Below are 57,671 nucleotides of genomic sequence, written 5' to 3'. Positions count from 1 at the left end.
TGTTGTTGTTATTTTTAATCGTAACGCGGCCTTTAAAGGCCATAGCGACTACTGCCTGCGCATTTTCAAGTTTCTCGCTGAGGAAACGGTACTCATTGTAAGTGGGCACGGGGCGTTGGAAGTATTTCCACCATTGGTAGTCCTCCCCGAAAGACCAGGGCCATTTCTCCACGTACACCACTTTGTCGCCAATAAACGAAAGACTCTCTTTAATGTTTCTCTCCAGCGAATCGACTAGCGTAAACACGGCAATGATGGCGAAGATACCAATCGTTACGCCCAGTAAGGAGAGCATCGTGCGAAGAAGATTCGAGCGCAAAGCCTGCCACGCGAATCGAAAACTTTCAAAAGTCTGACGAATAAATCGCATCGATATAGCTAAAGAGTAACGTGCAAAATCGAACTAACGAAGTGCCTTACGTAACAGCTGGCTCTCCAATTTATGAAAGTACAACACTGGGTCATCTTTCCCAAAGCATTTAGGACAAGTGTAAACTTCAGCAGGATAAGTGGTTGATTTGGCTATCAGCAGGATACCGTTATTTTTGTAGTTTGCGGGATATTACAACCTAGCTTGAGCGTCACCTATGAATCAACGAACTACTTACTATTTACCAGTCCTGCTGTTTACGTTAGGCGTTACGGCCTGCAAGACGCAGTCGTCTACCACAACCTCCACTACGGCAAAGGTTTCCCAGGGGCAGGGTGTTTACCAATACCGTGATGAAGACCCAACAGTAAAACCGTTTTTCTCCGACCGGGTTGGTGTTATCGGACGGAATGGTATGGTGGCTTCCGCTCACCCTGACGCTTCGCAGGTTGGTCTGAATATTCTGAAAGCGGGTGGAAATGCTGTCGATGCGGCTGTTGCGGTGCAGTTTGCCCTGGCAGTAGTATACCCAGGAGCTGGTAACATCGGTGGGGGTGGCTTTATGGTTTATCGAGATAACGCTGGTAAAGCCTATACGCTCGATTATCGTGAGAAAGCGCCCGGTAGTGCCACCCAAAATATGTACCTCGATGCGCAGGGTAATGTTCGGGCTGGTTTGAGCATTAGTGGTCATTTGGCGAGTGGCGTACCGGGTTCAGTTGACGGAATGGTCGAAGCTCACAAACGATTTGGTAAACTAACCTGGGCGCAGGTTTTGCAACCGGCTGTTGACTTGGCTTCAAAAGGGTTTGCGCTTACCGAACGTGATGCGCTGGGTCTAAATCGCATCAAAACAGATTTGAACACGATTAATCCGGGCAAAACCTATTTTTTGAAAAGTACGATTCCGACGGATACGATTACCTGGCACAAGGGCGATCTGCTGATACAAGCCGATCTGGCCAAAACGCTACAACGAATTCAGGCACAAGGTCGGGCGGGGTTTTACGAAGGTGAGACGGCGCGACTTTTGGCTGAAGAAATGGTTCGGGGGAAGGGCTTAATTACCGAAGAAGACCTGAAAAACTACCACTCCGCCTGGCGCGAACCAATTCAGGCGAAGTATAAAGAATATAATGTTATCACGATGCCACCGACCTCGAGTGGGGGCGTTGCGTTACTGCAAATGATGCGGCTAACAGAGCCGTATCCACTTCGGAAATGGGGCTGGAATCGCGATAGTACTGTTCAGGTAATGATTGAAGCTGAACGACGGGTGTATGCCGACCGGGCTAAGTTTTTGGGTGATCCTGATTTTGTAAAAGTGCCCGTGAGCCAGCTTATCAGCCCCGATTATCTGCGTACCCGCTGGACCGATTTTTCCTGGGCCAAAGCGACCGACAGTAAGGCGGTTAAGGGCGGAACGATTCCCGGCTATGAAAGTCTTGAAACGACTCACTTTTCGGTTGTTGACAAAGATGGCAACGCGGTAAGTATTACAACCACCCTGAATGGTGGCTATGGCAGCCGGGTTGTGATTGGTGGAGCAGGCTTCTTCATGAACAACGAAATGGACGATTTCAGTGTAAAACCTGGCGTTCCCAATATGTTTGGTTTGATTGGCAATCAAGCTAATGCTATTGCCCCCAACAAGCGGATGTTGTCGTCTATGACACCAACGATTCTGGAAAAAGATGGCAAACTCTTTATGGTAGTTGGTACGCCCGGTGGCTCAACCATTATTACATCGGTTTATCAGACCATTCTGAATGTTATCGAGCATGGCATGACGATGCAGCAGGCTGTTAATGCGCTTAAGTTTCATCACCAGTGGCTACCCGACAAAACCATTTTTGAAAATGGCGCATTTTCTGATCCTACCATTCAGGCCTTACAAGGCCGGGGCTACATTCTGGAAAAACTTACAAACACATTAGGCCGGATGGACTGTGTTTTGATTCGCCCAGATGGATCGTACGAAGGCGCATCCGACCCCAGAGCTGATAACACAGCAAGGGGTTATTAAGTGACTCTTGTTGCCTCTAAATCTGGCTATTGTCTTCAGGAATTAGCGTTCAGCTAACTATATAACCATCGGTGTAAAATAGGGATATCCTTCTTACGCCGGTGGTTATATTTCATTGCTCGATACTCATTCTTAGATTCAATCCTGCCAGGTTATGCGCAATGCGAAAACAACGAGTGCTACGAAAGTGCTCAAACCCAAAAAATCCCCCATTTGGGAATGGTTCGATTCGGTATTATTTGCTGTCATAGCCGCTACACTTATTCGCTTTCTGACGTTTGAAGCGTATGCCATTCCGACTCCTTCTATGGAGAATAGCCTGATGGTAGGCGATTTTTTGTTTGTTAGTAAGCTCCATTACGGTATTCGGACTCCCAAAACTCCGCTGCAAGTACCGCTAACTCATCAGAAAATTTGGGGAACTGAGCTGCCTTCATACAGTACCGCCATTCAACTGCCGATTTACCGACTTCCTGGTTTCACACATGTGAAAAATGGCGATGTGGTTGTGTTCAACTACCCACCACCCAAAGCTAACGAACCAGCTTATCCAACTGATCTGAAGACCAATTTTATAAAGCGGTGTATCGGTATTCCGGGCGACGTCATCGAAATTCGTCAGGAGCAGGTGTACGTCAATGGAAAAGCCCAGGCCATACCCCGCCGATCTGCAACGACTTATTTTGTAAAAACAACTGAGGTATTGGATGAGAAGTTTTTCCGAAAGTATGATATCGTTAATGACTTCAAATCGGCGGAAGGTCCATTCATTAACTGGCAACCGCTTGAATCCTATAATGACTCGACAAAAGCATCGACATTGGTTGGTTATCGGGTAAATATGACACGGGAAGTTAAGGATAAGTTTGCCGGGTTTGACTGGGTAAAAGGTATTGAGCCCATGCGAGAGCAGGCTGGGCAGCTAGCGCAAGGCATTTATGGTGGTTCTGCCTATACTTGGAATCAGGATAACTTTGGTCCACTCACAGTACCGAAAAAGGGTGTTACGATCCCAATAAACGAGAAAACGATTGCCCTTTATGGTCCTGTTATTCAGCGTTATGAAGAAAATAATAAAGTAGAGCTAACCCCAAGTAGTATTCTGATTAATGGTCAGCCAATTACGACTTATACCTTCAACCAGGATTATTATTTCATGATGGGCGATAACCGCCATAATTCGGAAGACTCCCGGTATTGGGGCTTTGTCCCTGAAGATCACATTGTTGGTAAAGCCGTATTTGTCTGGATGTCGATAGACCCGGTTCCGGCAGACATCTGGCACAAAATCCGTTGGGATCGCTTATTCCGGGTGATTAACTAGAGCGAGGCTGTTCGGAATTTTTAGTTGCCCCTAAAGTCAATCAGAAATAAGCGAATTTTTGTCATCCCGACGCAGGAGGGATCTCTAATTTCCTTTGTAATTGAGATCCCTCCTGCGTCGGGATGACAAAAATTCGCTGTTGTACTAACTCCTAAACAGAGCTACTTAGGTATAGTGCTAAGTGAGCGGCAACTTATTTCTTACTCACAAACCGATTGTCTTTGATATAATATCGGTATGGCAAATCGGCCCCTCGTGTCAGGCCGATTCGGGTTGTTGTGACCATATCGAAGTCATGTAATACGGGTCCTCGAATATAAATCGATCCTGTTACCAATGAAGAGGCATTGTCATGCGTACGGCTGATGCCCATGGCAATGGTGAGTTTGCCAGGGCCATTCGCCAGATTACGCTGACCGTCTGCCGTTGTAGCATCAATCGTATTGTTTCGGTATCGTTCGAAGCCGGTTTTAAAGGCGTCGTTTCGGCGAAGTCCCATTAGCTCAATGCCTTCTGTTGGTTCAAGCGCACGAATCAGTATGGCCTCACCCACACCTTCCGGTCCTGTTACGACATTGATGCAGTTGTAATGGTTGTAAATCTGGTAAATGTACAAGGTTCCGGCAGGGCCAAACATAGCGGCATTGCGAGGAGTCTTGTTTCGGTAGGCGTGGCAGGCTGGATCGTCAGTCAAATAACCTTCCGTTTCAACAATAATGCCCGCTGTTATGCCTTCCTCGTTTTTATGTACAAGCTCACACCCAAGCAGGAGTTGCGCCAGCGTGAGCGTATCGTGTTGTTGATAAAAAGTATAGTCAAGAGTTGCCAAGAGTAGTCAGAAATTGTCAAGTATTGTCAGGAGTCTCTAAAATGGTTATCCTTGCGCCGACCGTCCAATTGATTTGATATAATTGTTAAGTTTTACACTTAATGTGGTCAGTTGCTGATACAAATTAGTGTACTCTTCTTCTGATAGCAAGTTTCGTTTGAATGCTTTTGTAATCCAGGTTTTGGTCTCTTGAAGAGAGCCTCGTGAATAATAACAGAAATTAATGTTTTCCTTATAATGGTAGCGTCCATGTCCTTCACTAATATTCGCAGAAATCGAATCGGCTGCCCGTACTAATTGTTTGCCAATGGTATCTCTGACAAAGTAATCCCATGTCGTTACTTTGTCCCAAATTTGGTCAGAAAGCGCCATGGATAATTGATAAACTTGTAATTCTTCGAGTAACATAAGTGGTGGGTTGATGTTTCATTCACAAATAAACTTCCGACTATCTCCTATCCACTCTTAGCAATTCCTGTCTGTTCTTGACCAATCCTAACTATCTTCTGACCTCTCTTGACAATTTCTGACTACTCTTGACTACTTTTTAAATCACATTCATCGTCTGTTCTTTAATCTTTTCCAGTTCGTCTTTCATTTGCACGACTAGCCGCTGAATGGCTGCGTCGTTCGCTTTTGAGCCAATTGTATTGATTTCCCGCCCAATTTCCTGCGAAATGAAATTTAGTTTTTTACCGTTGGCCTCTTCTGTTGCAAGTACCTCCAGAAAATAACTAAGGTGATTTTTGAGACGGACTTTCTCCTCCGAAATGTCAAACTTCTCGACATAATAGACCAACTCCTGTTCAAAGCGATTTTGGTCGAAGGTTTCGCTGTCTAGCAATTCTTTTACCGAGTTGCGCATTCGATCCCGAACCGCCGGAATCCGTCGAACATCCTGTTCTTCAACGGCAGCCAACCGATCTGAGATAATCTGGATATATTCCTGAAATTTACCTTCCAGAACGGAACCATCCTGTTTGCGAAAGGCATCGCACCGTCGTATGGCTTCGTGAACAGCGGCCTGTACGGTTGCCCAATCTGCCGCATCATCGGTTGGATCGGCCGATTCAGTTAAGTAAGCGTTTGGTTGTTGAAGGGCCAGTTGCAGCACATCGCTGTCAGGAATGCTCATAAGCATCGTATTGGCCGTTTCTTTCAAATCACTTACATACGCCTGAACGAGTGGCCGATTGATTGTAACCCCCGGACGTACCCCACTTGTTCGGCTGAGATTCAGCGAGAGTTCAACTTTACCGCGCTCCAGTTGCTGAGTTAGCAAAGCACGCAATTCAATTTCTTTATCTGAGAACTGCCGGGGCATCCGGCAATAGATATCTAAAAACTTTGAATTCAGCGTTTTAATTTCCGCTGTTACAGACAAGCCTCCAGCTTCCACTGTTGCATTGCCGAAGCCGGTCATTGATTTTAGCATGTACTGATTTACGTTTTACGATGTACGATTTATGATTTGTGACGGCTTTCTTATGATGTACAAGTCCATGTACCAGTTAATTCGTACATCGTAACTCGTACATCGTAATTCATTTTAGTGCGCCTGCTTCCAGTTCTAAGAACTCCTTTCGGTTGCGGGCAACATCGATGGCAGTGTAAATAGCCTGGAGCATCGAAGTTTCATCGGCAAGATCTTTACCGGCAATATCATAGGCTGTGCCGTGATCGGGCGAGGTTCGAACGGCAGGCATCCCTGCTGTAAAATTGACACCTTCCTCAAAAGCAATTGCCTTAAACGGAATCAGACCCTGATCGTGGTACATGGCCAGCACTGCGTCGAATTTCTTGTACGCTCTTGTGCCGAAGAAACCATCGGCAGGGTAGGGGCCAAATACCAGCTCACCTTTGTTAACGAATTCGGCCACTAGCGGCTTAACAATATCTTGTTCTTCGTTGCCTAAAAGCCCCTCTTCGCCTGCGTGCGGATTCAACCCAAGGACAGCAATTTTGGGCCTGTCGATCCCGAAATCCTGCTTAAGCGACTGCATCATCATGTGCAGTTTCTGGGCAATTCGCTCGCGGGTAACGTTCTGCCGGACACGGCCCAGCGGGATGTGTCCCGTTACAACGCCAATGCGCAAGGTCTCACTCACCATAAACATCAGGTTATCCTGAACGTCGAATTGCTGAGCCAGATATTCGGTGTGGCCTGGAAATTTGAACTCCTCCGACTGGATATTGTATTTGTTAATCGGGGCCGTAACAAGGGCGTCTAATTTGCCATTTTTCAGATCATCGACAGCTCTTTGCAAGCAGGCCAGAGCCGCCTGACCGGCTTCGGGCGTTACGTGACCAGGCTGAATCTCATGATTCTGGTCGGGCCAGCAGGTAATGACGTTGGTTAATTTATGACTAATCTGACCAATTGTCTGGGCGCCGTTGAGATTCCAGTCTTTTAGGTTCAATAGATTACGATAGCGGTTTAAAATCCGCATCGAGCCATAAATGACCGGTGTGCAAATTTTCTGCAACCGATTGTATTGAAGCGCTTTAAGAATTACTTCAGGGCCAATGCCATTGTAATCGCCCAGCGAAATACCGATCACCAGCCGATCTTCCCGGCCTACATGCTCGGTTGGATGAACAGCCGAATTGCCAAAATCGCGACCGATTGCTTCATTTTGCATCGTTTCGCGAGCTGAAGGGCGGTTATTATTCGAATTGCGATCGCGATCAGGACGAGGTTCCTCCCGTTGGCGTGCTTCGTTCGGACGTTGACCATTATTTTGCTGACGATTATCGCGTTGATTCTTTTGCCGTTGATCATCTTCGCGCTGACGCGCTTCATTAGGGCGCTGACCGTTATTTTGCTGACGATTGTCTCGCTGATTTTGGTTCGGCATCGCTTTGAATGATCGCTCAGGACGATTGGGCGAAGTATTTCCACCGGCATTCCCTCCGTTTCGATTGTTCTGATAAGGAACATCCTGACGATTCTGACGAGGCTGATTACTGGGCCGCTGTTCTGTCGCTGGCTGCGCTTGCGCATCGGCTGGTTTAGTATCAGGTTTAGGCCCACCTGCTGGGTTGGTGCGGGGTTGATTCGGTTCGTTAGGTTGGCGTTGTTCCATGTACTTTTCGTAGTTTCGCCAAGAATTTTAACTAGTGAAGAATGCAGAATGAACAGTGAAGAATAGATGGAGAAGACATCTGCGAAGCTTTTTATTTCTCACTCTTCACTCTTCATTCTTAACTAAGACTGTTGCAAGTTACGAAAACCCCTCGGATGTCCCAGAACCAACCTTCTATTCTCATTGCCGACGAAATGCACCCGTCGCTTTTTGCCATGCTTGATGAGGCTGGCTTTGCCTATGACTATCAGCCAAAAATTAGTCGGGCTGAATTGATACCAGCACTTGCGCCCTTTGAGGGGCTTATTATTCGGAGTAAAACCACCGTCGACGATGAATTGTTGAGCCAGGCGCCTAACCTTCGGTTTATCGGGCGGGCAGGTGCTGGTCTGGATTTGATTGATCTGACAACTGTTGAACAACGCGGAATTGCTGTTTTTCACGCTGGCGAAGGCAATCGAGATGCCGTTGCTGAGCACACCGTAGGTATGTTATTAGCCTTGTTGGCCAATATTCTGAAGGCAGATCGGGAGGTGCGCCAGGGAATTTGGGACCGGGAAGGTAACCGAGGCTATGAACTAGGCAGCATGACGGTCGGCCTGATCGGTTACGGCAACAATGGTCGAGCTACGGCCCAGCGACTCAGTGGATTTGGTTGTCGGGTGCTGGCCTACGATAAATTTCTGACAAACTACGGTGACAAGTTTGCACAAGAAGCTACGCAGGCTCAGATTATGGCCGAAGCGGATATTATTAGCCTACACATTCCGCTGACAGATGAAACGCGCAAGATGGTTAACGATGCATTTATCGATCAGGTGGCTAAGCCATTTTATCTGAATAACATTGCACGGGGTGAAATTGTATCACTGGCAGCCGTTGTACGCGGTTTGGAAAATGGCAAACTGCGTGGAGCAACGCTGGATGTTCTGGAGAATGAGAAATTAGCCAAACTCACTCCCGATCAGCAAATTGCGTTTGATTACCTGCGCCAGTCCGACCGGGTTGTATTGACGCCACACGTCGGTGGATGGACGCATGAGAGTTATGTCCGAATTAACGAGGTATTAGTAAGGCAGATTCGGGCGATGTAACGGTAAGAGGCTTAAAATAGATTCGTTGGATGCTATAGATTCTTTATATCCAATCAACTATCTATAGCATCCAAAGAATCTACTTTGTTATCGTGATCGTGCCAGTAGTACAGCTTGTTCCGGCTTCATTTGTAAGGCAAATCTGGCCCGTAACGGCATCCGCAGGAACGATCGCGATTAACGAACTGCCCGAAATCCGGAACGTTGCTGGCGTAGAGGTGCCTCCATTAAATCGTACGGATGTTACGCTGGCTAAGTTTTGTCCTGTAATAGTAACCTCGTAGGCGACTTTAGCCGTCTTTGGCACGAAGTCAGTGATCGTTGCCAGCCGGACAGGCGTAAAAAACATGGGTGTCAGGAGTTCGCCCACTACATTTACGACGCGTAAGGGACCCGCTTGTGCATCGGATGGCACCAGAATCCATCGTTCCGTGTCCTCATTTTTACCACCATCCGAAGCCGGAGTCGTGGAGCCGGTGAAGTAAATCTGGGCATTTAACAGAAAGTCACCCGTCACAACAATTCGCTCTCCGGTTCGAGCTTTGGCAGGCAGAATACTGGTGACTACGGGAGCTTGAATAACAACTAAAGGTGCTGACGCTGTACCGGCTCGGCTCGTAACGACAACCGATCCACTGACAGCATTATCAGGCACGCCGATCAGCAAATCCGTTCCTTCATTTCGGCTGGTAATCGGTACCGTAATACCGCTAACACTAACGGTTGTAATCCGATAAAGATTTTTACCCGAAACGGTAAGCGTTCGACCGCGAAGTTGACGTGCTGGCGTAACTGCGAGGTTTGTAGGAGGCAAATAGAAAAAGAAAAAATCGGTTCCTGTTGCGGTGCCGCCAATGCTGCTGGCCGAGACCTGTACGGCACCAGAGGTCGTCAGCGCCGGTATAGTTACTTCGACCTGCGTATCGCTGATGATGCGAAATGAGGCCGCAACGTTGCCAACCGTCATGCTGGTAACATCGCGGAGATTACGGCCATTTACCAACAGCTTATCACCGGCAATACCATCCTGGGCGAGCAAATTGGTAATGAAAGGGGGTTGGATGATCTTCAGCGTATCAGTACTGGTGGCCACTAGTGTTTCAAAAACTTTAACAGTTACCAAACCTGATGTCGCGGTGGCTGGAATCGAGGTTCGAATCTCTGTATCTTTAACGGTCGTTAATGTCTTCTCGGTAGTAAGCCCGTTAATACTGACAATACCATCGGTCAAATTCTGGCCCTGGATAACTAGTTCCGTACCTGGTTTGGCGCGTAGTGGACTAATACTGGTAATCTGAGGTGTGCCAGCTACAATAAATGAGTTTGACGTATTACCTCCCTTTGTTTCAATAGCAAGCGCAAATACTCCCCGAGGCATAGTAGGCGGTACAACAACAGTAAGTTTCTGTGCCGAACTGTCTTTAATAATTGCAGTTAACGTATCGAAACGAACTCGAGTAATTTGGTTTAGATAGCTACCCGTGATGACGACGGTTGTGCCAGGTAACCCATTACTGGGCGTAACTGCAGCCACAGTAGGGGCCGGTTGCTGAACCGTAAAAGGGAGCGGATCGGATATGCCCTGATCGTTGCGAACGCGAATCTGAGTGGAACCGGGAGCCACTAAGGGAACCATCAGTTGAATCGTATTGTCGTCGTGACTACTGATTGGAGCCGTAACCGCCGATGTGGCAACACCGAATGTAACAGCAGGATCGGAACCAAATTGGTAGCCACTTAGCGTAAGAGGATCGCCAATGTAAGCTTTCTGGGCTGATAACCGGAGTAGTTCTGGTGGGTTATTCTGAACACGGCAGCCCGCTAAACCGATTAATACAAGAAAGAAAAAAAAGAAAGGTATAGTATATTTCATAACTGGCAACGGGAAACTATACCCGACGCTTACGTGGTAAAATTAGTCAATTTGAGCGTCAAAAAACCATTTCTTCCGAAAGCCTGTTTCCCTAATGATGAATGATGAATTGTGAATGATAAACGATGAAGAGTACTTACATCAGTACACTCGTCTTTGTAATTCATTATTTATCATTCATAATTCATCATTACAAAGCAAATGAACTACCGCAGCCTGAAAGCATCAAAATTACTAATGATCTCTACACTTGGCGAACTTAAAGCCGCCGGGTATCAATCTCGCTCCATTAAACAGGAACTACGAGATAATTTGATTGAGCGAATCAAAAACAAAGAAGTTGTTTTTCCGGGTATATGGGGTTACGAAGATACCGTCATTCCCGATGTAGAACGGGCTATTTTATCTATGCACCACATTAACTTGTTGGGATTGCGTGGGCAAGCTAAAACCCGTATTGCACGCCTGATGGTTAATTTACTGGATGAGTACATTCCAGTAGTGGCCGGGTCAGAACTGAACGATGATCCGATGCTTCCGCTTTCTCGGTTTGCCACCGACTTGATTGCCGAAAAAGGCGATCAAACGCCTATCGCCTGGATGCATCGTAACGACCGTTATACCGAGAAACTCGCTACGCCCGATGTATCGGTGGCTGACCTGATTGGGGATGTAGACCCCATTAAAGCGGCTACCCTAAAGCTGCCTTATTCCGATGAGCGGACGATTCACTTCGGCCTGATTCCCCGATCGCATCGTTGCATTTTTGTGATCAATGAATTGCCTGATTTACAGGCTCGTATTCAGGTATCCCTGTTTAATATTTTGCAGGAGGGCGACATTCAGATTCGGGGTTTTAAGCTTCGACTACCGCTCGATATTCAGTTTGTCTTTACGGCTAACCCCGAAGATTACACCAACCGGGGCAGCATTGTAACGCCCTTGAAAGACCGGATTGATTCACAGATTGTGACTCACTATCCGAAATCCATCGAAATCGGTAAAAAAATTACCATGCAGGAAGCAATCGTTAAAACGGAGCAGGCCAGCATGGTGAAAGCCAACGATCTGATTGCTGATTTGATTGAGCAGATAGCCCTGGAAGCCCGTGAAAGCGAGTATGTCGATTCGAAGAGTGGGGTTTCTGCCCGGATGACGATTTCCGCCTACGAGAACTTGCTTTCTTCGGCTGAGCGTCGGGCGTTGCTTAATGGCGAGAAAGAAACGCATGTCCGCATTGCCGATCTGTATGGTGTTGTTCCGGCCATTTGTGGTAAGGTTGAGTTGGTTTACGAAGGGGAGGTAGAGGGCCCTGTTATTGTGGCGCAGAACCTGATTGGAAAAGCCATTCGGAATCAATTTTTAGAATACTTCCCGAATCCGGAAAAGGCTAAAAAAGATAAGCGCGGTAATCCATACAAGAAAATTACAGACTGGTTTGGCGATGGAAATACGATGGATATCCTCAACGACCTCACCAACCGCGACTATGAAGCCCGGCTTCGCACGATTGATGGATTAGATGATGTGGTCGATCAGTTTCATGCCCGTTTGAGCAAAGCCGAAAAACTGTTCATGATGGAATTTGCCCTGCACGGTCTGGCTGAGCATTCACTTGTCGGAAAAAAAGCTATGGATACGGGCCTATCGTTCAAAGACTTACTCGGCTCTATGTTCAACCCCGGCACTAACTTCGGGGAGGAGGATGAAGAAGAGGACGACGATCGGTATTGATAACTGATACTGTAAAATGGATAATGCCTAATTTGAGCTGTATGCCCGAATTAGGCATTATCCATTTTACAGTATCCAGGTAGAATTAACGACGCCTTAATGTTATCTCTACTTACAAATTCGTTCTTTGGTTTGCAGAAGTCACTACATAAGGTGATTGCCTTTATCCATGATTCACTTTAGTCGTCGATTATTTTTACAGGGAACATTAGGTACTATTTCAGCGGCCTTGCTGGCCAGTTGTAAACATACAGATACCGTTACTCCTGCTGCCGGCTTACGTTTTGCAGTTGCCTCTGATGGGCATTTGGGCGAACCTTCCACAACCTCGGATCAGTTTTACACCGACTTGTTAGCGGCTCTTCAGAAAGAGCACCAGACAAAGCCGCTCCAATTTATTGTCATCAATGGCGACTTGGTGCATGAGGGAAATAATGACTTGCTCCCTAAAGCGAAAGCATATCTGGATACCCTACCAGTTCCGTATTATGTAACGCGCGGCAATCACGATCGCGTTAGTTTGGATACCTGGCAACAACTTTGGGGATATGCGACCAACCACGTTGTTGAACTGGATAATGCTACGCTTATTCTTCTGGATACCTCGAATGAAGCGGGCGATACCCTTTGTGGCGATGACGTATGGCTTCGGCAGGCTGTAAAATCGGCTCGTTCTACAGTTCCCATATTTTTATTCATGCACATTCCCTTTATTCACAACATTCAGGCAACCGATGTGTGTACGGGTATTGTGTCGGTCCTGACCGATTTTTCAACGGTGCGGGCCGTTTTTCATGGGCATGACCACACAAAAGATCAGAGCATCTTCTATCTGAAGTCTGCGTTATTGTTCGATGCCCATTTTGGGAGTAGCTGGGGAACGCCCTACCGAGGGTATCGGATTGTAGAACAGGACGATCAGGCGTTTAATACATATCAGTACGATTTTGTTAATCAGAAACAGATTAACAGCCTGACTTTTTAGATCGACAATCGGCTGTCTTTAATCGACAATGACCGCTGTACCATTGGCACTGACCATGAGCATGGCGCCATTACTGCCGATCGTTTGGTAATCTAAATCGATGCCAATAATCGCATTCGCACCCAGGCGAGTGGCCTGATCGATCATTTCCTTGAGCGCAATACTTTTGGCTTCGCGAAGTGCCTGTACGTAAGCACCTGAATGACCTCCAACTACATCGCGAATCGAGGTAAAGAAATCTTTTACGAGATTGGCACCAATAATAGCCTCTCCATTCACCAGACCTACGTATTTTGTGATATGCTTGCCTTCAATATTGGGAGTAGTTGTTATGAGCATGAAGCGAACGTATAAGGTTGTAAAAGTAATAGTGACGTAAAGTTATAACGTTGGTTGGCTCCAAAAGCAGTTCGCTGCTTTACTTTATAATTTCCATTTCTATAATTGTGTCAACGGTATTGCCTGCAGAAGGGGATAAACGTCAGAATCAGAAAGAAAACACTCAAAAATAAAGGTGTGCGTGAAAAAATAGCGCTTTTCTGAAAAGTTGACCTGTTTTTCCTTTTACTTCGTTGTGTAATTCATTTGCTGGTAGTCAACAGGCTTGCATCGCAGTCGTACAATTTTATATTTAGTTACCTATGTTTGACATTAAACCCAATTAGTCACCTCTTATAGCCAAAAGTCAATGCAAAAACTCAACACATCTAAGTTATTAATCTGGGCATTACTGCTAACAATGTTCCTGGGATTCGACAGTTGCAAGAAAGACGATGATAACCCAACTGTTGCCACGACAACCATAGAAGGAAGTTATAAACTTAATTCACTGACTATAGATCCGAAGGCATTGGGTTTATATAGTGATCTGATTGCAGCCTCGAAACTGCTTTTCAATAATACGACCTGCCTGACTGATATTACACTAACCTTCAAAACCGGTGGAGATGCCACGACGGATAGTCCAGCGACCTGCGAAGCGATTGGAGTGCCTGTTAGTACCTTTACTGGCGTCGATGCGTCGAGCAAATGGACACTGGTCGATAAAAAGCTGACAGTTACGAAAGGAGACGGCACAAAAACAGACTATACAGTTGTGTCAAATACGGGAGGTATTCTCAAATTGCAATGGCAGGGAACCTTAAACTACCCTGCGCCAAGTACGACTGTGTACACCTATACAATGGAGTTGAAGAAGCAGTAAGCGCTTAATGATTAAGAAAAACGGGCTCTCATCAGGGTCCGTTTTTTTTTGCCTTTTTCGCAAGGTTACCGTTTGCTAAGCATTGTTTACCGTTTGCTCAACACTTTTTAAGGTGCGTTGAAGGAGATAATAGTTTCGAATCGGTAAATAAATCTTAACGTTTTTTTATGAGTATGAAAAAAGCCAATGCATGTCGTTTGATGGCCTGGGCACTTGTTGTCGCCATGCCACTGTGGTTCGGTAGTTGTAAAAAAGGCGGTGATGATACCGTAACACCGACAACATCGTCCATTGAAGGAAGCTGGAAAATATCAGGTTATAAAATCGATCCTGGCGTCGACTTTTTGGGAACGGGCCAAAAAAGTACAGACCTTCTGGCCTATTTCAAGTCGTTGCCTAATGGTGCTGGTAACGATTTAGTTGATTGTTTGACTGGCACAACCATTATATTTAACTCGGGCGGAAAGGTAACCGGAACACCGGGAGCTAAATGTTCAGCCTCAACGGATATTAACCCCGTTGAAGATAACTCGACCTGGAAACTGGATGGAACTAAGCTGACCTTAACTAGTGGCGCCGATGTAACGACCTACGATACTGCTATTAGCGGTAACGTCCTGAAGCTATCCGGGAAAGATCAAGAAGACTTTGATGGTGATGGCAAAGATGAGACCTACACAGTCACTTTGGAATTGACGAAAATATAACGCTCACTTTTCCAATCTAGAATCCACAGATTCTATTGAAGAAAAGCACTGGTAAAACCAACCCATTGTAGAATGAGCTAATCCCTTACAATTCGGGATGACTTACGTGTCTAACAAACAAAGTCCACTAGGCTACCTGGTGGACTTTGTTTGTTAGAACGAAGCAATTACCTAACGAGGATCGCCGATACGTTTGGGCCGTTTGGATTGCTTAACGACTAACGGTACGCATACGTTTGGCGGACAGCCGCAGATTGTTGGGGGTAGCAATACAGTCATTTCTGTATAGCAGCCTGCTGCATTGTAAACACGCACGCTGTAGGCTTGGGTTACCGTGGGATTCACCAGATTATTGACAATTACGCCATTGGCAGGAATTACTTTCGCCGGACCCGACAAAGGAGCTGTTTCGTTGAAGTCGGTACCTAATGAATATTGGTAGGTGTAGCCAGAAGCAAATCGACTTAGCGTGATTTTGCCATTGGTTTGAATTTGATTACTTACACAAGTGGAAGGCGTAGCCGTGACTCGGAAAGTCGGCAGGGTGTCTTCTTCAATTACAAAGGGACAACAGCTAAAGTCGGGACATTTGCCCGACACATTATCCGTTGCTAAGCTATAGGTTCCAGGAGCAGTTACAGTTAACGTATTCGTCGTCTGACCAGTAATAGCCACATTATTTTTGAACCACTGGTACGATGAACGACCAGGAGCGGCCGTCAGCTGGAACGCGTACCTATCACCTGTGCAGACGATGACAGGTATAGAAGTGCAGGCTGTAGCCGTATCGGTAGGTATAGTGGCCTTCGTATATAGTATGCCGGAACTGTCGACAATGGCTTGAAAAGTCATGCTTAAGCTCTGACCTGCCGATAGAACAGCCGCTGTCCAGGTGCTAATCGGGCTGCCTTGGGTAAAGGTAGTTCCTACTGGTGCGGTAGACGAACCTGTTACATAACGCAAACCCGTGCTACTTGAATCACGTACAATTACATTGGTGGCGTTGGCGGTACCTGTATTGCTCACCACAAGGGTATAAGTCAGCACATCACCAAGTTTGGCGGTAGATTTATTAACGAACTTATCCAGGGAAAGGCTGGCAGCTAATGAAACAACGTTTGCCTCTACAGTCAGATTTTGCTGATTTGCAGTGATTACCTTATTCATCGTAAATGCTGGTAAGCTATTGTCGCTTAATTGGGCGTAGCTGGCAGAGCTATAAAACAATAAAATCAGGGAGGGCAGTAATGTTGATAGTAATCTATAGCTAATTGTATATCGCCATGATTTCTCTCTAAAAGATAGCCTTGATTTAGTAAGGAAAAAGAGTGAGAATATAGGCTTCATGAATACTATAATGATAATTGTATCAGCTTAATATGTTCTAAAATCGTATCACGTATTAGAGAAAATATAGGAACGGATAGGTAAGGGTATGCTTGTTTATACGTATAATTATTTGTCTGTAATTCTTTGACGACTAAAGTGTTGTGATAGTCACACGATTTTTTGATTATAGTTTTAGAAGGCCGCTCTAGCGGGCAGTTGGTCGTAAATAAGCGCTTTAGCTGTTGCTGTATAGAAGTTGAGTGCTGACTATAAACTCCTTAAAATGACAAGAGCCCGGCATGTGCCGGGCTCTTGTCATTTTAAGGAGTTTATAGCCGTTTATCTAGGATCCCCAATTCGTTTGGCTCTCTTGGATTGAGTGATTACATACGGCACACACACATCGGCCGGGCAACCACAAACCGTCGGCACCAACATCACCGTTACATCAGTATAACAGCCCGATGCGTTGTAGACCCGAACCGTGTAGGCCTGGGCCACCACAGGGTTCACCAGACTGCTCACAATCACCCCACCCCCTGGAATCGCTTTGGCCACACCCGACAAGGAGGCTGCCTGATTGAAGCTGCTACCCAGCGAGTATTGATAGGTGTAAGTAGCCTTGAAACCCGATAGGATGATCTGGCCATTGGCCTGTGGGGTGTTGGCCACACAGGTGACGGGCGTGGCCAGTGCCTGGAAGGTAGGCAGGGAGTCCTCTTCGACAATGAAGGGACAACAGCTGAAGTCAGGACATTTTCCGCTTACATTGTCAACGGCCAGGCTATAGGTACCGGGGGCGGTTACTTCGAGCACATTGGTAGTTTGACCCACAATCTCCACATTATCCTTGTACCATTTGTAGGAGGAGCGTCCTGGTGGCGCCGTTAGGGCGAAGGTATAGGAGTCGCCAGCACACATCACAAAGGGGATAGAGCTACAAACGGTAGCGGTGTCTCCTGGGATATAGGCCTTGTTGTAGAGGATTCCGGCACTGTCGACTCTGGCCTGCAGGATTAACGACAGGCTCTGTCCTGGGCTGATGCTTGGAATGGTCCAGGTGCTGTTGGGTGTTCCCAGGGCGAAGGTGGTGCCGGTCGGTGCGGAGACCGAGGTTGGGCTGTAGGTCAATCCGGTGGATGCTGAATCGGTGACGACCACATTGGTTGCGGTTGTGCTGCCGGTGTTGGAGATGACGAGGGCATAGGTGAGGATATCACCGAGTTTGGCCTTGGACTTGTCGACGAATTTATCGAGTTCGAGGGTGGTTTGTGGGAGAATGAAACCCGCATCCAGCGTTGGATTGTACTCGTTTGGAGCCAGTGTTACTGACTGAGTTCTTCCCGTAATTGGGTCCGCATCCGAATCTTTGGTATCGTCAGTTCCCTGGTTGGCTAGCGTAGCGGTGTATCCTGCTGGAGCTGTGAAGCCTACCGAATAGGAGAAACTGTTACCTGGGGTTAGGCCCGTGAACGAATAGAGCCCGTCAACATTGGTCACGGTAGTGGCTGAAGCAACCCCGTTGGTGTATAGGATTACCGTCACCCCGGCAATTGGGGTATCGCCCGTGTTCTGAATACCGTCTTTATTGGCATCGAGGAACACATAGTCACCTAGGCCAGCCGAAGGGATATAGTAACCCGCATCCAACGTTGGGTTAAACTCACCCGGAGCTAACGTTACTGAAGCCGTTCTTCCCGTGATCGGATCCGCATCCGAATCTTTGGTGTCATCGGCCCCCTGATTAGCCAGCGTAGCCGTGTATCCTGCTGGTGTGGTAAATCCAACTGAGTAGGATAAGCTACTGCCTGGGGTTAATCCGGTGAAGGAGTAGAATCCGCTGGCGTTAGTAACGGTGGTTGCCGAGGCCACCCCGTTGGTGTAGAGTATTACCGTCACGCCCTGGATTGGTGTATCGCCTGTATTCTGAATACCATCTTTATTCGCATCAAGGAATACATAGTCACCTAATCCAGCCGAAGGAATGTAATAGCCTGCGTCCAGCGTTGGGTTAAACTCAGCTGGAGCTAGCGTTACCGACTGAGTTCTTCCAGTGATGGGGTCCGCATCCGAATCTTTGGTATCGTCAGTTCCCTGGTTGGCTAGCGTAGCGGTATAGCCTGTGGGGGTAGTGAAACCTACTGAGTAGGACAAACTGCTACCGGGAGTTAGCCCAGTAAAGGAATAGAACCCACTCGCATTGGTGACCGTGGTAGCCGAGGCAACACCGTTGATATAAAGGATAGCGGTCACCCCTTGAATGGGCGTATCGCCCGTATTCTGGATACCGTCTTTATTGGCATCGAGGAACACATAATCGCCCAGCCCTGCTGTTGGGATATAGTAACCCGCATCAATAGTTGGGTTAAACTCACCGGGAGCCAACGTTACCGAAGCCGTTCTTCCGGTGGTTGGGTCCGCATCCGAGTCAATGGCCTTGTTTGTCCCACTCAACGGTGTAGTGGCTGTGTATCCTGCTGGTGTCGTGAACCCAACTGAGTAGGACAAGCTGTTGCCTGGAGTCAGCCCCGTGAAGGAATAGAGTCCGCTGGCATTGGTCACCGTAGTAGCTGAGGCAACCCCATTGGTATAGAGAATTACCGTTACTCCAGCAATTGGGGTATCGCCCGTGTTCTGAATCCCATCTTTGTTTGCATCTAAGAAGACATAATCGCCTAATCCAGCCGAAGGAATGTAATAGCCTGCATCCAGGGTTGGGTTAAACTCACCGGGAGCCAGCGTTACTGAGGCTGTTCGACCCGTAATGAGATCGGCATCGGAATCTTTAGTCCTATCGGTACCACTCAGCGGTGTAGTAGCGGTATACCCTGTTGGGGTAGTGAAGCCCACTGAGTATGATAAGCTACTACCAGGTGTAAGACCCGTAAACGAATAGAGCCCAGATGCATTGGTCACTGTGGTTGCTGAAGCCACTCCGTTCGTGTACAAGATTACCGTCACGCCCTGGAGTGGGGTGTCACCTGTATTCTGAATGCCATCTTTGTTGGCGTCTAAGAATACGTAATCACCTAAACCGGCAGGTATTGGATAATAACCTGCATCGAGATTTGGGTTATACTCACCCGGAGCCAACGTTACTGAAGCCGTTCTACCCGTAATAAGATCGGCATCGGAATCTTTAGTTCTATCGGTGCCGCTAAGTGGTGTCGTTGCCGTGTAGCCTGCCGGAGCCGTGAAGCCTACTGAGTACGATAAGCTGCTACCAGGCGTGAGACCTGTGAAGGAATAAAGCCCGCTGGCGTCGGTCACCGTCGTAGCTGAAGCGACTCCATTCGTGTACAGAATTACAGTCACCCCGGCAATTGGCGTATCGCCTGTGTTCTGAATACCATCTTTATTCGCATCGAGGAACACGTAATCACCTAATCCGGCTGGTGGGATCACATAACCGGCATCATACGAATAATTGTTTTCGCCTGACTGACCAAGCGTGAAGACAATAACACCCGATGCATTAGGGTCTGTATCAATATTGTCGGCGTTAGCTCCCGTTGCCGAGTTTGGCTTGGTACTCAATACCACGGAACTGAAGGTAGTTGGAAAGCTAAGCGAATAAGAACTGCCACTGGTCAAACCTGTTAAGCTATATGCAAAACCAGTCGCAGCGGTCCCCGTTGTATTCGAGAAATAATATTCACCTGCCGAGTTGGTTGTTACACTAATACCAGCTGTAACACCCGGCCCTGTTAAGGTGACCTTTACACCAGCCAGAGGAGCTTCGCCCGGATCTTGTATCCCGTTGTTATTGCTATCGATCCATACTCGGTTACCAATTTGAATAGGAGCCGGGTTACAAAGTGCTTTGATAACCCCTAAGCCGTTAGCTTTACCAAACGTAATACCATCGTTAGTAGAGTTGAAGATTTGGGCACGTCTGTCATCACTACCCGTTGTGTTATTGAACCAGCTGAATCCGCCTGTAAAGACGTTAAGGGGGTCCATGACAGTAGTAACTGTCTGGTTTAACCCAGGAATAGATAGCGCACTGCCCGTTACGGTTTCCTGGTGAATTTCTTCGGGAGGCTGACCTGAGGTAAGAATTCCGATGAAGTTTTCTGTGTAGTAAAATTCGCCCGAGGTTGTAGTACTACTCGTGTAGCCCGTGGAAGTTGGTGTACTTGGTCCCTGACCGTTGCCAGCGCCTGCACTAGTTAATGAGCCGACAGTAGCGTTGTTTTCTAATACCCAGGCTGTACCGTTGTAATGGGCCCGTAACAGATCGCCACCGATGTACCCATTTAATAAAGTAGGGGAAGCGCTTACATCAGTAGTACTACGTTGTTTGTAACCCAATTGGTGGCCACCACGGTCCATAAAGGCGAGCAGCATATCCCCGTTATCGGTAAAGCTAATGTCTGATAACATAGGTTGAGCCCGGGCTGCCCGTACCCCTACTGTAGATGAACTACCCTGATGTATTTGGCTGAATGTAGATGCCCAGGGCTCCCAGGCTGATCCTAACGCTGCGTCACCCCTGTGGATTCGTCCTTTGTTGTAGTTTAGGCGGAAGGTGAATATTTCCGTCGTTGGTATCGACGTTGCGCCTTCTGGCATAGCATACACATAGGCCGACAAGTCGGTACCAGCAGTAACATTTGTTGCCGAGTTTTCCCCCGTACATACAACCCCTACATAGACTTTGCCGTTATTGATTGCCACAGCAAATGGTCGGCCAACACCATTGGCACAACCTGGATCGGGAATGGCAATTTTCGTCAGATCAGATGCCACAAAACTCGATTTGGCAGGATTGCCAATAGCCAGCGCTAGCAGTTGTCGATTTTTAAGATCAATGGCATATAAGGTTTTTCCATCAGAAGACATAGCCAGACCACCCAAACCAATTTTACCAACCGCATCAAAGGCTAATGGGTCAGTACTCGACGTAGTAGCGTTACCGGGTAGTACACGTCCTGCTATTGTCGATTGGCCCAGATCAAGACTAAAGGGGGCGTTTTCTAAATCGACATAGAGCGCATTTGTAGCTGTGCTCGATGTGATGTTGCTCGTAACATAGATACCGCCCAAACCACCAGATCCGAGCCCTACGTGTCGTTTCAGAAAAGCGGCTGTAAATAGTTTTTTAGTTTCTCGCTGGTAAGCGGCCCCAAACACGCTACCTAATTCAACAGCAGTGGCTAAGTGGGTAATAGCCGCTGATGTCCCTGACGAATTATAGGGTACATTGACTAAAACATCTGAGGTTTTGAGAGCATTATTTGCTGTAGTTGATTGAGGATCACCGCTCACATAACAAGGGACAGCTAACGGAGGTGCTGCCTGGCAATAGTCGGTAGGCGTGCTTACGCCAAAATTAATGCTCGTAGCACCACCATTGACAAACTGAACGGATGTGCCTGAACCACTGGCTGTATGAAAACCATAATTAAAATAGTTTAAGGCCGTGGGTGTGCTGAATTCCACACGATAGGCATTGGTGTTGCCCACCGTCAGCGTATATGTACCCAACGAGGTTGCCACTGTGCTACTTGTTGTGGTGGCAACTGCCGTTCCTGCAGCATTATACGCTGTAACGGTTATTCCTCCAACACCAGGTTCGCCATAAGAGTAGCTTCCGGAGGCAGGCATGCTCGTGTAAACACCATCACTATTGAAGTCCCGGAAAACAGTACCCGTAATTGTCTGTCCAAAGCTCGTTATTGTTCCTAAGACTGTTACGAAAGGTATAAGGAAGAGGACTTGTAAATACTTCTTTGTAGATGTTAACATAGTCAAACAATCTATCGGATATCATAAATAGAATTTCGCTATGTAAACAGTCAAAGGAAATGCCGAATTAATGTATCATTAATATAATAGTATCTATTATTGGATATGTACAGGTTTAGTCTGCTTGTAGTTTCTTATAAACTAATTATAGTTACTTGTGGGAGGAATATCAAAAGATATGCCAATAGATTGATTGGTTAGTGTACTATTTTGTATCTTTAAAGATGTAAATATGATATTTCGTATTTAATTGTTTCTTGATTTAGTACATTGGGCTTCTTCTTTATCCTTACATAATAAAGACTCCTCAGGTAGTACCTGAGGAGTCTTTATTATGTAAGGATTGAAATTTATCTAGGATCCCCAATTCGTTTGGCTCTCTTGGATTGAGTGATCACATACGGCACACACACATCAGCCGGACAACCACAAACCGTCGGCACCAACATCACCGTTACATCAGTATAACAGCCCGATGCGTTGTAGACCCGAACCGTGTAAGCCTGGGCCACCACAGGGTTCACCAGATTGCTCACAATCACCCCACCCCCTGGAATCGCTTTGGCCACACCCGACAAGGAGGCTGCCTGATTGAAGCTGCTACCCAGCGAGTATTGATAGGTGTAAGTAGCCTTGAAACCTGACAGGATGATCTGACCATTGGCCTGTGGGGTGTTGGCCACACAGGTGACGGGCGTGGCCAGTGCCTGGAAGGTAGGCAGGGAGTCCTCTTCGACAATGAAGGGACAACAACTGAAGTCAGGACATTTCCCGCTTACATTGTCAACGGCCAGACTATAGGTACCGGGGGCGGTTACTTCGAGCACATTGGTGGTTTGACCCACAATCTCCACATTATCCTTGTACCATTTGTAGGAGGAGCGTCCTGGTGGCGCCGTTAGGGCGAAGGTATAGGAATCGCCAGCACACATCACAAAGGGGATAGAGCTACAAACGGTAGCGGTGTCTCCTGGGATATAGGCTTTGTTGTAGAGGATGCCGGCACTGTCGACTCTGGCCTGCAGGATTAACGACAGGCTCTGTCCTGGGCTGATGCTTGGAATGGTCCAGGTGCTGTTGGGTGTTCCCAGGGCGAAGGTGGTGCCGGTCGGTGCGGAGACCGAGGTTGGGCTGTAGGTCAATCCGGTGGATGCTGAATCGGTGACGACCACATTGGTTGCGGTTGTGCTGCCGGTGTTGGAGATGACGAGGGCATAGGTGAGGATATCACCGAGTTTGGCCTTGGACTTGTCGACGAATTTATCGAGTTCGAGGGTGGTTTGTGGGAGAATGAAACCCGCGTCCAGGGTTGGGTTAAACTCGCCGGGAGCCAGTGTTACTGACTGAGTTCTTCCGGTGATGGGGTCTGCATCTGAATCCAGTTCATCATCGGTTCCAGCGTTAGCCAACGTAGCCGTGTAGCCAGCCGGAGTCGTGAAGCCTACCGAATAGGAGAAACTGTTACCTGGGGTTAGGCCCGTGAACGAATAGAGTCCGTCAACATTGGTCACGGTCGTTGCCGAGGCTACTCCGTTAATATAGAGTGTTACTGTTACGCCCTGAATTGGGGAGTCGTCTGCATCCTGGATGCCGTCCTTGTTGACATCTAAGAAGACATAATCGCCTAGCTCCGCCGATGGTATGGCGAAACCAGCATCGAGCGTTGGGTTAAACTCACTAGGCGCCAGGGTTACTGACTGGGTCAGACCTGTGATGGGGTCAGCGTCGGAGTCAAGGGTGTCATCGGTACCCGCATTGGCCAGGGTTGGTGTGTAACCACTTGGCGTCGTGAAACCGACCGAGTAGGATAAGCTGCTGCCTGGCGTTAATCCGGTGAAAGAGTAGAAACCACTCGCATTGGTCACGGTAGTAGCTGAAGCAACACCGTTAGTATAGAGTGTAACCGTCACGCCCTGGATTGGTGTATCGCCTGTATTCTGAATGCCATCGTTGTTGGCATCTAAGAATACATAATCGCCTAATCCTGCTGTTGGGATATAATAGCCTGCATCTAGCGTTGGGTTAAACTCACCGGGAGCTAGCGTTACCGACTGAGTTATTCCAGTGATGGGGTCCGCATCCGAATCTTTGGTATCGTCAGTTCCCTGATTAGCCAGTGTAGCGGAGTAGTTAGCTGGTGCAGTGAACCCGACTGAGTACGATAAGCTGCTACCGGGAGTCAGCCCCGTGAAGGAATAGAGTCCGCTGGCATTGGTCACCGTACCAGCCGAAGCTACCCCGTTGGTATAAAGGACTACCGTTACTCCTTGAATGGGCGTATCGCCCGTATTCTGGATACCGTCTTTATTCGCATCCAGGAACACATAATCGCCCAGTCCGGCAGGAATCAGGTAGAAGCCTGCATCCAATGTGGTGTTGTTTTCACCAGCGGTCAGGTTAACAGGAGCCGTAATACCGTTTATTGGGTCGGAATCTTTAGATTTATCTGTACCCGATAAAGGCGTTGTTGCGGTATAGCCAGTTGGTGTCTCGAAACCTACAGCATAACTTATGCTGGTAGAAGGCGTCAAACCCGTGAAGCTGTAGAGCCCACTCGCATTGGTAACAGTCGTGGCAGATGCTACCCCATTCGTGTACAATGTTACTTTCACGCCCGGAATTGGGGTGTCGCCTGTATCCTGAATCCCATTCTTATTGGCATCCACAAAAACGTAGTCGCCCAGGCTGGCAGGAAGAACGTAGCCCGCATCGTAAGAGAAGTTATTTTGACCGGCTTGTCCCAGCGTGAAACTGACTACGCCTGCCGTATTGGGGTCGGTGTCAATATTATCAGAATTAGTGCCTGTTGCAGAATCTGGTTTGCCGCTTAAGGTCAACGCGCCTGCACTAGCACTTGTTGGGAATGTCAGAGAGTACGAACTACCAGCCGTCAAACCCGTCAGATTATAGGCGAAACCCGTTGCTGTGGTGCTGCTAATAGCACTTGAGAAATAGTATTCACCAGCCGCGTTCGTTGTTACACTAACACTTCCCGTTATGCCTGGTCCGGTTAAGGTAACTTTTATACCCGCTAAAGGAGCTTCGCCCGGATCTTGTACCCCATTGTTATTGCTATCGATCCATACACGGTTCCCGATTTGAATTGGGGGTTCATCGCAGTTTAGTTCAACATCGCCCAGACCATTTGCTTTTCCGTACGTGGCTACATCACCACTATAATAGATTTGTACACTGGTAGAAGGGTTACCCGAACCATCCGAATTTTTGAACCGCCGGATGCCCCCTGAATCAACATTGTTGGTTGGGTCAAGAACAATAGACGCAACTTCATCGCGACCTGGAAGTAACGCCAAGCCACCTTCACTCATTTCAGCGTGATATGGGTTTGCAATAGATGGTATTGCAACACCATCACTGTAATAATATTCACCGCCACCAGGTCCTTGGTTTGTATTGGCACCGAGAGTTGCTGGCCCCGAACAAATCCGGGCATTATTCTCTAGTGTCCATTGATTCACGCCTGGCGTACATTGCCCGGCCCGTAAAATATCGCCTGGTGAAATAGCTCTGAATAACGAGCTATTATCTGAAACATCGGTACCTAGGTTGTTATTCCCATACTGATCACCAAAACGGTCACGGATGCTGAGAATCATTGAGCCATCTACATCAAACTCAATGCCGGTTAGCATAGGTTGCGGGTAACTAAAGCTGCCGGAATTTCGCGCGTAGCGATTAGGAATCACTCCGGTAGCCGCCTGAACATCCGTCCAGGGATACCAGCGATCTGCACGACTCACGCCCGTTTGGTCATTGTCTGAAGCTCCTTTGGTATAGCTAAGTGGAAATGAGAGTACGGTTGTAAAGCTGGAATTGACCGGATTAAACTCAAAAACATAGGCGACCATTGTCGATGGGTCTCGGGTAATCATTGGCGTTGAACCACCCGTTGATCCTGTTCCTGCGTTTACTGTAGTTGACACAGCTTCGTTGGTAGTAACAGCTCCTACGTAAACGCGCCCTCTATAGACTTTCAACGCGAATGGACGCAACACACTCCCGGTTGCCTGTGTAACAGCGGGTAAGGAAAAGCTCGTTGGTGTACCAGCCGATGGGTTAAGGCTGGTTGGATTAATAATCGGGATTTGGTATAAGCGCCGATCACCTAAATTAACGGCATATAGCTGCGTACCATCCTCCGAAATTTCAATATCGCCCAAACCTGCTTTCCCCACCTGGTCAAACACAGATGGATCATGGTTTGGTGTCGTTGTTGTAGCAGGTAATCCTCTAGCTACATTAGAGCCAACGGTGGTAGAAACAGTAACGGTGCTTCCTCCTGTTGTCGCGCTGAGGGCAACGGCCGTTGTGGCGGTTGGCAGGGTTGTAAATAGAGCACTGGTATAGGTTGTACCTGAGCCCGGCTTTGTGATATAAATAGCACCAGCACCGCCCGTTCCAAGACCAGAGTGTCGTTTAACAAAGGCTGACGTAAATAGTACTTTGGAGGTTCGCTGGTAGGCAACGCCAAATACGGTGCCTATCTGGGCATTAGTTGCAACGGCAAATTCCGCCGGAGAGTCGCCTGTGCTGCTATAGGGTAGGGTAACGAGTACCCCTTGCGTCCCTGAACTTCCGCCACCTGATGGATCTCCATTTACATAACAGGGTACAAAAAAGCTGGGAGCCGCCTGACAGTAATCGGTTGGGTAATTGATCCCTAAATTGACATTGCTAGCGGGTGAGCTTGCCACAAACTGAACTGAAGTCCCGCTTCCTGTGCCACGTGGACCATCGAAATAGCCCGTTGGGAGGTTGGCAAACTCAACCCGATACGGGCTTGTATTACCCACTGTAAGTGTATAAGTTCCCAACGATGCAGCAACCGTACTACTGGTGGTAGTAGCGACAGCTGCCCCGGCAGCATTATAGGCGGTAACGGTTACTCCACCTACACCGGGTTCGCCGTAGGAATAAGTACCCGAGGCTGGTATGCTAGCGTAAACGCCGTCACTATTAAAGTCTCTATAGACTGTTCCTGTAATTGTCTGTCCTAAGCCTGGTAACGAACTTGTTAGCAAGCCTATAAATAGCAATAACAGCCAATGAATACTTTTGGCAGTACAAGTAGGCATATACGTTTGATTTGTAGATACAACAACATGTATCAATAGTCAAAAAATATGCCGATAGTCAAGTGGAGATAATAATAGTGATATTAAATCGTGTTTTTGTAAATTAAGGGTAATTTTATTATAAACTTTATTGTAAAAATTAAATTTCGATTTTTGTCGCAATTTGTATACCAATAACGAACCTGTGGGTGTGTTTACTGTAATGATTTCTGAAAAATGGCTGTTTTTCCAGGCTGATTTATTTCATAAACTAGGGATAAACTGGTTTCATTTTTTTTCCACGCTCAATCCTTTACCTTGCACTTCCCGAGCTTATTTTCGGATTTACCTATGAGAAGCGAACAGAAATCGACTGGTTCAGAACAAGCACCAACGACCGCCGTTACCAATTCAGCTATACATTATATTAATGTTTCTTCTGAAATAGGTACACTTAAGCGCTTGTTGATTCATAGCCCAGATCGAGGCTTGGGTAAGGTTGTGCCTTCAAAAGCGCAGGATTGGCTGTTCGAAGACATTGTACATCTGGACATGATGCGTCGGGATGAGTATGATTATTATGTCAAGATTCTGCTTTATTTTCTGGACCCAGAGAAAGTGCGGGGTAAAATAGCTACCATTGGCCCTGATTCGGATCGCTCATTCTTTAAGCCTGACCACGCTGATTATTTTAAATCCGACAAGGTCATTGATATTCAGTTGCTACTGGCCGATATTCTGGCTGATGAAACCATTCGTATTCGCCTGATTGCAGCCATTTGTGGAATTGAACGAACTTCATTTTATACCCAGCAGCAATTGGCTCAGTATGAGCCTGCCGAACTGGCGAAAATTATGATTTCAGGCTCGTTGCCCGATCTGACAATGCTCTTTGCGCCCTTACCAAATTTTATTTTTACGCGCGACATTGGCATTGTCATTAACGATCATATCCTGCTCAACAAACCAGCTAAGCTAGCCCGCACCCGTGAGGCTCTCTTAGCACAATACATATTCTTTCATCACCCGCTTTTTGCTGGTTATCAAGATAAAATCATTGAGATTCCTGATAACGAACATGCCTTTCTGCTACCAGATATTGACGTAAATCGTGACGTAACCCGCTCTACTTTAGAAGGGGGCGATGTCATGATGATTGCCAAACGGCATTTGATAATTGGCGTCAGCGAGCGTACTACGCTGTATGCGGCTCAGCAGGTCATGCGCTTGGTTTTCAACAAGAATCTGGTTGATAAAGTAACGATCATTAAAATTCCCAAGAAGCGGGATTACATGCACATCGATACCGTATTCACTCAGGTAAAGCGTAATGTATGGGTGTTGCTTGGCGCGTTGGCGCGTACTGGCGATGAAGCCAGGAAACGGGATGTTATTCACTTTTTTGCCCCTAAAGACGTTTCAGAGGATTTAAAAATTCTCCAGTTTATTAAGGGCATAGAGCACAAACCGATCGAAATCGAAAACCTGGAAGATTTGCTGACTGATATTAGCAAAAACGATCTTGGTGCCACTGAACCTGTACAATTCATTTATTCGGGAAATAATGAGTTTCCGTTTGGCGCTCGCGAGCAATGGACCGATTCCTGTAATCTGCTGGCTCTCAAAGATGGCGTAGTGGTGGGGTATGATCGAAACGAGAAAACGGCCGATGCGTTCCGGGCGGCCGGATTTGAGGTGATTGGCGTGGCCAAGTTGCTGACCCGTTTTGAAAAAGGACAGTCATCGCCCGAAACCATTGAAAATACATTCATTATGCTTCCGTCGGCCGAGTTAAGCCGGGCGCGGGGAGGCTCGCATTGCATGAGTTTACCGCTGCTTAGAGCAGATATATAGGTTCGTCTAGTGTAAATGTTACGTGAACAATATAGGACTCTTTGCATGAATCGTTGAACAATTGATGTATCGGTGCTAATTTGCTGACGGATTCGGCATCATGCACTAACCGATTTTCCAGCTAACTGACTCACAGATTATTATGCAATCTCAGGCTACTTCCCATATCTTAATGATTCGCCCTGTTCGTTTTGGATTTAACGAACAGACGGCAGAGTCCAACGCCTTTCAGGATAGTCAACTGGCTGCGCAAACGAAGGGTACAGCGCAGGAAGACGCCCAGCAAGAATTTGATGAGATGACTCGGCAATTGCAGGCCCTGGGTGTCGATGTAATGGTCTATGAAGACACGGTTGAGCCTTATACCCCTGACTCTATTTTCCCAAACAACTGGGTTTCCTTCCATGCGAGCGGTCGGGTGGTGTTGTATCCAATGCAGGCTGAAAACCGTCGGCTTGAGCGTCGTCAGGATATTATTGATGATCTCAGCCAGCGGTTTCACGTTGATAATATCATTGACTTAACTCACTTCGAGCAGGAGGGTAAGTTTCTGGAAGGGACCGGAAGTCTGGTGCTTGATCGGATGAACCGGGTTGCCTTTGCCAGTCTTTCGCCCCGAACGCATCCAGATGTGGTGGCCGAATTTAGCCGCCAGACGGGCTATCGTACGGTTGTATTTCATTCGGCAGATGCCAATGGCCAGGCAGTTTACCACACAAACGTGCTGATGTGTATCGCCGAGTCGTGTGCTATTGTCTGCCTTGCAGCCATCAGCGACCCCGACGAACGCCTTATGGTTCGCCAGGAACTGGAAGGACTGAACAAACGTGTGATTGAGATTTCGTTAGAGCAAATGGCCGCTTTTGCGGGCAATATGCTTATGATTACGAACAGCAAAGGTCAGAAACTCCTGGTTATGTCGACTCGCGCGTTTGAGTCGCTGACGCCCAAGCAAATCGATCAGCTAGATGATTATGCCACGCTCGTTCATTTCAATCTGTCGGTAATTGAAGCAAATGGAGGAGGATCGGCCCGGTGTATGATGACTGAAGTGCATCTTCCTCGAAAATAGGAGTGAGGAGTTAGTAGCGAGAATGGCTGACGCAGTACTAATTTATTTGCGTCAGCCATTCTCGCTACTAACTCCTATTACTTTTTTTAAATATTGTTTGCACATACAAATATCACTGTTTACCTTTGTCTCAACAATTGGGGAATGAATTATGAACAACCAGGAAGTTACCGTAGCTGAAGAAAATAAACTGGCCTCCCGTTATAGTGCCTGTCTACTGTTTTCGGCGAATGCATTGGCTCGAGCCATTACAGCTATTGGTGATGAAGAATTTGGTCGCTTTGGGATGTGCTACTCGCATGCATACATGTTATGTGAAGTGGTAGCTCAACCGGGTATTACCCCATCAGAATTGAGCGAAACGCTCTGTCTGACTCCATCAACGATTACTCGATTGGTGGAAAAATTGGAGCAGAAACGGTTTGTTCGGCGGGAATCAGAAGGAAAACGAACATTAATCTACCCAACTCTGGAAGGAGAAGCCATTCAGCCTGAGATTTCTGAGGCATGGGATCGGGTAGGGGCTCGTTATTCGCAGGTAATTGGCGAAACCGATGTTTGCCAATTGACGAAACAGATCGTTAAAGCGACAAAAGCGCTGGAGGAACCCATTTAAAAAATTTATTTAAAAAGTTGTTTGCACATACAATAAACTAGAAGGCCATGAAAACCAACGAAACCACAGTAGGACTAGTAGCAGGTAACGTAACTGAAACCACTAAAAATATTTGCCGGTCGTTGGCTGAAAAAGGTATTTCGGCCATTGTTGTGCAAAAAGATGGGCGTAAGCTCGAGGTCGTCGAGGCTGCTACAGAAGAGCAGCATAATTGGTCTGGCCAGCCCGGAAAAGACCTTTTCTTTAACGGTTGGAAATTACTGTTTTGATGTATGATATAGGATATATGTTATATACATATACGAGGGCGAGAATGTGTGGGCTTAGTTGCCACTCGTTCTCGCCCATTTTTTATAAACCACCCCTGTTTGTGCCGATTTAGTTATAGAGAGGTATAATCAATTAGCACTCTTTAACGATGCCGTTAGGCATCAAATGTTTATAGCATACAGATCGAAACAAAAATGGCGACACCCAAGTGGTTGTCGCCATTCTAAAAACCCACTCTATGAGAAAGTTTTTTGCTATCGTCCAAGAGGGAATATATACCCTAGTGTTCCCTGCCCGAAGATTGTTTTAGAATCTGTATTGAACCCGTTGTCTGTATCCCCTAATGAGTAGAGGCCACGAACTTCAAGCGTAACGTGTCCAGGTCCAGCTTTTATCGCAGCGCCAACGCCTGCTCCTGCGCCAAAACCAAAGCGCCCCTTGGCGCCATCGAGCGATTGTTTCTTCCCATCCAGACTCGAACTTAGTGCATAGTTAGCATAGGGGCCTACGTTCAGGAAAAAGCGATTCCCGGCATACGTTCCTGTGGAGAATTTCAGAAATAAAGGCACCTCAAGGTAATCTATGGCATTCTTGTAGGTAGTAAAATTGGTTACTTTATTGGCGTAACGAGCGTAGTTGATTTCAGGTTGGAACGAGACGTTCCCTGCCCCGAAATTGAAGGTTAAACCACCAATAAAGCCAATTTCTGGATCGACACCGGCTACTGTTTCCGTAAAAACTGGATATGTAACTCCGCCCCGAATACCAATCCGAACGCCAGATGGCGTATTGGCGTCTGCTATTTTTTGTGATCGATTTAGGGATGCCGTCTCCGTTGGTTGAGTTGGTGTCGTTACAACGGCTGGCTTCGTCTTTGTCGGCGCCTGTTCTCGCTGCTTGGCGCGATCTGTTGTGGTAGGAGCTGTGTTGGTAGTAGTTGTTTTCTTATTAATGCCGTGGTATTGGTCATAGAGCTCCTGCTGGCGATTAGGAGATGCCGTTGTATTGCCCGAGCCTGTTTGCGCCATGGTCGAACTAGCAGCTAGAAACGTAAGGACCAGTATTGAATAAAATGATTTCATTGGTAAGCGGTTGCTAAAATCACTAAGTAAGTTTAGCTGCTAAACTACTAAATTTCGTGAGAGCACTTAGGAAACGGTCAATCACTTGAGCTTACGGTTGATTTCCGTAAACATTTTTGGATTGTAGAGATTTAGTTTAGTAGGTGGATTAGAAAATTACTGGTTAGGTATTGTCGCATTCACGTATTCACCTTATTCGGTATCCCACTACCCTTACTTCACAAATTACACAGATAATTGCTCATGAAAACTCACCCTCAACGCACGGCTCTGATTACGGGGGCCAATAAAGGAATTGGTAAAGAAATTGCCCGGCAACTCGCTCAGCGTGGGTTTACTGTATTTATAGGCGCCCGCGACATGGCTAAAGGGCGAGAAGCGTCGGAAGAGCTTTGTCAAGAAGGATATGATGCTACGTGCATACATCTCGATGTGACAGATCCCGTTAGTATTCGAACGGCTTGTGGGACATTTTCGCAACAGGCCGACCATTTAGATGTGCTCGTTAATAATGCTGGTGTCCTCGAAGATCATGGCGGAGATATTCTGACCCTGAATGCTGAAATGCTTGATCGAACGTTGAAAGCCAATGTAACCGGACCTATTTTAGTCATTCAGGATTTTCTGGAGCATCTGCAAAAAAGCATAGCTGGTGCACGTATCATCAACGTATCGAGCGGAGCAGGTGCCCTTAACGATATGACAACCTATGCCCCAGCGTATAGCATCTCGAAAACGGCGCTTAATGCCGTAACGAGGCAATTTGCAGGCGCACTCCGAGGGGAGAATATAGCGGTCAATTGCGTTGATCCAGGCTGGGTGCGTACCGACATGGGTGGTTCAAATGCAAGCCGACCCGTTGAGAAAGGAGCCGAGACCATCGTTTGGCTTGCTACCGAAGCCCCTCAATCCGAAACCGGTAAGTTCTGGCACGATAAGAAAGAGGTTGATTGGTGACCGGGATTTTCACAAGATTTAAAGGATTAAGCAAGATTATCGTTAGATAATTCGAAGCGTTATTGTGCCATAATCTTGTTTAATCCTTTAAATCTTGTGAAAATCCCGGTTCAGACAGAATCATTTTCACGGCTTCATAGGCATTTAGCAATCCACCCGAACGACTCAAGCTTTTGAAAGGGACTTGCTGGTTGGACCGGCCCGGTTTGCGCACCAGCACATCAGGTTGGTAGCTGCTTTTTAGCAAAATATCCTTAACCTGAACGGCTGTTAGCTTCGGAAAGTAGGAGCGGAGCAGGGCTGCCACACCGGCTGTCATGGGCGATGCCATACTGGTACCGGAGAAACTGGCGTATCGATTATGAGGTAAAGTCGATAGAATAGCGGTGCCGGGAGCAAAGATGTCTACCGTTTGCACGCCGTAATTTGATGACCGACTCGGCAGATTGTTGCCAACCCGCCAGGTACTATTGCCAACAACCAACACGTTTTTTGCGATTTGCCCATTCTCGTATCGTGCAGACGGGTAGGCGGGTAGCGAATCGTAGTTTTCGCCGTTGTTGCCAGCCGCATGGACGATCAGAACATCGTGCTCTTCCGCAAATCGAATGGCAGCATCGACCTGCTCTTTAAACGGAGATAGTCGTTTGCCAAAGCTCATGTTAATCACTTTGGCCCCATTTTCAACGGCGTAACGAATACCATTAGCCACGTCTTTATCGCGTTCATCGCCATTGGAAGGGACAACCGAGACTGGCATGATCCGAACATGATCGGCAACACCATCTATCCCTAATCCATTACCTCGTTCTGCGCCAATAATGCCCGCTACATGAGTTCCGTGCATAGCCAACTGTTGCGATTGGCCAATCAGCATTTTAGGACTTCCGTAATATCGTTCAGTTGGATCGGCAGGGTTATCACCCACAGATTTGCGGGGATTATAATCGGGGTTGTAAGCAATATCAGCCTCTCCGCCCATAGCCTGCCGGAACCGTGTCCAGTTTTTACGAACAAGTCCGAGGTATGACTTAAACGATCCGTACTGTGGTAAATAGGCGTCGGCTAAAATACTTTTGACGGCAATTGCCACCGAATCTGTTCCAAAATTGATTGTACTGATTGGGAGTGATGACGTAATTGTATCGGGTAATTGAGTTTGAATTTGTTGGGCAACCCGCCAGAATTGCGCTGTATCAGCGAAGGCTATGTATTTAGGGTAGCTGACTTTGTACCGTTGTAAAAACTGCTTTTTAGCGTTCAAAAAGGTATTGTATTGTCGCTTATCGGCAGGCTTAACAGTGGCCGGATCGACGTTGTCGTATTTATTTCTGAGTAGGAGATACGTTTGGGTAATCTCGGGCTGATCGTATTCGTAGGTAGTCCCATCTTTAGCCCCCATGAAATTCCAGCCATTAATATCGTCGATATACCCATTTTTATCATCGTCAACACTATTTCCTGGAGTCTCTTTGGGATTGACCCAGATAACATCTCGCAGGTCTTCATGCGAAATGTCGACTCCAGAATCAAGTACACCCACAATCACCGGAACCGACTTTCGATCTTTCAATAAATCATAAGCCTTATATAAACTGATGCCCGCTACTGAATCACGTTTAGGATCAAGATAAGGCCAGTTTTGAGGAGGTTGGTTTAGATCAGGGCGTATTCGGCTGAAGGGTGTTTTCGACGAAAACGCTTGTTGGCGCTCCGGGCATTTGTCATTGATGGGCGTTAACAGAAAGCTCTCGCCATTGTTGGTATAAGCCAGTTTATATAGCGCCAGCACATTGTTCTCGCAGGAGCTTTGGCCGGTAATTTTTTGAATAAAGAGGGTATCGCTATCCTGTTCATAGCGCATCGTTTCCAGAACCCGATTATCACTTTCGGCTTTGATCGATAACGTATCATTGCCAAAGCTTACCACTACCTGTATTGCATTGGGAGCCATGATGAGCCCTTTCCAGCGAGTCGTGTGAATAGGCAACTGGGCTTGAGAATGAATACAACACAATGAAAAAAGAAAGACGAAAAACAGGCTTTTTTTAGGGAAATGCATTCGGTTATTGACAAAGTTTCCTCTAAAATACACATTTGTCGTTGTCTCAATAATCTGGATGGCCTATATCATAAAAAAACACCGCCTGACTGGTCAGGCGGTGTTTTCGTAAATTAATCAACTTGGTAAACTAGTAACCCGGATTTTGCTGGGCTAACAATGTTGGGTTAACCGATACTTCAGACGTTGGAATTGGCCATAAGAACCGATAGTCATTGTAGGGTATAGCGGCAATGAGTCCGGTGAGCATAGGACGGGTTGTCAGATCATAGCTAGAGGCCTTAATCTGAGCAACGTCAATTTTAGCCGGGATACCATTCGTTGAATATTTTGTATCCAGCGATAACCGGTGGATATCCGGCCAACGACGACCTTCACCCGTAAATTCAATCCGGCGTTCGTTCAGGATTGCCAGCGTCAGATCGTCAGGAGCTGTTGTGAAGCGTTCGGAAGCAGGAACAGCCCGGTTACGAACGGCATTCAATAACAGAAGAGCTTGGGCTGAGTTGTTCTGACGAGAATATGCTTCGGCTACGTTCAACAACACTTCAGCGTACCGCAGGATTGGCGCCCAGTCGGCCCGGGTTGTATACTGACGGTATTTGTAGTTGAAGTAGAATGGGTAGCTTCCGGTGCTCTGCTTCACTTGCAGCAACGTACGACGAGTGTCGCCTGTTACCCAGAAACTAGCGTTATACAGATTTGGGCTGGTAGCAACCAGATCCCGACCACCCAGCGACGTTGGTCCGAGCATGCCTGGTAAAGCACCATTGACACCACCGTTTGAAGAGGCACTGTTGGCAATTGAGAACATAGATTCCGTGTTCGCTGCATAGCTGGTGAACGGTGTTTCTACGCTGGTCTCAAGCTTATAGCTACCAATTGGGCTGGTAAAGGTGCCCGTAGTAGCTGCCGTACCTAATTTTGCACCTTCTGTAATAACACCTGCCCAATCCTGCATGTGGAGTTTAATCCGGGTTTTCAGCGCAATGGCGGCACCCGATGTAGCTCGGGAAATAGCATTGGCCGAACGAGTAGCGGGCAAATTGGTTTCTGCAAAATCCAGATCAGCCAAAATTTTTGCATACGTCTGACTTACCGTTCCACGATCCTGGGCTAAGCCAGCCGCTACCGACGCCGTTGATGTAATTGGGTTCTCGCGATACGGAACGCCAGGTTTTGATCCATTACCATCGGCATACGGACGGCAGAAATGAATCAGCAACTCATGATGCGCTAATGCCCGCAGAAAACGTCCTTCAGCTTCATACTGAAGAGCGGCAGTTGATGTGATAACACCGCCACCTGACTTCTTAACACCATCGATCAGAATGTTTGCCTGGTTGACCAGTGCATACAACTGCTCCCAATGGTTAACGTTGTTGGCCGATGTGGTGTTGTAGGTCGCCCGATACGTAATATCATAAAACGCCTGTAAATTCACCATATCTTCGCCCCGCATTTCGCCCTGCTCGATCGAAGCGGCACCAAACGGATAACCACGGCCAGCACCCCCGTTGTAAAGACCAATCGCAGCCGACTGATATACACCGTTTGCCACTAACTCAATACTGTTCGCCGAGGTAAACGCCGTTGTTTCTGATAAAGAAGACAATGGGTTAAGCTCAGTGTATTTTTGGCAGGAAGAAACCAGCAACAAGGTACCCAGGAGGGTACTCGTTGCCACTTTCCCCAAGCTAAACGAATTTTTTATTGTTGTTTTCATTAATGTCTGTCAATTAGAAGTTCAGATTGAGTCCAACTGTGTAGGTACGTGGAACTGGGTTCGTACGGTTATCCAGACCAGGTTGCGCATTGGCCGCCTGGTTGGTCGTCGTAATACCGTTCAGCTCTGGATCAAGACCTTTGTATTTTGTGAATACATGGGCGTTCTGCACCTGAACATAAATCCGGAATGTATTGGCTCTGATTTTATTGCGGAGACTTGCTGGCAGCGTGTATCCAACGCTGATGTTTTGAACGCGGAGGAACTTGCCATCTTCAAGGAAACGGCTGTTTAGGCTACCCGTCTGCAATACGTTAGCATCGGAGTTGAAATATAATTTAGGCACGTCTGTTACCTGACCTTCGGCAGTCCAACGGTTCAACAGTTCTCTACCGGCATTGGCAAAAACCTGGTTGTTCAACTGCTCCTGACGGGTTACGTTATAGATTTTATTACCACCTGCAAAGGTCAGGAACAACGATGCATCGAAGTTGCCATAGTTGAACGTGTTATTAAAGCCACCATACCAGGTTGGGTTACCAACACCAAGAACTTTTTTGTCGCTTTGGGTTAGTGCATTAGCTGCTGTTGTTACGTTGCTTGGGTTCGCTGGATCGTAAGTAGACCACACAAAGCTGTTGGTTGCGGTAGTAACTTTACCAATCAGGTATTGCACTTGCGAACCATCTGCTTTCTCGAAAATTGGGTTACCATTCGATGCATTCACACCACGACTTACGTAGCCATAAAAGGCGCCAATTGACTCACCTTCGCGAAGAATATTGTAGGCAGATGGAATATCAGCCCCATTAACCAACTGAAGGATTTTGTTATTGACAAACGTCAGGTTGAAGTTTGTACGCCAAGTGAATTTGTTAGTCTGGAAGTTTACCGTGCTTAACGTAAATTCAAAACCTTGGTTGTACATTTTACCAATGTTTTGGGCAATGGTATTGGCAGGTACACCCAGTGATGGTGGCGTTGGCGCCTGAAGAATCAAGTTATCGATGTTGTTCCGGAAATAATCGGCCGAGAAACTGATGCGGTTAGATAGGAACGAAGCGTCCAGACCAACGTTCAGCTTGTTACTCGTTTCAAATTTCAGGTTGTTGTTACCTACCTGGTTGTAACGAATGCCGCTTAGGTCACCATACTGAGTGGCAGCAAAGATACCTGCGTATGGGTAGTTACCAATTTCAACGTTACCAACCTGCGCATAACCACCGCGGATTTTCAACTCATTAAGCACCGAAATCGACTTCAGGAAACTTTCTTCCGATAAACGCCAGCCGACCGAAACACCTGGTAACGTAGCACCCTGGTTACCGATTGGCAACGACGAGATTTTGTCCCGACGAACCGTAGCACTTAACAAGTAGCGATCACCATACGAATAGTTAGCTCGAGCAAAATAAGACTCGAATGCCCGCTGGCTAGCCGAACCATAAATGAACTGGTTCGTCAACGATCCGGAAATGATGTTGCCATTGGTACCAAAGTATTTATCCGACAGACCAGTACCGTACGATTCAAAATAACGATACGTAGATTTTTGCAACTCATAACCAACAACGGCACTGAGCTTATGTTGACCGATTGTGCGGTTATAGCTCAAGGTGTTCTGCCAGTTGTAACGGAACTGAGGCTGATAGCTCTGATCTACCGAACCTTTTACGCCAACCCCATCACCATGATCTGGGTTTTGGTAAACGAAATCTTCGTTATTCAGGTAGCTGATACCAATCTGTGATTTAGCGTTTAAGCCTTTCACGATTTCAACATCTACATAAGCGTTACCAGTTAAGTTAAGATTCTGGTTTTTGTAGATGTTATTGTCCAGGATAAACTTCTGGTTGGTGTAGTTACCATAGATAGCGCGGGTGTTGGCACCACGACCCAGGCTCTGACCTTCGATATTGTACGATCCGTCGGGGAATTGAATGGCCACGTTCGGGAACGCGTAGATAGCACCCGCAATGTTACCCGAAAGTGCGTTTGTGCCCTGGTTCAACCCTGTGTTCGTCGTTTGCGTAACAAAGGCATTCATCCCAAAGGTTACTTTGTCCTTAAACGCTTTCTGATCGAGCCGTGCCCGGAAGCTATATTTTGTCTGGTTATTGGCTTGGATGTTTCCTTCCAGATTCGCATAGCCCAGCGAGAAATAATAGTTCGTCTGGTCGGTAGCGCCACTGAACGAAAGGGAATGATTCTGCTGGAAACCTTTGCGCAGAATTACGTCCTGCCAATTGCTGTCGTAATTCTGTCCCGTTGCTGTGTTTGAGGTTGGGAAAGCAGCGATTGGTAAGCCAGCGTTCGTCAGTTTCTCGTTCGCAATGGTGATGAACTCATTTGCGTTCAATAGATCGAAGCGTTTCGATGGTTCAGCAACAGCCAACCAGCCATCGTACGAAACACGTGGCGCACCTTTTTTACCTTTCTTGGTAGTGATCAGGATAACCCCGTTAGCTGCCCGTGAACCATAAATGGCAGTAGCCGAACCATCTTTCAATACTTCAACACTTTCAATATCATTTGGGTTGATATCGCCCAGTGGGTTGTATGGGTTGCTTGTCGAAGCGCCTTGGTTACCGGTGATATACGGAAGACCATCAACTACATACAACGGATCGGCTCCATTCGAAATAGAGTTTGTTCCCCGTATCCGAACGCGGGCTGCCTGACCAAGCATACCACCTGGTACAGAAGCCTGAACCCCGGCAACCTGACCTTGCAGATACTTATCGAAGCTAGGTACGGCAATATTTTTGAAGCCATCGCCTTTGATCGTTCCAACAGATCCCGTTACATCACGACGCTGCTGAGTACCATAACCTGTTACGACTACTTCGCTCAATTGCTGCGAATCACCGACTAAGGCAACGTTGATTGTTTTCCGGTTTCCAATAACAGCTTCCTGTAGTGTATAACCAATATAGCTGAAAATAAGAGTACTAGTAGCAGGAGCATTTAATCGATAATTGCCCTGTGCATCTGTTGTGGTACCACGGCCAGTACCTTTTACCTGTACAGTCACTCCTGGTAGAAGAGACCCGTCGTCTGATGAAGTAACTTGGCCACTTACCACGATATCCTGAGCCAAAACTGGCAAACAGAATAACAATGAAAGCAGCAAGCTTCCTAATAAAATTTTCCTCATTTGCGGAGTAGAAATTTAATGAATCGTTAAAAAATTATTAAAGAGGGACAAATATAATACACTGAAATTTAATGTTTCGCAAAATAACCGCACTGTTTTAGCATTATTTACAACAAAAGGCGATTACCCGACCAAAGTAATCGCCTTTTGGAAATAGAGGCTAACTACTAACTAACCAGCAGTTAGTTGTCGGTAGCTAAGTTGTTAAGCGCCAATTCTGAAGCCGAGATTGGCCAGATGTAGTTTGGTTCGGTAGGCGCTTTAGCAAGTACAAGTCCTGCGCCTTTCGCCGGAATTGTTTGAAGCAGACGCATTAAATCATTATTACGAAGACCTTCTCCGAGGAATTCGATTCTCCGCTCTAACAAAATAGCGTTGGCCAGATCGGTCGAAGTTGCGAAGTTCGCTGCTGTAAATGTCGTTGAAGCATCCGAGCGATTACGAACGGCATTCAACAGAGCAACTGACTGCGCATCTACCGTGTTCGTGCTACGTACTTTTGCTTCGGCCAGATTCAGCAACACTTCCGAGTAGCGAATAACAGGTACCCAATCTGTATAAGGACTGGGTGCTTTATACTTGATCAGCCAGTTTTTTACGGCCGCGCCTGTGCCAGACTGCTTAATGAAACTACGTCGTTTATCGGTTGCTGTCCAGGTTGGTTCAGCAATGATTCCTTTTGGACTTAGCGAATACTCACCATTACCAATACCACCATTTGCTACGTTAGGCGAATAATAATAGGCCAATTGGTTCTGCGTACCAGGGAAGTCACCAGTAGTGGTGGTCATTGGCATCGAGAAGATCGACTCCGGGTTTGCGTAGGTTGTGAAAACCGTAGTAATGTCAGGCTGCAGAGCATGCGCTACACCTGTTGTCGCTTTGAACGGAGCTGTTGCACTCACGATTTTGTTGGCTTCGGTAATCACACTGGCGTAATTCTGCATGCTTAAATACACCCGTGTTTTTAAGGCAATGGCTGTATTCTTATGAGCCCGCGTTGTATTGTCAGAAGCAGTTGTGTAGGTTGATGGTAAACCCGTTTCAGCATCATTCAAATCTTTCAGGATTTGAGCATACACTTCGGCAACCGTGCTACGAGCCAGATTCGACTGACCAACGCCTTTGATTCCGTTTAAACGGAGAGGCACACCTGGTTTGCTACCGTTACCATCTGCGTATGGACGAGCATAATATTGAAGCAAGCTGTAGTAGCTCAACGCCCGTATTAACTTAGCTTCAGCAATGTACTTGGCAGAAGCATCGGCACCAACAACCGCAGTACCGCCAGCAGCCATACCATCGATAAAGATGTTACATCTGTTGATGGCCAGATAGGCATAATACCATAAGTTCACGACGGCCGTAGCACTGTTGGTCGCGTTTAACGCCCACACATCCGAACCGGTAACCAGGTTCGAGAGTTCGTTAATGAAGTCTTCTCCCCGGATGTCGCCATAAATCACATAACGGCCACCGTAGAAGTTACCATCTTTCAGACCTCCGTATAACGACAGAAGCTGAGTTTGTACACGGGTTGTGGTACTAAATGCCGACGCATCGGAAACTGCCGTCTGCGGAATCGGGGTCAGTAAGTCTCTATTGCAGGAACTAGCCCCCAGCAGAGTCAAACCAACGACAAGTGAATATTTTAGCGTATTTTTCATGAGTTTCTTTTTCTTGATTAGAAGCCAGCTCTTAGACCAACGGTGATCGTACGGGCATTGCCGATCGTGTTTCTATCAACACCTTGTCCACTAGTACTAGTCGATCCATTCGACGATACTTCTGGATCAGGACCAGGATATTTCGTCAGGATACCTAAGTTTTGACCGCTTACATAGATACGCAGGTTGCTCATCTGAACTTTCGATAGCAACGATGCTGGAAGCGTGTAGCCCAATGTAACCGTACGAACTTTCAGGAAATCGCCTTTGAATACGTTGATATCCAATGGGAAAGCTGAACCGTTCGATACGTTGTCATTGAATATTGGCTTAGCATATTTTTTGCCCGTATCCCCTTCTTTCTGCCAGGCATCGGTCAGAACATCGGTTGCATTATTCCAGAAACGTTGATCATGCAAACCAGCATTGGTGCCATAATACACCGAGAAGCCTAATTGATACGTCAGCAGAACACCCAGGTCGAAGTTTTTGAATTTGAAGTTGTTGTCAAAACCGCCGTATACTTTTGGGATAACATTGGCATACATAACCGCATCGCTTGCCTGTGTAATCGTTTTGCCACCGGTTGGGCTTACATATTGGGTTAAACCATCGGGGGTAGTCGAGTATTGGACCTGGCCCGCAGGAACATAGTTCTGATAGTACACATTCTGTCCTGCCGAATTAACGAAAATCCGTTTACCCGTTGCTGGATCAACACCATTGGTACGAACGACCCACAACTGACCCAACGAATAACCTGGTGCGGTCTGGTTTACAGTTTCCAGAGAACCCGTAGACGTTTGAAGTACATTTAGTCCGGGAGCTAGTGCTGTTACTTCGTTTTTATTAAAGGTTATGTTGAAGTTCGAGCTCCATTGGAAACTCTTTGTATTGATAACCCGGGCATTGAGCGAAATCTCAAGACCTTTGTTATACATCTTCCCAACGTTTTGTGGAGGATAAGCAACACCCGACAATGTACCTGGAATACCTGTAGATGGCGACTGAGCTACGTTCAGGATCAGGTTATCAATGTCGTTTTTATAATAAGCAACTTCACCTGTAATCCGGTTGTTGAATAAACCAAAGTTGAAACCAACATCGGTTTTAGTACTGGTTTCCCATTTAAGAGCTGGGTTACCCACAACGGAGAAATACAACGTTGATGCGCCACCGTATAAACCTGAGTTATAGAGCGAGTAAGGCGAGTAGTCGTTGATGCTACCAATGTTACCCACTTTACCATAGCTACCACGAAGTTTGAAGCTGCTGAAGACATTATCCAGGCCGGCCGATTTCCAGAAACCTTCCTGAGTAATTTCCCAACCAGCAGATAACCCATAGAACGTTCCTTTTTTCTGACCTAAAGCAGAAAACTCATCCTGACGCAGGTTGCCACTTAAGAAATACTTCTCTTTGTAGTTATAGTTCAGACGGCCAAATGCTGATAACAAATAGTTTTCGCTATAAGCAAGGTTCGACGGGTTGTTCGTAACGAAACCAGCCTGGATAACTGTATAGTTCGGATCAGATAACGTCTGACGGTTTAAGCCATAGCCAAGCGTAGTGGTTCGCTGTTGTTCCTGCCCAATCAGTAAATTGAAGTTGTGAGCACTGGCAAACGTTTTTTCGAACTGGGCTGTGTTTGTCCACAACCAGGTTTTTAACTTGCGAAAGTTGCTCGTTGCATTACCGCCAGAGCTGTAACCATCGCTTGAAATCGGCGACTGGAACAGATCGTTGTCGGCCAGCAGGTAATCGATACCATAGCTGCTACGCAGTGTGATCCAGGGAAGCGGCTTGAACTGGAGATAGGCATTCGACTGAATGTGGTTGTTCTCCGTATTTGACCGGTTCTGATCCAGCATAGGCAATGGGTTTGGGTAAGAAACCGCTGTGCCTACGATGCTGGTACCTACACCAATAGCCGAACCGTTTAGGTTGTACGTACCATCATTGTTGTAAGGCGAGAGGATTGGAGGTAATACAAGACCTACACGACCCAAACCGGCGGTGTTGAAGGCTTCGCCGTTCAATGAGCCCGATGTACCAGCCGACAGGTTTTGCTCATTTGAGATCGCGATTTTGCCGCCAATGGTAAACAGTTTGCTGATCTTGCTATCGACATTGAACAACGCATTCATCCGGCTGAAATCATTTTTCTGGAGAACACCCTTCTGATTCGTGTAGCCAATCGAGAAATAATAGTTTGTATTCTCGCTACCACCCGAAATATTCAGGTTATGGCTGTGCGAAACACCCTGACGGTAGATATAATCATACCATCTTGTGTCGATCGGGTTCCCGTTGGCATCTGTACCCTGGGTAAACTTCACGGCCGAGGCAGTTGGCGTGTTGGCCACCGCCATCGACTTGAAGCTAATATATTGGCTGGCATTCAACATCTCTGGCAAACGGTAGGTGTTTGAAAAACCAAGCCAGCCATCATAGTTTACGCGAATTTTACCTGCCTTACCCCGTTTGGTCGTGATGAAAACAACACCGTTGGCAGCACGGCTACCGTAGATGGCTGTAGCAGCAGCATCTTTAGCGACGTCCATGCTTTCGATATCATTTGGGTTGATACTTGCCAGTGGGTTTGCAGGAGCGTTTGTACTACCCTGATCACCCGTGAAGGTAGGTACACCATCAACAACGATCAGTGGATAAGAACTCAGCGAAATCGAGTTTGTACCCCGAATCCGGAAAACGGGTGGGTTGTTCAGGACACCGTTTGGAACGGTGATTTGCACACCAGCCGAACGCCCTGCCAGACCTGATTCGAAGCTCTGGATTGGCATGTTAGCAATTGTAGATCCTTTAACAGAAGCAATACTTCCCGTAGCATCCTGACGGGCCTGGGTGCCGTAACCAATGACAACAACTTCACTCAGTTGTTGCGAATCCCCTTTCAGACCAACGTTGATGGTTGACCGGTTGCTAACGGCCACTTCTTGCGATGTGTAGCCGATAAAACTGAACACCAGTGTGCTGTTTGGCGATGCAGTTATACGATAATTACCCTGCGCGTCGGTGTTTGTTCCCCGATTAGCGCCTTTTACCTGCACAGTCACCCCTGGCAGGAGCGACCCGTCGTCTGATGAAGTAACTTGGCCACTTACCACTACGTCCTGTGCTAAAACAGGAACACAGAACAATAAGGATAAGAGCCAACTTCCAAATAAAATTTTCTTCATTTGTAAGTAGAGATTTAATTATACTAAACGTCATTAAAATTGGGAAACAAAGTTAATGTATAGAATACGAATTGGTACTATTTTGATGAGAGGTTTTTTTGTAATATTCTAATAAAATTCAAAAAAGTCGCTTTGTCTCAAAGTTAATGGTAAAGGTTACTTTCAGGATGCCCGTAAAAATCAGAAGTACAGAGCCTAAGCAGCCGGATTGGCTCTATTTCAGCTTTATATAGTATGTAAGGCAGGCTTTATTCATAAAATAAGTAACATGGATTCAGCTGAATATTATTTGAGTAGTTTTACCTAACTGTCTCATTAATAGTATAGTTCTTACGCGATTGCCTTTTTAAGTGGCTTATTTATCAGGTAATTAGCGCAACAGAGTACAAGTTTATGCAGTTAGCATGAGGGTAATTGTCTTATTAATTATAGATGGTCTTATTGTATAAAACTCTATTATATTGAAATAAAAATTTTATATTTTCTTAAAGAGTAATACAATCTACCGTATTGATAGTAAATGTAGGAATTTTATTTAGGTTGATGCTTAAATTGAATAATTCCGGGAATGTCCAGCCAGAAAGAGTAGGGAGTTTTGCTATTTTTTTTGCCCGTAGAGATACCGTTTGACACTACGTGATAAATTGTTTTTTTTCTGATTTATACGTTGAATTATAACAAAAAAAAGAACAGAGATTGAGTAAAACAGCGTTACCAAAACCAACTATTAGGGCTTGTTTGAGCTACTTCTCTGGCTAGTTTTTTCAGTATTGATGTTAGTAAAGTTGACTATAAGGATAACTATGCGCCTTAGTGTTAGGTATCTATAAATTAAAAACACCAGCCTGATCGAGCTGGTGTTTTTAGGTATTTGCCTATTTTATATGCGACACGCAGGCCAATATCATAACTGATAGCCGTGTTGTGACGTAGGTCGCTAAGCCAATTTTACTAACCGATGTGGACGCAGGTCAATGAAAGATGTGGACGCAGGTCAATGAAAAAAGAAGTATCCTAGGGCTATACCTGCCATAACGCCCACAAAGTCGGCGAATAAGCCATAGGGAATAGCATACCGTGAATTGCGAATACCAACCGAGCCAAAGTACAGCGCGACAATGTAGAATGTGGTATCTGCCGCGCCTTGGAACATACAAGCCAACCGACCAACAAACGAATCGGGGCCAAATTGCTTCATGGCATCAATCATCAATGCCCTTGAACCCGAACCGCTTAAAGGGCGCATAAGGGCAACGGGAAGTGCGTCGGTAAATTCGGTATTCATCCCTGTCAGGGCGAATACGTACTTCAATCCATCAATGACATAATCCATGGCGCCCGAATTTCGGAAGGCACTGATCGCAACCAACAGGCCTGCCAGATAGGGAATAATTCGAACGGAGGTTTCGAAACCACCTTTTGCGCCCTCTATAAATGCATCAAAAATATTGACCTTTTTACGCATAGCCCCGAGCAGAAACGATACCACGATCAGCATCAGAACGAGGTTGCCCGTCACCTTAGAAATAACTTCGACTTCTTCTTTTGTTTTCGTAGATAAAAACCACAGCGCCAGTCCAATTAACCCGGTAACACCACAAAGCCAGCCAATCACAGTTTTGTCAATCAGGTTTATTCGTTGTTTGATGGCTACGGTAATCATACTTACTACGGTAGCCACATAGGTAGCAATCAGACACGGAATGAAAATATCCGATGGATCTTTTGCGCCCAAAATGGCTCGTTGGGCCATAATACTCAGTGGAATGATGGTTAAGCCTGACGTATGCAGAACCAGAAACATGATCTGCGCATTGGAAGCGGTGTCTTTCCTGGGATTCAGCTCCTGCAAACTCGCCATCGCTTTCAGGCCAAAGGGTGTGGCCGCATTATCGAGTCCAAGCATGTTGGCTGAAAAGTTCATAATCATCTGCCCATTGGCCGGGTGATTTTTGGGGACTTCAGGAAATAACTTGTTGAAAAAAGGGCCGATAATCCGGGCCAAAAAAGTGATGGCGCCCGCTTTTTCGCCGACATTGAGCAACCCCAGAAAAAACGTCATGACGCCTGCCAACGGTAAAGCAATGTCCATGACGGCGACTTTCGAGGAATCGAATAAACCTTCGACAATGATTTTGAAGATTTCAGTGTCGCCTAAGAAAATCAACTTGGCCAGTGCGACCAGAAAAGCAATAACAAAGAAAGCAACCCAGATATAATTAAGTGCCATCGGTTATAATGAGCGAAAGAGTGAATGAGCGAAAGCGTGTTGCCGGACTATTCTATAATAAACGTCAATAATACGTCACAACTATTCCCGTTTGTCAGTTTAGAAATCCTGTAAGTTTACACGAACATTTGGCACAAACCAATTTTGTCTACTCATAATAATGCGGCAAACGTCTGTCTTCATACTCGTTTTTTCACTCATTCACTCATTCGCTCTTTCACTCTTTGCTCAGCCTAAGGTTGAACAAGCGATGATCAAACAAGGCCTGGTCAATGTGCAGGATATAGACCCTTCTATACTCGTAGAGTTGAAATATTCAACGACCGATAACTTTGTGGGTAAAGATGTATACGGCGACCTCACACAGGCTTATATGCAGCCTATGGCCGCAAAAAAGCTTGCCGAAGCTAGTAAATACCTACAGGCTCATCACCCCGATTTGCGGCTATTGGTATATGATGCTGCCCGGCCTCGCTCAGCACAGTGGAATCTTTGGAACGCTTTGCCCAATTTGTCTGAACGGGAGCGCCGGAAATACGTGGCCGATCCGCGTGAAGGCTCTATTCATAACTATGGTTGTGCCGTCGATTTGACAGTAGCTACCAAGGAAGGACGGTCCGGCGCACCGGAGCCCTTAGACATGGGTACGAAGTACGATTTCTTTGGTGAGCTGGCTTATCCATCCCGAGAAAATGAACTCCTCAGAGCCGGGAAGCTGACGCAGAAACAGATCGACAACCGGCATATTCTCCGAACTGCCATGCGCCAGGGCGGCTTTACGCCCATTGAGTACGAATGGTGGCACTTCAACGCACTCTCGCGCGCCAAAGCAAAAATGGCGTTCAGGATTGTTGACTGACAGATAAACTATCTTTCTGGATTAGTATATATTCGCTCCTGTTTTCTGGAGTTGACTAATGCTATACACGCCAATGTTACGAAGTTTACTGATGACGCTTGCGATTTCGACAATCACACTGATCAAGGTCGGTGCGCAAGTTAATGTGTCGAAGGTTTTAGTGTCGGATTCCTTGCTTAAAAAGCACGTTTATCTATTAGCTTCAGATAGCTTACAAGGCCGCGAGACGGGAAAGAAAGGTCAACGAGATGCGGGCCTCTATTGCACGAGAATATTGAGACAAAGCCATTTGATCTCCGCTTTTCGGCTTGATTCAACTCGTGGCTCTTACCGACAAACATTTCCTTTTACGATTACCGAGGTTGCTATGTTTGGTGATAGGCGGGGGAGGAGCACAGTTTCGGGAACCTATAAACGACACGAACTAGCCCCTTGGCCACTTACCGCTAAAGACAGTAATCAGGTATTATTTGGCGATAATATAGGTGGGTTCGTAATTGGAACCGATTTGAAGCGAGAAGTGGTCGTTGTTTCGGCTCATTACGATCACCTGGGAAATGCTGGTGGACGGACGTTTCATGGGGCCGATGATAATGCATCCGGTACTGCATCTGTATTGGCGATTGCTGCTGTAGTTGACAGTCTGGCACAACAGGGAGTTCGTCCTCGCCGGAGTATTTTGTTCGTTTTGTTTTCGGGTGAAGAAGGCGGATTATTAGGGTCTACTTTTTTCATGAGCAATAGCCCAATTCCGCATGCGCAATACATCTGTGATCTAAACGTAGATATGGTGGGACGGATAGATCATGCACACCGGAAGAAACCGAACTATTGTTACCTCCTGACAGATAATGATGGGATTGCCCTTCGCAAAACGGCTGAGGCCGTTAATCAACAATCAGTGAATCTGGTCTTAAACAAAGGGGGCTATGATACAGACAATGATCCGATGAGGTTCTTTGAACGATCTGACCAATATAACTTCGCCAAAACAGGAATTCCTGCTCTATTTTTTACCAGTGGCGAGCATTATGATTACCATAAACCGTCTGATACTGCCGATAAAATAGCGTATGATATGCTGCAAAAACGAGCGACCCTGGTTTTTCAAACAGCCTGGCGCGTGGCTAATCCAACGCCTTAAAACACCAGATTATCAATCAGTCGGACTTTGCCTAAATGAGCCGCCAGGCAAATGGCCGTTTGGCCAGGAGCCAATACTTCATTGGCTAGCTGGAGCGTATCGGCGTTGACGATTTCAACATACTCCAATCGAAAATTAGGATTGCTACTGAAAATACCGGTTACAGCTGCCTTGGCCTGAGCTGGGCTGTGGCCTTCAGTCAATAATTCGTGAGCAAGGGTCAACGATTGAAACAAAGTGGGCGCTTGTTCACGTTCGAAAGGGGTGAGGTTGCGATTACGCGACGACATGGCCAGACCGTCGGCTTCCCGTATGGTGGGGCAACGGATTAACTCTATGGGAAAACTCAGGTCGCGGATGAGTCGGCGGATGACGGCTACCTGCTGGAGGTCTTTCTGGCCAAAATAAGCCCGCTTGGGCTGTACCAGGTTGAACAACTTAGAAACCACAATGCCTACACCGTTGAAATGACCCGGCCGAAATGCACCTTCCAATATGGTTTCCAATTCTCCAAAATTGAGTCGAATACCGGGTGATTCGGGGTACATTTCAGCAACCGACGGGGCAAACACAACATCGCAGCCAGCGGCTTGGAGCTGTACACTATCTTCTTCGAGAGTGCGTGGGTAACGAGCCAGATCGTCGGGATTATTGAATTGAACGGGGTTAACGAATATGCTGCTAATAACAATATCATTTTCCTTACGAGCGGCATCAATGAGTTTTATATGGCCTTCGTGCAGGGCGCCCATTGTGGGGACGAAACCAATGGTTTGTTCGGGTTTGAGGCTGGCTATATACTGACGAAGACCGGAAATTGTCTCGAAACGAGTCATGATGGGCGTTTTGTTGTTTTGCGGGTACAATGATACAAGAACCGCATCTTTTTTGGACAAAACTTATTGAAATACGGGAAAAATTTGTATAATTTTGCAAGTTTTTTGGTTCTCTCAGACAACACACGCTTCCCTACTTATGAGCAAATTACGCATCCTTTACGTCGCCAGCGAAATCAATCCTTTCTTGAAAACGTCTGATGTCGCTGACTTCGTCCGCAAACTGCCGCAGGCCATGCAGGAGCGTGGGATGGAAATCAGAATTTTGGTGCCGCGCTTTGGGCTGATTAATGAGCGAAAAAATCGCTTACACGAAGTAGTACGGTTGTCGGGTATTAATATTGCCGTAGGTGACGATGAAAAACCACTAATTATCAAGGTGGCGTCGATTCCAACCGCGAAATTGCAAGTGTATTTCATTGATAATGAGGATTATTTTCAGCGAAAATACGTCTTCCATGATAAAGAAAATCGTTTCTACGACGACAACGACGAACGGGCTATTTTCTTCTGCAAAGGTGTTCTGGAAACAGTGAAGAAACTTGGATGGGCTCCCGATATCGTTCACTGTAACGACTGGATGACATCCCTGATTCCGCTGTACCTGAAAACGACCTACAAAAACGACCCGATGTTCAAAGACACTAAGTCGGTCTTTACGGTCTATAACAATTCATTTGAACATCGTTTCGCAGGAGACATCATTGAGAAAGCTCGGATGATGGACATTAATGACGAAATGCTGTCGGAATTAAAGACGGCTGATTTTCAGGGTTTTATTCGAATAGGTTCTGCCTATGCCGATGCCGTAGTGCGGGCCGAAGAGGAGTCGAGCGAGAGCTTGAACGCTATCCTGAACGATTTGCCAGAACACAAATTCGATAGCGTCGAAGATGAAGATGTAACCGATCGGTATTACAACCTGTATACACAACTGGCTGGGTAAACCGTCCATTTACGTAAATCACCAAGCAAAAAGCCGGAATGCCCGGCTTTTTGCATTTATTTTACTCCCGAAATAAGTTTATCTTTCATAATCCCACCCAGTGGATAACTGATAACTCATAACCGCTAACTGATTATGTGTGGCATTGTAGCGTATGTGGGGCACCGAGAAGCGTGCCCGTTAGTAATAAAAGGCTTAAAACGGCTCGAATACCGAGGGTACGATAGCGCTGGGGTAGCGTTGATGAACGGGCAGGGTCTGAAGATTTATAAGAAAAAAGGGAAAGTTGTTGCGCTGGAACACGAACTCGAAGGCAAAGAAACCCACGCGACGATTGGTATGGGGCATACACGCTGGGCTACTCATGGGGAGCCTAACGATGTAAATGCGCACCCGCATTACTCATTCCATCGGAAACTCGCGATCATCCACAACGGCATCATTGAGAACTATGCGGCCATTAAGCAGGCATTGCTAAAAAAAGGGCATACGTTTTCGAGTGAAACCGATACCGAAGTGTTAGGCCAGTTTATTGAAGACATCTGGGAAAATAACGGCGGAACGCTTGAAGAAGCCGTACGGTTGGCTTTACAGGAAGTGGTGGGCGCTTATGCCATCGTAATCATGAGCGAAGCAGATCCTACCCAGCTAATTGCAGCTCGGAAAGGTTCTCCACTCGTGATTGGCGTTGGTGAAAATGAGTTCTTTCTGGCATCGGACGCCACTCCGATTGTTGAATACACTAAAGACGTAATCTATCTTAATGATTACGAGATTGCCGTTATCAAAGATGGCACGCTGAAAGTTGTTACGCTCGATAACACAACCACAACCCCTTACGTCCACAAGGTTGAGCTAGAGTTGGAAGCCATCGAAAAAGGCGGTTTCGATCATTTTATGCTCAAAGAGATTTTTGAGCAGCCACGTTCTATTGCCGACTCCATGCGAGGCCGCGTGAAGGCCGACGAAGGCACGCTTCTGCTTGGTGGTTTGCGCGATTACATGGACAAGCTGGCCAAGTCAAAGCGGATCGTGATTATTGGTTGCGGTACATCCTGGCACGCGGGCTTGGTAGCTGAGTACATTTTTGAAGAACTGGCCCGGATTCCGGTTGAAGTAGAATACGCATCAGAGTTTCGGTACCGAAACCCAATTATTAAAGAAGGCGATATTGTCATCGCGATTTCGCAGTCGGGCGAAACTGCCGATACGCTGGCAGCTATTGAACTGGCTAAATCCAAAGGAGCAACCATATTTGGCGTTTGTAATGTTGTTGGGTCGTCCATTGCGCGGGCAACTCACGCGGGCGCATTCACCCACGCAGGACCTGAAATTGGCGTAGCCAGTACAAAAGCATTCACGGCTCAGGTGACGGTTTTAACCCTGATGGCCTTAGCGGCAGCCAAGCGGAAAGGAACCATTTCGGACTCGCTATTCCGGCAATTGCTGGCCGAATTGGATAATATTCCGGCGAAGGTGGAAAAAGTATTACAGGCTGCCGATAAGATTAAAGAGATTGCCTACATCTTCACATACGCTCGAAATTTCATCTATCTGGGTCGGGGACTTAACTTCCCAGTTGCTTTAGAAGGCGCCCTGAAATTGAAAGAAATCAGCTATATTCATGCAGAGGGCTATCCGGCTGCCGAAATGAAACACGGCCCTATTGCCCTCATCGATGAAGATATGCCGGTCGTTGTCATCGCAACGAAAGATAGCTCCTACGAAAAAGTCGTCTCGAATATTCAGGAAGTAAAAGCCCGAAAAGGCCGCGTTATTGCTATCACAACAGAAGGCGACACGAACTTGCCGAGTATGGTCGATTTCACGATCGAAATCCCGAAAGTGCATGAGGTGTTAATGCCGTTGGTATCTGTCATTCCCCTGCAACTATTGGCCTACGATATCGCTGTGATGCGTGGTCGAAATGTTGACCAGCCAAGGAATTTGGCGAAGTCGGTAACAGTGGAATAGAATGGCTAGTACTTTGACAGCATAGATTCTAGAGGATTCTATAGATTCTTTCGATTTAACCAATGCTGATTATCAGGGCAATAGAATTCCAAGAATCTAAGAATCTATAGAAACTAAATTGGACGAGTACTAGGCTATCCTAGCGAATATTTACATTGAACGAGCCTTCTGTCAGGGCTCGTTTTTTTGTTCCCGACGCGTCGTAGGCTGTGAAGCTAAACGTACCAGTCATATAGGTCGCTGTTTTCTTAGTGATCGTGATGCTTCCGGTTCCCCCATTTACAGTCGAGAAGTCTTCCTTGTTTATGGTCAGCAAGCCAATATTAACATCGCTCAATGCATAAGTTCCTTCTGTGGCTGTAGAGGGTAGAGCAAGGGCTACAACATCGCTGGTCTTACTGTCGAGACCATAAATGGCGAAGTAGCCGTTGGCCCCCGGAAATGTGGCGAGTGCATAGGCGTAATCAGGTGTATAGGCTTGTCCATCAACGTTTACCTTAAAATCCACCGTGGCCTGCGTTGGGGTAGGGGCAATGTCGTCGGACTTCTTGCTGCAAGAGCTAACACTAAGGGTGAAGAGGATTGTCAAAAACGTTGCGATGTAAGAGGTTTTCATAGTTGATAGAGCGTTTTTTGTTTGATGAATCAAAGCTACTACCCACGCCAAGGTCTAAAGGCGAGACTATGTATGAGGTGGATTTGGCTTTAAACCTGGAGGGAATTATGCTACAGTTGGCAAAGTCAAAAAGACGCTGGGCGAAACATTTCTAAAAAATAGTGCCTTGGTAAAATAGAATCAATAGAATTCGAAGAATCTATTGATTCTGTCTATCAGCACGATAGCATCTGTAGTTATCTGAAGAGTCTATAGAAACTATTTTGGCCAGGTAGTCCGGGCAAGTAACCTTTGCGGAAAAGCGAAGTTTCCAGCGAAACACATACTTATGAACCCCCTTCGCTTTCTAACCATCCTTTTAGTTATTGCCGCTCAGTACGGCATTGTATTTGGACAAACGAACCAGCTCGCCAACGTAGAAACACTGATACGCCGTGAAATGCAGGAGCGTCGTATTCCTGGTCTTCAGTTAGCCGTTGTTCAGCATGGTAAAGTTGTTTTGCTGAAATCGTACGGAATGGCGAATATCCAGAATGCTGTTCCGGTTACAGATCGAAGCGTTTTCATGATTAACTCCTGTACCAAAGCGTTCACGGGCGTTGCCATGATGCAGCTAGTTGAAGAAGGGATCGTGGACCTTGGGGCGCCCGTTTCCCGGTATCTCGATGGCCTTCCGGCAAACTGGCAACCCATTACAATACGCCAATTGTTAACACACGTCTCGGGACTTCCTGATATTAACCGAATTGCGAATCCAAATACCGGAGGACTGGTAGGGTCAGAAACGGAGGATGCTGCCTGGGCGAAAATCCAGACGTTTCCAATGGATTTCCCAACGGGCGAGCAGTTCAGCTATAACCAGACGAACTATGTGCTACTAGCGAAAATCATTGATAAATTTCGCGGGAAACCTTTTGCTCAGGTGTTCAGTGAGCGACAATTTCAGGTGGTGGGTATGCCAGGTACGCAGTTTGGTGATTCGCGCGATGTGATTCCCAACATGGTACAACAGTATAAATTTGTCACGAAACTGGATGGGCAGGTGCTTCCCGAAAAACGACTTGTCAATAATTATGCGGAAATGTCGCCGTTTCACCGTACGGCCTCGGGTTTGAACAGCACTGCCGAAGACATTGCGCACTGGATCATCGCGTTGCAGCAAGGCAAACTTCTCAAGACAAAAGACGCACTCAAAACGCTCTGGACTGCCGGGACGTATAACAATGGGTCTCCCACGCAATGGGCGCTGGGTTGGGTGACCAAGCCTCGCCCCAAACACAGCCCAATCGTAATAACAGGTGGTGGTCGTTCGGCCTTTTTTGTGTACCCTGAAGATGGCTTGGCTGTTGTGGTGCTCACGAATCTGTCCGGAGGGTATCCCGAAGAATTTGTGGACGAACTGGCTGGATTCTATAATCCCGATATTGCCGCATCCGATCCCGTTACCGCTCTCCATATGCAGTTGCGGAAACGGGGTTTCCAACAGGCCATCGATGTGGCCAAGGAGTTGAAAAAGAAAGATGCCAGCTTCCAGCCGTCCGAAAATGACCTGAACGATTGGGGATACCGAATGCTAAACGGGGGTGGAAATGCACAAAACGCGCTCGAGATTTTTAAGCTCAATGTGAGCTTGTACCCGCAAAGCTGGAATGTGTATGACAGCTACGGGGAAGCCCTGCTCAAGAACGGTCGAAAGGAAGAAGCTATTGCCATGTACAAAAAGTCGGTTGAGCTAAATCCGGATAATCAGAATGGGAAATCTATGCTGGCGAGAATTGCGGGGAATTGATGGAGTTGACGATCAGCTTTAGATTACATTTTGAGTATGACCCCGATGGGGTCAAATAGTTATAGGAGAGCGTCTTTACTATAAACATTTGACCCATCGGGGTCATACTCAAAATACAGCTTACTTTAACGCTGCGTTGTTGCTAAACTTGATCTTTAGAATTAAGCAACATATTTCCCCCCAAACTTACTCTTTAAGCATATCTCGAACTTCCATAAGCGCGAAACCAAGCAGATTTAAGCCGTTCCAACGTTTTGGATTTTCGGCTTTGTCGCTGTCGGCCGCCAAACCAATGCCCCAAATTTTGTCTACTGGACTGGCTTCAACCAATACCCTTTCTTTGGTATTTAGTAGAAACTCTTTCAGGTCATGATGAAAATTCGCCTACTTAGTTTCCCAGCTAACGTTCGTTCTGGATTATGAGTGGCCCGTTAGGGCCTTCACAGCGCAGCGTCGGTAGAAAAAATCTCTATCCAGAGCCAAATGTGCCGTCAGGTACATAATTATTGTGTACCTGACGGCACACGTTATCTACATATGTGGAATTTTCTACCGACGCTACGCTGTGAAGGCCCTAACGGGCCATTACCAATTCCGAATTTAAATACTGAGTAATGACTGTTTAGTCGCTAGTTATTAATTGCCGGAGAACATTTTCTTGCAATTAATGAAATTGTCGATAAGGCCTGAAGGATTTGTCTCGTCAAATTCGTCAAAACCGATGACGAATGCGGGCTCGGGCATGAAAAACCGTATCGAATTAGTAAGGTGTTCAACGTACTCAGACGCATTCCCTTTTTCGGCAATACCTTTCGCAATTTCATAATCCCACCGTATTTCTTTATCTGGATTATAGACTAAAAATGGAATTATAAACGGCACATAACGACTGAATAGCGGATTTTCTTCATACGTTAATCGGGTGTCTGGCCAAACGTTGACTTCCGTAAAAATAGGGCCCATATCAACCGTATAGATCGCCTTGTTCGTCTGGATATTCCTGGAAAATTCGTCCTGTTTTTCGTTGACGTACACGTTCACATAGGCTGCATTCCAGACAGTCGTTCCTTTCTGGTTGACGATATAATAGGGGTGAAAAGAATTGGTAATCGCAATGCCGCCTATATCACCAATCACCTTGCGATAAAGCTCCCCGACGAGTTGTTTGTCGGTTGCTACGGTATTCGGATTGTTGGTAAAACCGTAGAGGTAGTACGATTTGAAACTTGTTAACGGAGTCGGGTTGCCAGAAGCAACGACTTGTTTTGGCTTAAAAAAATCAAATAACCCCATTCGTATGAATTTCTGTTTTAAGACTCCTCAACGAACCTAAAGATGGATAGCCAGCGCACAAATTACATAACTGAAGACTGGGTTAGGTTTTTATGACCTTTCTTGGTTGAGCTGTCAACTTTCCTACGGGACGTGCTGCCTGTCGCCGGACAAGCTGCTCATTAATCTAATTTTAGGTCTTCCAGCGTAAGCTTAGTTTTTATATTGTACAAGTCCTTTCGCATAGAAAGCGTCGTAACATTATAAGTATCAAGAGTTGGGTTTTGTAAAAACTTCTTCATCGCTCTTACTACGTCGTCCGAAGCATAAAGAGTCATGTTCGTCCATTCAGTTTTTAATTCCTCCCAAAGCTCCGCTTTATCCTTGAAATTTCGGTTGTTCAAAAGAAGCGTTTTATTGTGCTTTTCAAAATCCAATAGTGAATACATCAGCAGAATAATAGCCTTGTATCGAGTTTGTTTAAAATCATGCTTGGTTTGTTCTTTCGTCTTTTGCCTGTCAGAAGCATACTCGAAAACTTTACTAAGAATTGCTCCAAGCCCTAAAGCCGTAATCGTAGCGAGAACATTCTGAAAACTCATGCTTAAATTTGTTTGAGAGTACATTTTGTTGACAGGAGCCGCCTAATGAACCAAAAAACTGTCAAGCAGGGCGTTTCTCATGTCAGTCGAAGATGCCCAGCGAACCTAAACCGCCCTGTTTCGGGACGATCATCCTGTCGTCGGAACGCTGGTAAACACACGCTTGATGAGCGCCCGCCCAACGACCACAAGGGCTGATAGATGAGGATGCTACATGCCTGAACGAACGGAGCGTCAACCTTTACACCCTCATTGGCTTGGGCTGCAAAGCCTCCTTCGGGACGTGCGCCCTGTCGACCATATCTTTGTTTGCAAGCAAGTTAGCTAAAAAAAGTGCAACTTAGCAAATGCCA

At 46.6% G+C, this 57,671-nt stretch carries 39 protein-coding genes (1 of these 39 running past the window's edge); 17 read left to right on the top strand and 22 right to left on the bottom strand.

What is annotated here, in order from left to right; genetic code table 11:
• Positions 1 to 370, bottom strand: partial view of an ABC transporter permease gene (locus ACYVGR_RS23580; protein ID WP_460961345.1) — the 5' portion only. The gene continues 872 nt to the left of window position 1, outside the view; only the first 370 of its 1,242 coding nucleotides appear in the window; the start codon lies at positions 368 to 370; its stop codon lies off the left edge, out of view.
• Positions 371 to 587: 217 nt separating this feature from the next.
• On the opposite strand from ACYVGR_RS23580, the gene ggt reads away from it, so the two are divergent.
• Together ggt and lepB are read left to right on the top strand one after the other, a co-directional pair.
• Entirely contained in the window at positions 588 to 2,396 is a 1,809-nt protein-coding gene (ggt, locus tag ACYVGR_RS23575; protein ID WP_460961343.1) for a gamma-glutamyltransferase, read from the top strand.
• A 154-nt stretch (positions 2,397 to 2,550) separates the two neighbouring features.
• On the top strand, positions 2,551 to 3,720 hold the full coding sequence (lepB, locus tag ACYVGR_RS23570; protein ID WP_460961341.1) for a signal peptidase I: 1,170 nt from the start codon (positions 2,551 to 2,553) through the stop codon (positions 3,718 to 3,720).
• Between the two features lie 193 nt (positions 3,721 to 3,913).
• Here the strand turns inward: lepB and ACYVGR_RS23565 are convergent, their stop codons facing one another.
• The 4 genes from ACYVGR_RS23565 to pdxA all read right to left on the bottom strand — a co-directional run bounded on the left by ACYVGR_RS23565 (position 3,914) and on the right by pdxA (position 7,635).
• Positions 3,914 to 4,549, bottom strand: coding sequence for a DNA-3-methyladenine glycosylase (locus tag ACYVGR_RS23565; RefSeq protein ID WP_460961339.1), 636 nt, complete (start codon positions 4,547 to 4,549; stop codon positions 3,914 to 3,916).
• Between the two features lie 45 nt (positions 4,550 to 4,594).
• On the bottom strand, positions 4,595 to 4,957 hold the full coding sequence (locus ACYVGR_RS23560) for a four helix bundle protein (RefSeq protein ID WP_460961337.1): 363 nt from the start codon (positions 4,955 to 4,957) through the stop codon (positions 4,595 to 4,597).
• Between the two features lie 139 nt (positions 4,958 to 5,096).
• A complete protein-coding gene (locus tag ACYVGR_RS23555; protein WP_460961335.1) occupies positions 5,097 to 5,984 on the bottom strand; it encodes a YicC/YloC family endoribonuclease in 888 nt (295 codons plus the stop codon).
• Positions 5,985 to 6,093: 109 nt separating this feature from the next.
• A complete protein-coding gene (gene pdxA, locus ACYVGR_RS23550; protein WP_460961333.1) occupies positions 6,094 to 7,635 on the bottom strand; it encodes a 4-hydroxythreonine-4-phosphate dehydrogenase PdxA in 1,542 nt (513 codons plus the stop codon).
• A 155-nt stretch (positions 7,636 to 7,790) separates the two neighbouring features.
• Between pdxA and ACYVGR_RS23545 the strand changes: the two genes are divergently transcribed.
• Positions 7,791 to 8,729 (top strand): 2-hydroxyacid dehydrogenase, encoded by a 939-nt coding sequence (locus tag ACYVGR_RS23545; protein ID WP_460961331.1) that lies wholly within the window; start codon positions 7,791 to 7,793, stop codon positions 8,727 to 8,729.
• 79 nt (positions 8,730 to 8,808) lie between these two features.
• On the opposite strand, the gene ACYVGR_RS23540 is transcribed toward ACYVGR_RS23545, so the two are convergent.
• Complete coding sequence (locus ACYVGR_RS23540) at positions 8,809 to 10,602, bottom strand: IPT/TIG domain-containing protein (protein ID WP_460961329.1); 1,794 nt, start codon at positions 10,600 to 10,602, stop codon at positions 8,809 to 8,811.
• 201 nt (positions 10,603 to 10,803) lie between these two features.
• Here ACYVGR_RS23540 and ACYVGR_RS23535 point away from each other — a divergent pair, with 201 nt between their 5' ends.
• Positions 10,804 to 12,336: a P-loop NTPase family protein gene (locus ACYVGR_RS23535; RefSeq protein WP_460961327.1), complete on the top strand. Its 1,533-nt coding sequence runs from the start codon at positions 10,804 to 10,806 to the stop codon at positions 12,334 to 12,336.
• 169 nt (positions 12,337 to 12,505) lie between these two features.
• Positions 12,506 to 13,321, top strand: coding sequence for a metallophosphoesterase family protein (locus ACYVGR_RS23530; RefSeq protein ID WP_460961325.1), 816 nt, complete (start codon positions 12,506 to 12,508; stop codon positions 13,319 to 13,321).
• An 18-nt stretch (positions 13,322 to 13,339) separates the two neighbouring features.
• Here the strand turns inward: ACYVGR_RS23530 and ACYVGR_RS23525 are convergent, their stop codons facing one another.
• Positions 13,340 to 13,660: a heavy metal-binding domain-containing protein gene (locus ACYVGR_RS23525; protein ID WP_460961323.1), complete on the bottom strand. Its 321-nt coding sequence runs from the start codon at positions 13,658 to 13,660 to the stop codon at positions 13,340 to 13,342.
• A 349-nt stretch (positions 13,661 to 14,009) separates the two neighbouring features.
• Between ACYVGR_RS23525 and ACYVGR_RS23520 the strand changes: the two genes are divergently transcribed.
• Both ACYVGR_RS23520 and ACYVGR_RS23515 read left to right on the top strand, forming a co-directional pair.
• Positions 14,010 to 14,525, top strand: a complete 516-nt coding sequence (locus tag ACYVGR_RS23520) for a lipocalin family protein (protein ID WP_460961321.1) — start codon at positions 14,010 to 14,012, stop codon at positions 14,523 to 14,525.
• A 173-nt stretch (positions 14,526 to 14,698) separates the two neighbouring features.
• Complete coding sequence (locus ACYVGR_RS23515; RefSeq protein ID WP_460961319.1) at positions 14,699 to 15,232, top strand: lipocalin-like domain-containing protein; 534 nt, start codon at positions 14,699 to 14,701, stop codon at positions 15,230 to 15,232.
• Positions 15,233 to 15,403: 171 nt separating this feature from the next.
• On the opposite strand, the gene ACYVGR_RS23510 is transcribed toward ACYVGR_RS23515, so the two are convergent.
• The 3 genes from ACYVGR_RS23510 to ACYVGR_RS23500 form a co-directional block, all read right to left on the bottom strand.
• Positions 15,404 to 16,399, bottom strand: coding sequence for a DUF11 domain-containing protein (locus tag ACYVGR_RS23510; protein ID WP_460961317.1), 996 nt, complete (start codon positions 16,397 to 16,399; stop codon positions 15,404 to 15,406).
• A 501-nt stretch (positions 16,400 to 16,900) separates the two neighbouring features.
• Entirely contained in the window at positions 16,901 to 22,312 is a 5,412-nt protein-coding gene (locus ACYVGR_RS23505) for an SdrD B-like domain-containing protein (protein ID WP_460961315.1), read from the bottom strand.
• 350 nt (positions 22,313 to 22,662) lie between these two features.
• Entirely contained in the window at positions 22,663 to 27,408 is a 4,746-nt protein-coding gene (locus tag ACYVGR_RS23500) for an SdrD B-like domain-containing protein (protein WP_460961313.1), read from the bottom strand.
• A 330-nt stretch (positions 27,409 to 27,738) separates the two neighbouring features.
• Between ACYVGR_RS23500 and ACYVGR_RS23495 the strand changes: the two genes are divergently transcribed.
• From ACYVGR_RS23495 to ACYVGR_RS23480, 4 genes are all read left to right on the top strand, one after another.
• On the top strand, positions 27,739 to 29,241 hold the full coding sequence (locus ACYVGR_RS23495; protein WP_460961311.1) for an arginine deiminase family protein: 1,503 nt from the start codon (positions 27,739 to 27,741) through the stop codon (positions 29,239 to 29,241).
• A 142-nt stretch (positions 29,242 to 29,383) separates the two neighbouring features.
• Positions 29,384 to 30,313 (top strand): citrulline utilization hydrolase CtlX, encoded by a 930-nt coding sequence (gene ctlX, locus ACYVGR_RS23490; protein ID WP_460961309.1) that lies wholly within the window; start codon positions 29,384 to 29,386, stop codon positions 30,311 to 30,313.
• A 151-nt stretch (positions 30,314 to 30,464) separates the two neighbouring features.
• Positions 30,465 to 30,929, top strand: coding sequence for a MarR family winged helix-turn-helix transcriptional regulator (locus ACYVGR_RS23485; protein WP_460961307.1), 465 nt, complete (start codon positions 30,465 to 30,467; stop codon positions 30,927 to 30,929).
• A 47-nt stretch (positions 30,930 to 30,976) separates the two neighbouring features.
• Positions 30,977 to 31,198, top strand: coding sequence for a hypothetical protein (locus tag ACYVGR_RS23480; protein ID WP_460961305.1), 222 nt, complete (start codon positions 30,977 to 30,979; stop codon positions 31,196 to 31,198).
• A 255-nt stretch (positions 31,199 to 31,453) separates the two neighbouring features.
• Here ACYVGR_RS23480 and ACYVGR_RS23475 read toward each other — a convergent pair whose 3' ends face one another.
• Positions 31,454 to 32,281 carry a porin family protein gene (locus tag ACYVGR_RS23475; RefSeq protein WP_460961303.1) on the bottom strand — a complete coding sequence of 276 codons (828 nt, stop codon included), beginning with the start codon at positions 32,279 to 32,281 and terminating at the stop codon, positions 31,454 to 31,456.
• 243 nt (positions 32,282 to 32,524) lie between these two features.
• Between ACYVGR_RS23475 and ACYVGR_RS23470 the strand changes: the two genes are divergently transcribed.
• Positions 32,525 to 33,238, top strand: coding sequence for an SDR family oxidoreductase (locus ACYVGR_RS23470; protein WP_460961301.1), 714 nt, complete (start codon positions 32,525 to 32,527; stop codon positions 33,236 to 33,238).
• Positions 33,239 to 33,317: 79 nt separating this feature from the next.
• Here ACYVGR_RS23470 and ACYVGR_RS23465 read toward each other — a convergent pair whose 3' ends face one another.
• The 6 genes from ACYVGR_RS23465 to ACYVGR_RS23440 all read right to left on the bottom strand — a co-directional run bounded on the left by ACYVGR_RS23465 (position 33,318) and on the right by ACYVGR_RS23440 (position 47,280).
• Complete coding sequence (locus ACYVGR_RS23465) at positions 33,318 to 35,300, bottom strand: S8 family peptidase (RefSeq protein WP_460961299.1); 1,983 nt, start codon at positions 35,298 to 35,300, stop codon at positions 33,318 to 33,320.
• Positions 35,301 to 35,430: 130 nt separating this feature from the next.
• Entirely contained in the window at positions 35,431 to 37,026 is a 1,596-nt protein-coding gene (locus ACYVGR_RS23460) for a RagB/SusD family nutrient uptake outer membrane protein (protein ID WP_460961297.1), read from the bottom strand.
• A 13-nt stretch (positions 37,027 to 37,039) separates the two neighbouring features.
• Positions 37,040 to 40,183 carry a SusC/RagA family TonB-linked outer membrane protein gene (locus tag ACYVGR_RS23455; RefSeq protein WP_460961294.1) on the bottom strand — a complete coding sequence of 1,048 codons (3,144 nt, stop codon included), beginning with the start codon at positions 40,181 to 40,183 and terminating at the stop codon, positions 37,040 to 37,042.
• Between the two features lie 182 nt (positions 40,184 to 40,365).
• Complete coding sequence (locus tag ACYVGR_RS23450) at positions 40,366 to 41,850, bottom strand: RagB/SusD family nutrient uptake outer membrane protein (protein ID WP_460961292.1); 1,485 nt, start codon at positions 41,848 to 41,850, stop codon at positions 40,366 to 40,368.
• Between the two features lie 17 nt (positions 41,851 to 41,867).
• Positions 41,868 to 45,050, bottom strand: coding sequence for a SusC/RagA family TonB-linked outer membrane protein (locus ACYVGR_RS23445; protein ID WP_460961290.1), 3,183 nt, complete (start codon positions 45,048 to 45,050; stop codon positions 41,868 to 41,870).
• A 994-nt stretch (positions 45,051 to 46,044) separates the two neighbouring features.
• Positions 46,045 to 47,280, bottom strand: a complete 1,236-nt coding sequence (locus ACYVGR_RS23440) for a nucleoside recognition domain-containing protein (RefSeq protein ID WP_460961288.1) — start codon at positions 47,278 to 47,280, stop codon at positions 46,045 to 46,047.
• Positions 47,281 to 47,440: 160 nt separating this feature from the next.
• On the opposite strand from ACYVGR_RS23440, the gene ACYVGR_RS23435 reads away from it, so the two are divergent.
• Positions 47,441 to 48,139 carry a M15 family metallopeptidase gene (locus ACYVGR_RS23435; protein WP_460961286.1) on the top strand — a complete coding sequence of 233 codons (699 nt, stop codon included), beginning with the start codon at positions 47,441 to 47,443 and terminating at the stop codon, positions 48,137 to 48,139.
• 73 nt (positions 48,140 to 48,212) lie between these two features.
• The gene (locus ACYVGR_RS23430) at positions 48,213 to 49,283 is read left to right on the top strand and encodes a M28 family metallopeptidase (protein WP_460961283.1); all 1,071 of its coding nucleotides are present in this window, start codon (positions 48,213 to 48,215) and stop codon (positions 49,281 to 49,283) included.
• Here the strand turns inward: ACYVGR_RS23430 and panC are convergent.
• A complete protein-coding gene (gene panC / locus ACYVGR_RS23425) occupies positions 49,280 to 50,119 on the bottom strand; it encodes a pantoate--beta-alanine ligase (protein ID WP_460961281.1) in 840 nt (279 codons plus the stop codon). The genes ACYVGR_RS23430 and panC overlap by 4 nt on opposite strands.
• Positions 50,120 to 50,258: 139 nt before the next feature.
• Here panC and ACYVGR_RS23420 point away from each other — a divergent pair, with 139 nt between their 5' ends.
• Both ACYVGR_RS23420 and glmS read left to right on the top strand, forming a co-directional pair.
• Positions 50,259 to 51,065 carry a glycogen/starch synthase gene (locus ACYVGR_RS23420; RefSeq protein ID WP_460961279.1) on the top strand — a complete coding sequence of 269 codons (807 nt, stop codon included), beginning with the start codon at positions 50,259 to 50,261 and terminating at the stop codon, positions 51,063 to 51,065.
• Positions 51,066 to 51,200: 135 nt separating this feature from the next.
• Positions 51,201 to 53,039 (top strand): glutamine--fructose-6-phosphate transaminase (isomerizing), encoded by a 1,839-nt coding sequence (gene glmS / locus ACYVGR_RS23415; protein ID WP_460961277.1) that lies wholly within the window; start codon positions 51,201 to 51,203, stop codon positions 53,037 to 53,039.
• 139 nt (positions 53,040 to 53,178) lie between these two features.
• Here glmS and ACYVGR_RS23410 read toward each other — a convergent pair whose 3' ends face one another.
• Complete coding sequence (locus tag ACYVGR_RS23410) at positions 53,179 to 53,655, bottom strand: DUF6252 domain-containing protein (protein WP_460961275.1); 477 nt, start codon at positions 53,653 to 53,655, stop codon at positions 53,179 to 53,181.
• A 328-nt stretch (positions 53,656 to 53,983) separates the two neighbouring features.
• On the opposite strand from ACYVGR_RS23410, the gene ACYVGR_RS23405 reads away from it, so the two are divergent.
• Positions 53,984 to 55,444, top strand: a complete 1,461-nt coding sequence (locus ACYVGR_RS23405; RefSeq protein WP_460961273.1) for a serine hydrolase — start codon at positions 53,984 to 53,986, stop codon at positions 55,442 to 55,444.
• Between the two features lie 186 nt (positions 55,445 to 55,630).
• On the opposite strand, the gene ACYVGR_RS23400 is transcribed toward ACYVGR_RS23405, so the two are convergent.
• The 3 genes from ACYVGR_RS23400 to ACYVGR_RS23390 all read right to left on the bottom strand — a co-directional run bounded on the left by ACYVGR_RS23400 (position 55,631) and on the right by ACYVGR_RS23390 (position 57,318).
• Positions 55,631 to 55,810: an NADAR domain-containing protein gene (locus tag ACYVGR_RS23400; RefSeq protein ID WP_460961480.1), complete on the bottom strand. Its 180-nt coding sequence runs from the start codon at positions 55,808 to 55,810 to the stop codon at positions 55,631 to 55,633.
• Positions 55,811 to 56,080: 270 nt separating this feature from the next.
• Entirely contained in the window at positions 56,081 to 56,737 is a 657-nt protein-coding gene (locus tag ACYVGR_RS23395; RefSeq protein WP_460961271.1) for a hypothetical protein, read from the bottom strand.
• Between the two features lie 161 nt (positions 56,738 to 56,898).
• The gene (locus ACYVGR_RS23390; RefSeq protein WP_460961269.1) at positions 56,899 to 57,318 is read right to left on the bottom strand and encodes a hypothetical protein; all 420 of its coding nucleotides are present in this window, start codon (positions 57,316 to 57,318) and stop codon (positions 56,899 to 56,901) included.
• Positions 57,319 to 57,671 lie beyond the last annotated feature (353 nt).

It is taken from the genome of Spirosoma litoris (genome assembly GCF_054776755.1).
This window is presented reverse-complemented; position numbering and strand designations above follow the sequence as displayed.

What these genes read in the sequence shown, in the direction of transcription:
- ACYVGR_RS23435 (WP_460961286.1), top strand. Translation starts at nt 47,441, where the DNA reads ATGCGGCAAACGTCTGTCTTCATACTCGTTTTTTCACTCATTCACTCA.
- ACYVGR_RS23460 (WP_460961297.1), bottom strand. Translation starts at nt 37,026, where the DNA reads ATGAAAACAACAATAAAAAATTCGTTTAGCTTGGGGAAAGTGGCAACG.
- ACYVGR_RS23510 (WP_460961317.1), bottom strand. Translation starts at nt 16,399, where the DNA reads ATGAATAAGGTAATCACTGCAAATCAGCAAAATCTGACTGTAGAGGCA.
- ACYVGR_RS23555 (WP_460961335.1), bottom strand. Translation starts at nt 5,984, where the DNA reads ATGCTAAAATCAATGACCGGCTTCGGCAATGCAACAGTGGAAGCTGGA.
- ACYVGR_RS23430 (WP_460961283.1), top strand. Translation starts at nt 48,213, where the DNA reads ATGTTACGAAGTTTACTGATGACGCTTGCGATTTCGACAATCACACTG.
- ACYVGR_RS23440 (WP_460961288.1), bottom strand. Translation starts at nt 47,280, where the DNA reads ATGGCACTTAATTATATCTGGGTTGCTTTCTTTGTTATTGCTTTTCTG.
- ACYVGR_RS23465 (WP_460961299.1), bottom strand. Translation starts at nt 35,300, where the DNA reads ATGCATTTCCCTAAAAAAAGCCTGTTTTTCGTCTTTCTTTTTTCATTG.
- ACYVGR_RS23500 (WP_460961313.1), bottom strand. Translation starts at nt 27,408, where the DNA reads ATGCCTACTTGTACTGCCAAAAGTATTCATTGGCTGTTATTGCTATTT.
- ACYVGR_RS23485 (WP_460961307.1), top strand. Translation starts at nt 30,465, where the DNA reads ATGAACAACCAGGAAGTTACCGTAGCTGAAGAAAATAAACTGGCCTCC.
- ACYVGR_RS23515 (WP_460961319.1), top strand. Translation starts at nt 14,699, where the DNA reads ATGAAAAAAGCCAATGCATGTCGTTTGATGGCCTGGGCACTTGTTGTC.
- pdxA (WP_460961333.1), bottom strand. Translation starts at nt 7,635, where the DNA reads ATGGAACAACGCCAACCTAACGAACCGAATCAACCCCGCACCAACCCA.
- panC (WP_460961281.1), bottom strand. Translation starts at nt 50,119, where the DNA reads ATGACTCGTTTCGAGACAATTTCCGGTCTTCGTCAGTATATAGCCAGC.
- ACYVGR_RS23390 (WP_460961269.1), bottom strand. Translation starts at nt 57,318, where the DNA reads ATGAGTTTTCAGAATGTTCTCGCTACGATTACGGCTTTAGGGCTTGGA.
- ACYVGR_RS23525 (WP_460961323.1), bottom strand. Translation starts at nt 13,660, where the DNA reads ATGCTCATAACAACTACTCCCAATATTGAAGGCAAGCATATCACAAAA.
- ACYVGR_RS23445 (WP_460961290.1), bottom strand. Translation starts at nt 45,050, where the DNA reads ATGAAGAAAATTTTATTTGGAAGTTGGCTCTTATCCTTATTGTTCTGT.
- ACYVGR_RS23410 (WP_460961275.1), bottom strand. Translation starts at nt 53,655, where the DNA reads ATGAAAACCTCTTACATCGCAACGTTTTTGACAATCCTCTTCACCCTT.
- ACYVGR_RS23505 (WP_460961315.1), bottom strand. Translation starts at nt 22,312, where the DNA reads ATGTTAACATCTACAAAGAAGTATTTACAAGTCCTCTTCCTTATACCT.
- ACYVGR_RS23495 (WP_460961311.1), top strand. Translation starts at nt 27,739, where the DNA reads ATGAGAAGCGAACAGAAATCGACTGGTTCAGAACAAGCACCAACGACC.
- ACYVGR_RS23560 (WP_460961337.1), bottom strand. Translation starts at nt 4,957, where the DNA reads ATGTTACTCGAAGAATTACAAGTTTATCAATTATCCATGGCGCTTTCT.
- ACYVGR_RS23540 (WP_460961329.1), bottom strand. Translation starts at nt 10,602, where the DNA reads ATGAAATATACTATACCTTTCTTTTTTTTCTTTCTTGTATTAATCGGT.
- ggt (WP_460961343.1), top strand. Translation starts at nt 588, where the DNA reads ATGAATCAACGAACTACTTACTATTTACCAGTCCTGCTGTTTACGTTA.
- ACYVGR_RS23470 (WP_460961301.1), top strand. Translation starts at nt 32,525, where the DNA reads ATGAAAACTCACCCTCAACGCACGGCTCTGATTACGGGGGCCAATAAA.
- ACYVGR_RS23535 (WP_460961327.1), top strand. Translation starts at nt 10,804, where the DNA reads ATGAACTACCGCAGCCTGAAAGCATCAAAATTACTAATGATCTCTACA.
- ACYVGR_RS23520 (WP_460961321.1), top strand. Translation starts at nt 14,010, where the DNA reads ATGCAAAAACTCAACACATCTAAGTTATTAATCTGGGCATTACTGCTA.
- ACYVGR_RS23455 (WP_460961294.1), bottom strand. Translation starts at nt 40,183, where the DNA reads ATGAGGAAAATTTTATTAGGAAGCTTGCTGCTTTCATTGTTATTCTGT.
- lepB (WP_460961341.1), top strand. Translation starts at nt 2,551, where the DNA reads ATGCGCAATGCGAAAACAACGAGTGCTACGAAAGTGCTCAAACCCAAA.
- ACYVGR_RS23545 (WP_460961331.1), top strand. Translation starts at nt 7,791, where the DNA reads ATGTCCCAGAACCAACCTTCTATTCTCATTGCCGACGAAATGCACCCG.
- ACYVGR_RS23450 (WP_460961292.1), bottom strand. Translation starts at nt 41,850, where the DNA reads ATGAAAAATACGCTAAAATATTCACTTGTCGTTGGTTTGACTCTGCTG.
- ctlX (WP_460961309.1), top strand. Translation starts at nt 29,384, where the DNA reads ATGCAATCTCAGGCTACTTCCCATATCTTAATGATTCGCCCTGTTCGT.
- glmS (WP_460961277.1), top strand. Translation starts at nt 51,201, where the DNA reads ATGTGTGGCATTGTAGCGTATGTGGGGCACCGAGAAGCGTGCCCGTTA.
- ACYVGR_RS23530 (WP_460961325.1), top strand. Translation starts at nt 12,506, where the DNA reads ATGATTCACTTTAGTCGTCGATTATTTTTACAGGGAACATTAGGTACT.
- ACYVGR_RS23420 (WP_460961279.1), top strand. Translation starts at nt 50,259, where the DNA reads ATGAGCAAATTACGCATCCTTTACGTCGCCAGCGAAATCAATCCTTTC.
- ACYVGR_RS23405 (WP_460961273.1), top strand. Translation starts at nt 53,984, where the DNA reads ATGAACCCCCTTCGCTTTCTAACCATCCTTTTAGTTATTGCCGCTCAG.
- ACYVGR_RS23480 (WP_460961305.1), top strand. Translation starts at nt 30,977, where the DNA reads ATGAAAACCAACGAAACCACAGTAGGACTAGTAGCAGGTAACGTAACT.
- ACYVGR_RS23395 (WP_460961271.1), bottom strand. Translation starts at nt 56,737, where the DNA reads ATGGGGTTATTTGATTTTTTTAAGCCAAAACAAGTCGTTGCTTCTGGC.
- ACYVGR_RS23475 (WP_460961303.1), bottom strand. Translation starts at nt 32,281, where the DNA reads ATGAAATCATTTTATTCAATACTGGTCCTTACGTTTCTAGCTGCTAGT.